The organism is Actinoplanes subtropicus (assembly GCF_000721705.1).
GTDB lineage: Bacteria > Actinomycetota > Actinomycetes > Mycobacteriales > Micromonosporaceae > Actinoplanes > Actinoplanes subtropicus.
In genome coordinates, this window is record NZ_JOJL01000005.1 from 55,332 (window position 1) to 112,511 (window position 57,180).

The window sequence follows — 57,180 nt, forward strand, 5'->3', positions numbered from 1 at the left end:
CATGTCGAGGCGTTCCAGGCCGGCCAGCGCGGCGATCTCCGGCATGCACAGCCCGGAGGCGTAGTTGGTCAGCCGCACGTACCGGCCCAGCTCCCTGGACGTCTCGTCGAGCGCCGCCCGCATCAGCCGGAAGTTCTCCTGGGTCGCGTACGTGCCGGCGAAGCCCTCCCGGGTCGCGCCCTCGGGCACGTAGTCGAGCAGCGACTGGCCGGTCGAGCGGATCACCGCGATCACGTCGGCGCCGGCCCGGGCGGCCGCCTGCGCCTGCGGGATGTCCTCGTAGATGTCCCCGGTGGCGACGATCAGGTAGATCCACGGGCGCTGCTCCGGATCCCCGTACCGCTTGATCATGCGGTCCCGCTCGGCCCGGCGGCGGTCGACGACCTTGAGGCCGTCGCTGGTCGCCCTCTTCGCCGCGCGCCGGGCCGCGAGGGCTTCCGCTTTCCCGGCCGGTACGGCGAACCGCACCGCACCCGCAGCGGCCTTCTGGGCCAGGACGGTGATGTCGTCGACCCCGCTCGCCCGCATCGCGTGGAACACCGGCAGCGCCACCCCGTGGCCCAGCCCCACGTCCGCGACCACGGCGTCCACGAGGCGGTTCACCCACGGGATGCCGTCCGGGTCGGCGCCGTGCACGCCGGCCAGGCGCAGCACCGCCCGCTCGACCGACACGGTGGTGTGCGACCGGGCCAGGTCGACGACCGGCCGGCCCGCCTTCGCGGCGAGCCGGCGCGCGGTGCGGACCACCCGCGGATCGAGGTTCAGCTTCCCGGCCACGTACTCCTCCTAGGACCCGTCGTAGATCGTCTGGCCGGCGAGGACGGTGCGGCGGCACACCGGGCGTTCCGGGGTCATCCCGTCCACGTCCGGCAGCAGCGTGGGCAGCCCGCCGGTGGTCCCGGAGGGCGTCTCCCACACCGCGAAGGTGGCCTGCTTGCCGGGCGCGAGCACGCCGGCGTCGTCGACCCCGGCCGCCCGCCAGCCGCCCCGGCTCGCGGCGGCGAAGGCGGAGCGCACGTTCATCCGGTGCGCCGGGTTGGTCGGCGCCGCCGCGGCCACCACCACCGACCACGGGTCGAGCGCGGTGACCGGCGAGTCCGAGCCGAACGCGAGCGGGACGCCGGTGGCGTGCAGGGCACCGATCGGGTTGCTGGCCGCGGCCCGCTCCCGGCCGAGGCGCTGGGCGTACATCCGGTCGGGGCCGCCCCAGAGCGCGTCGAAGACCGGCTGCACCGAGGCGGTGACGCCGAACTCGACCATCCGGGCGATCATCGGCTTGTCGATCAGCTCGACGTGCTCGATCCGGTGCCCGGCGGCGCGGACGTCGTCGACGCCGACGTGCTTGGCGGCCAGCGCGAACCCGTCGAGGACCGCCTCGATCGCGGCGTCGCCGATGGCGTGGAAGCCGCCTTGCACGCCGACCGCCATGCACTCGAGGAGGTGCTCGGCGGCCTGCTCGGCGGTCACGAACGCCTGGCCGTGGCCGTGGTCGCCGTCGTGGTACGCCTGCCGCAGCGACGCCGTGCGGGAGCCGAGGGCGCCGTCCGCGTAGAGGTCGCCGGCCGCGCCGGTCGCGCCCAGGTCCCGGGCTCGTTCGGCCCCGCCCAGCTCGCCCCAGTAGGCGTACACCCGGGGAAGGTTCTGCTCGGCGAGCGCCAGCACCGAGAGCAGGTCCGCCTCGCTGGAGGTGCCCGGCCCGCCGCACTCGTGCACGGCCGCGATGCCCAGCGACGCGGCGCGGGACAGGGCTGACCGCTGCGCCGCTCTCCGCTGCTGCGGGGTCAGCGACTCGAGGGCGACCGCGCGGGCGGCATGGTGGGCCTGCTCCCGCACCCAGCCGGACGCGTCGAAACCGGCCACCCCCTCGGCCGCGGACAGCAGCGACGTCGAGACCAGCGCGGAATGCACGGATGCCTGCGACAGGTAGACCCGCCGGCCGCCGGCCGCCTTTTCGAGGTCAGCGGCGGTGGGCGGGGTCTGCTCGGCCCAGGTCGACTCGTCCCAGCCGTGACCGTGCACGACCGCGCCGGCCGGCCGGGTCGCGGCGAACACCGTCACCCTTTCCAGAAGATCAGCAGCGGACCGTACGCCGGACAGGTCGAGCCCGTCGACGGCGAGCCCGGTGTCGGTGGCGTGCACGTGCGCGTCGACGAACGCCGGGGTGACCAGCAGGCCGCCCAGGTCCACCCGCCGGTCGGCGGAGGGAGCGTCGGCGGCGTCGCCCAGCCACGCTATCCGGCCGTCGCGGACCAGCATGGCGGTGGCCCGCGGGTCGGCGGCGGAGTAGAAGCGGCCGTGCGTGAAAAGAACCGAGGGGTGCTCTGTCATGCGCGTCAGTGTCCCGCGACCCGCGCCTCGAACAGGCGCCGGATCGCCGGGTCGCGGCGGAGCAGGTCGACGGCGAACTCGGCGTGCCCGGGCAGGTACCCGTTGCCGATCAGCATCGTCACGTCGGCGGCCAGGCCCTCGGCGCCCAGCGCGGCGGCCGGGAAGCTGGTCGCCATCGAGAAGAAGATCACCGTGCCGCCGGGCGCGGTGGCCAGGATCGCGCCGTGCTCGCAGCCGGGCACGTCGACGCAGACGACCGTGACCGTGGCCGGGGCGCCCAGCGCTTCCGTCACCGCATGGGAGACCGCCACCGGGTCGCGGGCGTCCGCGATCGCCACGACGTCGGCCAGCTGCCCGATTCTTTCCGCTTCGTCCTCGTTTATCACGACGGCGGCCGTCCGGGCGCCGGCCAGTCGGGCCGCCGCGAGGGACAACGAGCCGCTCTTGCCGGCGCCGCCGAGCACGGCGACCGTCACCGGGGTCTCCCCATCCGACCGCCCCACCACCACCCTTGACCGGACTGAAGACTGGTAGTCGCGGACCACGCGGTCGGTCAGCGCCGGGGCACCGCACACGTCGTAGACGGCCAGGGCCAGTTCCGGGGCGAGATCGTCGGGCAGGACGGCGGCGACCGAGCGGCCGAACAGGATCGCCGTGCCGGTCGCCGGGACCTGCTCGCTGCGGCCGTCCCAGCCGGCCAGGCCGTCGGTGATCAGCAGCGGGGTCAGGGTCAGCGAGACCAGCGTGGCCACCCGGTCGCCGACCTTGAGGGGCAGCGGCGACGACGGGCCGACCGCCTCGACCACGCCGATCAGCATGCCGCCGGAGCCGGTGACCGGATTGTGCATCTTGCCGCGCGTACGCACGATCTCCAGCACCTCGGCGCGGATCGCGTCGCCGTTGCCCTCGTGTTTCTCCGCCAGCTGCCGATAGCTGGCGGCGTCGAGGTTCAGCCGCTCGACCGCGACGCGCACCTCGTCGGCGCCGATCTCGGGGCTCGCGTCGAGGCGCCACGCGGCCTGCGGCAGCACCCCGGCCGGTTCGAGGACCCGTCCGAGCCCCACAGAAGACGACATCTGCCCCATCCTTTGCGTTTGAACAGCCGCCCTACCGTAAATCCTACGGGCCAGAGGTTTCTAGACGAAAAATTATCCAGTACGTTGGTTCCCGATCACGCATCGACCCCGGGAGGCACCGATGACCGCCGCTACCGGTCAGCCCTACGACTACCAGCGCCGTCCCCTGGCCGAGCCGGATTGGACCCGATTCCCCGGCTGGCGTGACGTCACCACGGCCCAGTGGGAGTCCGCGCAGTGGCAGCGGGTCAACTGCGTGAAGAACGTGAAGCAGCTGCGCGCGGTCCTGGGCGGCCTGCTCGACGAGCGGTTCTACGCCGACCTGGAGGCCGACCAGCGGCGCCTGGCGACCATGTCGATGCTGGTCCCGCCACAGATGCTGAACACGATGGTGCCCACCGCGGCGCCGGACACCGAGTCCTTCTACGCCGACCCGATCCGCCGCTACATGATCCCGGTGGCCTCCGACCGCGACCCGCTGTGGCCGTCGCACCCGCACGCCACCCGCGACTCGCTGCACGAGCACGACATGTGGGTGGCCGAGGGCCTCACCCACCGCTACCCGACCAAGGTGCTCGCCGAGCTGCTGTCGACCTGCCCGCAGTACTGCGGCCACTGCACCCGGATGGACCTGGTCGGCAACAGCACGCCCGCGGTCGACAAGCTGCGCCTCACGCTGAAGCCGGTCGACCGCTACGACGCGCACCTGACCTACCTCAAAGCCCATCCGGGTGCACGGGACGTGGTGGTCTCCGGCGGCGACGTCGCGAACGTGCCGTGGAAGCAGCTCGAGGCGTACCTGATGGGGGTGTTGTCGGTCCCGACGGTGCGCGACATCCGGCTCGCCACCAAGGCCCTGATGGGCCTGCCGCAGCACTGGCTGCAGGCCGACGTGGTCGAGGGCATGCAGCGGGTGGCGATCACCGCCTCCCGGCGCGGGGTCAACCTGGCCGTGCACACCCACGTCAACCACGTGAACTCGCTGACCCCGCTGGTCGCGAAGGCGGCGCAGACGCTGCTCGAGGTGGGCGTGCGCGACGTACGCAATCAGGGTGTGCTGATGCGCGGTGTCAACGCGACCACCGAAGACCTGCTGGACCTGTGCTTCGGGCTGCAGGGCGAGGCCGGCATCCTGCCGTACTACTTCTACATGTGCGACATGATCCCCAACGCCGAGCACTGGCGGGTCCCGGTCTGGCACGCCCAGCAGCTGCAGCACGACATGATGGGCTACCTGCCCGGCTACGCGACCCCGCGGATCGTCTGCGACGTGCCGTTCGTCGGCAAGCGGTGGGTGCACATGCTCACCGACTACGACCGGGAGCACGGCATCTCGTACTGGACCAAGAACTACCGCACCTCGATCGAGCAGGACGACGACGAGGCGCTGTCCAAGCAGTACGCGTACTACGACCCGATCGACACGCTGCCGCAGTCCGGTCAGGACTGGTGGCGCAAGCAGGAGGCCGATTCGTAACGGGCGTGCGAGGGCCCCGGGACGACGCTGTCCCGGGGCCCTCGCATCCCTTACCGCGGGGGCTTACTGAAAGGCGTCCTTGACGTCCTTGCCGGCGTCCTTCACGTGCTCGGCGGCCTTGCGGGCCTGGGCTTCGGTCTCCTGCGCCTCACCCTTGGCGACCAGACTCTCGTTGCCGGTGGCCCGGCCGACGGCCTGCTTGGTCTTGCCGGACAGTTCCTCGGCCTCGTTGCGGACCTTGTCGGTGGCGCTCATCGGTACACAGCCTCCTTGATTGTCGTCCAACAAGTACTTGCCCCGGGCTGCACCGGATGAAACCGGCTTAACATGCCGCCGTGGACGATCATTCTGCGCACGCGAACTCGTTCGGGCCGGCCGCGGACATCTACGAGCGTGGCCGGCCCGGCTATCCCGACGCGGCCCTCAACTGGCTGCTGCTGCCTGGCCGGCCCCGGGTCGTCGACCTCGGCGCCGGCACCGGAAAGCTCACCCGGCAGATCCGCGACCGAGGCCTGCCGGTCACCGCCGTCGACCCGTCCGAGCAGATGCTCGCCCAGCTCGCCCTGGCCGTGCCGGGCGTGCCGGCGCTGGTCGGCACGGCCGAGCGGATCCCGCTGCCGGCCGGCTCCGCCGACGTCGTGCTGGTCGCCCAGGCCTGGCACTGGGTCGACCCGGCCCGTGCGGCGCCGGAGATCGCCCGCGTCCTGGCCCCGGGCGGCCGCCTCGGCCTGGTGTGGAACCTGCGCGACGAGGCGGAGCCGTGGGTGCGCCGGCTCGGCGAGATCATCGGCAACGCCGAGAACCAGCGCGACACGGAGGTGGGCGAGCCGTTCGGCCCGGTCGAGCTCGCGCATTTCCGCTGGTCGATGACGCTGGGCCCGGAGCGGCTGATCGACCTGGTCGCCTCCCGCAGCTCGATCATCCTGCTCCCGCCGGCCGAGCGCACGGCGGTCCTGGACGAGGTGCGCCGGCTGACCGCCACCCACCCCGACCTGGTCGGCCGCACCGAGTTCCGGATGCCCTACGTCACCGAGTGCGCCCGGGCGACCCTGCCTTATTCGCCGCGAGAATAGCTCCATCCCCGCTGGCCTCAGGGCTTACCCTGACTTTCCCCCGACAGGTATTATCTCGGCGAATACCGGCGGCGTAGCGTGCCGGACATGACAGTTTCGACCACGCTGCTCGGCCTGCTGGAGCCGGAGCCCAGCCACGGATACGAGCTCAAAAGGGGATACGACTCGCTGTTCGGCGCCGACCGGCAGCTCTCGTTCGGCCAGGTCTACGGCACCCTCAACCGCCTCGAACGGGACGGGCTGGTGACCGCCGGCGGCCCGGCCCCGGGCTCCGGCCCCGACCGCAAGCGCTTCGCGATCACCCCGGACGGAGTGGCCGCGCTCGAGGAGTGGCTGGACCGCCCGGAGCCGCCCGAGCCGCACCTGCAGCCGGTGCTGTTCGCCAAGGTCGTGCTGGCCGTGCTCTCCGGCCGGCCCGCCGCCCGCTATCTGGACACCCAGCGCGCGGCCCACCTCGAACGGATGCGGTCGCTGAACACCCAGCGCCGCAGCAGCCGGCTCACCGAGTCGCTGACCGCCGAGTACGGGTTGTTCCACCTCGAGGCCGACCTGCGCTGGATGGACCTGACCGCGGCCCGCCTCGACCAGCTGGCCGCCGAGGTGTCCCGATGACGGCCGCGACGCTGACCGCCCGGGCGGTCACGAAGACATACGGGACGACGACCGCCCTGCACGACGCGACCGTGACGATCGCGCCCGGCGAGATCCTCGCGGTGCTCGGCCCGAGCGGGTCCGGCAAGTCCACGCTGCTGCACTGCCTGGGCGGGGTGCTCCGGCCGGACGCCGGCGAGGTCTGGCTCGGCGACCTGCGCGTAGACCGCCTCGGCGAGCGCGCCCGCACGGTGCTGCGCCGCGACCGCTTCGGCTTCGTCTTCCAGTTCGGGCAGCTCGTCCCGGAACTGCCCGCGATCGAGAACGCGATGCTGCCGATGCTGCTCGCCGGCGCCGGCTGGCCGGAGACCCGCCGCCGGGCCGGCGAGCTGTTCGACCGGCTCGGCCTCGCGGGCCTGGCGGGACGCCGGCCGGGCGAGCTCTCCGGCGGCCAGGCCCAGCGGGTGGCGGTCGCGCGGGCGCTGATCGCCCGGCCGGACGTGCTCTTCGCCGACGAGCCCACCGGCTCGCTCGACTCGCTCGCCGGGCAGCAGGTGATGGATCTGCTGGTCGACGCCGTACGGGCGCAGGGCGCGTCCCTGGTGCTGGTCACCCACGAGGCGCGGGTGGCGGCCTGCGCCGACCGCGAGATCGTCGTGCGCGACGGCCAGGTCGGCACCCTGGTGGAGTCATGAGCCGCCTGCTGGCCCGGCTGATCGCCGGCCGCGACTCGCTCGTCCGGCTGGCCGCCACCGCCGGCGGCGTCGCCCTGGCCGTCGTCCTGCTGCTGTTCGCGGCGGTGGCCTACCCGGCGCTGCACGCGCACGACGTACGGGCCGGGTGGCTGCACACCACCGGAACCGACGACGGCCGTGGGCCGCTGCTGTTCCGCACCGGGCTCGAGCACTACCGCGGCCAGCAGATCGTCCGGGTCGACGTCGCCGGCCTGGCCGCGCCGCCGGGGCTCAGCCGGCTACCCGGCCCCGGCCAGTACGCGGTCTCCCCCGCGCTCGCCCGGCTACTCGCCACGACCCCGCCCGACCAGCTCGCCGACCGCTACCCCGGGCGGGCGGTCGCCACGATCGGCCCGGCCGGTCTCGCCGGCCCGGCCCAGTTGATGATCGTCGTCGGGCACACCCCGGCCGAGCTGGCCACCTACACCGGCGTCACGTCGGCGACCGGGTTTGCGACCACACCGCTGCGGCACGGCTACAACGACTTCCTGCGCATCATGCTGGCGATCGGCATCGTCGGCCTGCTCTTCCCGGTGCTGGTCTTCGTCGCCACCGCGACCCGCCTCGCCGCCGCCCGCCGCGAGCAGCGCCTCGCCGCCCTGCGCCTGGCCGGCGTCACCCTCGGCCAGGCCGCGCTGCTCAGCGCCGCCGAGGCGCTGCTGAGCGCGGCCGCCGGCGTCGGGCTGGGGTTCGCGGTCTTCGCCCTCCTCCGCCCGTACGCGGCCGCGGTGCCCTTCGACGGCGACGACTTCTACCCCGGCGACCTGCGGCTGACCGCGGCGTCCGGGACCCTGATCGCCCTCGGCGTGCCACTCCTGGCGGTGGGTGCCGCGCTGCTCTCCGCGCGCCGGGTCGTCTCCCCGCTCGGCGTCGCCCGGCAGGCCCCGCGGCCCCGGCCGACGTGGCGCCGCCTGGTGCCGCTCGGCGCCGGCGTGGCCCTCTTCGCGATCGCGCTGCCGGTCGCCGTGGTCCGCGCCGGCGACCGCACCGCGACGGCGCTGCTGTCCGCCTCGTTCCTGGTGGTCGTCGCCGGCATCGTGACCGCCGGCCCGTGGCTGACCGTCCTCGCCGGCCGGGCCACGCTGCGGATCGGCCGCGGCCCGGCCGCCCGGCTCGCCGGCTGGCGGCTGCGCGACGACCCGGCCGCGGCCTTCCGCGCCATCAGCGGCCTGATCCTCGCCGTCTTCCTGGCCAGCCTGATCTGCGGCGTGCTGCCCAGCGTCATCGGCGGCCAGAGCCGCAAGAGCCTGCCCCAGCCGGACGGCACGGTCCTCGCCTATCTCGGCGGCCGCCAGGCGACCGGCCTGCCGGCCGCGCGGGCCCGGCAGCTGCTGGACGATCTGCGGAAGCAGCCCGGCGTACGCCGGACCAGCACCATGCGGCGCCTCCCCGACGCCTGGGCCCGCTCCTGGCCGGGCGGCGGGGAGCCACCGGCCCCGGTGGCGATGACCTGCGCCGACCTGGCCGCCACCGGCTACGCCACCTGCCCCACCTGGGCCCCGGTGATCGCGGCCGACCTGCACCGGATCGGCGCCGATCCGCGGCCGGTCCGCCCCCTCGCCCGGCCGCTGACCCCGGAAGACCTCGCCGGCCTGCCGCTGGCCGCGCTGATGGTCACCACCGACGGCCGCGCCGCGAGCGAGGAACGGGCCCGCACGGCGATCCTCTCCGCCGCGGGCGGCCTGGACGCCTGGGCGGAGACCACGGCCGACGCCGACGCCCAGCTCAACCACCGGCTGATCGCCCTGCAACGCCTGGTCACCGTCGCCCTGCTGCTGACCCTGCTGATCGCCGGGTGCGGCCTGGCGATCTCGGGCGCCGGCGGCCTGGTGGAGCGGCGCCGGCCGTTCGCGCTGCTGCGGCTGGCCGGGGCCCGCCCGGCCGACCTGCGCCGGGTGCTGCTGGCCGAGCTCGCCACGCCGCTGCTCACCATCGCCCTGGTCAGCGCCGCCCTCGGACTGGCACTGGCGGCCCTGGTCGTGCACGCCACCGGGACCGCGTGGCGGCCACCGGACCCGGCGTACTGGGCCGCCCTGGGTGGCGGGGTCCTGGTCGCGGCGGCGCTCTCGGCGGCGATCGCGTTCCCGCTCTCCGGCCGGCTCACCGCGCCCGCCACGGTCCGCTTCGAATGAGCCGGCTAGGGCCGCAGCACGATCTTTCCCCGCGCGTGGCCGGTCTCGCTCAGCCGGTGCGCGGCGGCGGCCTCCGCCAGCGGGAACACGGCCGCCACCGGCACCGTGAACCGGCCCTGTCCGGCGAGACCGGCGGCGACGGCGAGACCCGCGATCGCCGGGGTGTCGGCGCCGGGGCCGCCCGAACGCGACAGGTGCACGCCGTGCGCGGCGGCATTCAGGTCGGCCACGGTCACCACCCGGCCCGGGTCGCCGGCCAGCTCCACCAGCTCGGGCAGCGACCCCGAGCCGGCACAGTCCAGCACCGCGTCCACCCCGCCGGGAGCCAGGGCGGCGACCCGTCGCGCCAGCCCGGGCCCGTAGGTGGTCGGCGCCGCCCCGAGCCCGGCGAGGAACTCGTGGTTGGCGCCGCCGGCCGTGCCGATCACCCGCGCGCCCCGGGCCACCGCCAGCTGCACCGCGACCGTACCGACGCCGCCCGCCGCGCCCTCGATCAGCAGGGTGGCACCGGCCCCGACGCCCAGCCGGTCGAGCACGCGGGTCGCCGTCTCGACGTTGCCGGCCGCCCCGCCGGCCTGGTCCCAGCTCAACGCGGGCGGCTTCGGCGCCCAGGCGGCCAGCACGGCATACTCCGCGTTCGCCCCGCCCAGCCGGGCGAGCTCGACCATCCCGAAGACCGGGTCGCCCGCGGCCACGCCGGCGGCGTCGACGCCGAGCACGTGCGGCAGCGGCAACGGGATCCGGTCCCGGAACCGGCCCGAGCGCAGATACCAGTCGGCCGGGGTGACGCCCGAGGCCCGCACCGCCACCCGGATCTGCCCGGGCCCGGCATGCGGCTCCGGCACCTCGGCGATCCGCAGCACGCTTGCCGGACCGTACTCGTCGAATTGCAGCGCTCTCATGGCGGCGACGGTAGTGGAACACCCCGTCCGCTTGGCTAAAGTGAGAGCCGTGCCGGACCGTTTGCCTCACTCCCTCCGCTCCGACGCCCGCGACAACCGCGACCGCATCCTCACCGCGGCACGCGCCCTCTTCGCGGCCGAGGGCCTGGACGTGCCGATGCGCGAGATCGCCCGGCGGGCCGGGGTCGGCCCGGCCACCCTCTACCGCCGGTTCCCGACCAAGGACTCACTGGTCAACGAGGCCTTCCGGGAACGGATGGCGGCCTGCTCGGCGATCCTGGCGGAGGGCCTCGCCGAGCCGGACCCGTGGCACGGCTTCTGCCTGGTCATCGAGAAGGTGTGCGAGCTGCACGCCCGGGACCGGGGCTTCACCGTGGCCTTCATGTCGGCCTTCCCGCACACGATCGACTTCACCGCGGCCCGCGACCGCGCCGTCCGGGACGTCGCCGAACTGGCCCGCCGCGCCAAGAGCACCGGCCACCTGCGTGCCGACTTCGTCATCGAGGACCTCATCCTCGTCCTGATGACCAACGGAGGCATCCGAGCACCCTCACCGGCGGCGGCGGTCGCGGCTTCCCGGCGCTTCGCCGCCCTGCTGATCCAGGCGTTCCGCGCCACCCCGGGGGCGGCGCCGCTGCCCCCGCCGCCCCGCCTACCCCTCACGCCCGTGGCTTGGCCCCGCCCGCCCGGCGACAGCCAGACCCGGCAGCTGCCGTCATTTCCCGCCGGCCGCTCGGCGCCGGCAACCGAACCGAACTGATCGCTCGCTGCTACACCGAAGGTTTGCTCAGCACATCCCCTGGCCGCCGACCGTCACCGGCCGCCGATGTGTACGCAGATTCAGTGGCGGCCTTGGGGCCACCGGGAACGAACCGAGACGCGCGAGAGGCGACCGCGGCCCCGAGTTCGCCGGGCACTGACCACAGACGTACTCCGGGAGTGCGTACGTCCGGGAGTACGTGAGTCTCTGGTCGAGACGGGGTCCGGCGCGGGCAGGCTCGTCATGAGACCAGTTCTGCCCGTTGCCGGCCAGCCGCACGTCGCGCCCGGCACGCCGGGCTCTCGACCTCAGCGAGAGGGTGGAGCTTTCCCGTTCGTGGCGAACGGATGCGCTTCAAGATCTGTGGTCCGGCGTCGATCGTGGAGGGTTTGTGCGCGCCGCCCGGTGGGTTGCGACGGCGGTTGCGGCCCTTTCGCAGCCGTGGGCTCTCCCGCGGTGACCTTCGAGCGGTCGGACCGCACACCGGACAGATCCGGATACGTGCGTACACCGGCCGGCCGCGGGGCAGAAACGACCGCGTTGGGGTGCCGAAAACCACTCACCCGATCAGAGCGTCGACTACCGCCGAGGGGCGCCGATCGGGTATCGGCGTTCGGCTTCGCTCGCGTCCCCGCGCACAGCCCGTATCGCGTCCTAGGATGCTAGGTCAGGTGGGTCGGGGGGTTTGGGGGCGGAAAGGCCAGGTGGGCGGTTCTCGTACGGCGTGGAGAGGACGACCGTGGTGCGGGTGGTGACGTTGGCGGCGGTGCGGATCTCCTGGAGCAGGCGTTCCAGGTCGGCGGGGCTCGCGACCCGCACCAGGAGCAGGTAGAAGTCCTCGCCCGCGACCGAGTAGCAGGAGTCGATCTCGGCCAGGTGGGCGAGGCGCTCGGGCGCGTCGTCGGGCTGCGACGGGTCGAACGGGCGGATCGCCACGAACGCGGTGAGCGGCAGTTCGAGCGCCTCGTAGGAGACCCGGGCCGTGTAGCCGGAGATGACGCCGCGCTGCTCGAGCCGGCGGACCCGCTGGTGCACGGCGGAGACGCTCAGCCCCACCCGCTCGGCCAGGTCGGTGTACGACAGGCGGCCGTCGACGGTGAGGGCGGCCACGATCGCCCGATCGATCTCTTCCACGGCAGAGACATTACTTCCCGGGCCAACACCGTTTTCCGGCCGTCGCCGACCTCGGGCGACTCCCCGGAACGGCCGACCCCCGGTCGCACTTTCGGACCATCGACGTGACCGCATGCCCGAGGGCATGGTGTGGCGATGTCCGCGAGTAGTCCGGATCCGTCCTGGCAGCTGCCGCTCCCGCCGGACGCCGGGCCGGAGCGCCGCCGGGTCAAGCCGGTGCACCTATTGGTCGGCAGCCTGCTGGCTTTGGCCCTGCTGTGCTGCGGCGGTGCGGCCGCCGTGGAGGTGTTCACCAGCGGCAAACCCGGCAGAACGGCGGCCGCCGGCCCGGCCTCCGACCCGGCGGCGGCTCCGACCACCGACCCGACGACGCCGGCCGTGCAGCCGGCGGTGGCCACCAGCGCGACCCCGACCGTAACCCCCAGCAAGAGCCCGCGACCGAGGCCGACCACCCACCAGCCGACCACCGGGCCCACGACCCGCCCGCCGACGAAGACCCCGCCGCCCACCCCTACGACTGTCCCGCCGACGCTGCCGATCGTCCGGGCCGGGTCCTTCTGCGAGCCGGTGGGCGCGTTCGGGATCACCGCCCGGGGCAAGCTGATGCGCTGCGTCCAGGCCAGTGAGGACGACCGCCCGCGCTGGCGAGCCGGGTAGTCAGAGGGACCCCACCTGCAGCCGTACGGCCGCCGTGGTTCGGGCAGTATCACCGGTGGCCAGCAGATCGAGCAGGGCGCCGCGCAGGATGGCCAGGGCCGCGGTGCGCCGGGCCACCGCGTCGGGGGTGTCCCTCGACGACGGCGGCTGGGCGCCGGCCAGCACGGTGAGCCAGTCGGCGACCGTGGCGGCGGCGAACGACGACCAGGGGCCGGCCGGGTCGACCAGGCTCCGGGCGTACGCCTCGAGCCACAGCCGCAACAAGGGACGGTGGGTCTCGTCGGAAAGCCATCCCCAGACGGCCTCGGTGGCGGCCGCCAGGCCGGCGGCTGACGGCAGCGACCGAAGCAGCGCGAGCTCATCGGCCCGCGCCCGGTCGAGCAGCGCCCGGACCAGGCCGTCCTTGCTGCCGAACAGGAACAGCAGCACCCGCGGCGAGGACCCGATCGAGGCGGCCAGCGGGCGCAGCGACAGCTCGGTGATCCCGTGCGAGCGGACGTACGCGTACGCCAGCTCCAGCAATTCCTCTCGCCGCTCCCCCGCCATGGCCGCTATCCTCCCACTGAAACGACTGTTTCAGTAGACCGAAGTGAAGGGGGGAACGATGATCCGGAACCTCGACCGGCCCGGCGACCTCGGCTGGGTGATCAAGGCGCACGGCGAGCTGTACGCGGCCGAGTACGGCTGGGACACCACCTTCGAGGCCCTGGTCGCCCGGATCGTGGCGGACTACGCCGGCGACCACGACCCGGCCCGGGAGAACGCCTGGATCGCCGAGCTGGACGGCGAGCGCGTCGGCTGCGTGTTCTGCATAGCCGGCAAGGACGGGTCGGCCGTCCTGCGCATCCTGCTGGTCGACCCGGCGGCGCGCGGGCAGGGCATCGGCAAACTGCTGGTCGACGCGTGCGTGGAGTTCGCGCGCAAGGCCGGCTACGACCGGATGCGGCTGTGGACCAACGACCCGCTCCGGGCGGCCCGGCACATCTACCTGTCCCGGGGCTTCGAGCTGACCGGCGAGGGGCCGCACCGCAGCTTCGGCGCCGACCTGGTCGGGCAGACCTACGAGCTGGCCCTACGCTGACGCCATGGACGACGACGCCGCCTACGTCTCGACCGGCCGGCTGCCCGCGGCCGGCGACGTCATCAAGGCCCTGGACGACGCGTACGAGAAATTCCGCCACGAGGACGGCGGCGCGCCCTCCACGCTCTACCCGGCCCTGGCCCGCGTCCCGCCGCGGCTGTACGGCCTGTGCGCGGCCGGCGTCGGCGGCGGCATCTACCCGGCCGGCGACGCCGAGCACGGCTTCGCGCTGATGAGCGTCGCCAAGCCGTTCGTGTTCGCGCTGGTCTGCGAGGCGTTCGGCGCCGCCGAGATGCGCCGGCGGCTGGGCGCCAACGCGACCGGGCTGCCGTTCAACTCGGCCGCGGCGGTCGAGCGGTCGGCCGACGGGCGTACCAACCCGATGGTCAACGCGGGCGCGATCGGCACGGTCAGCCTCGCCCCCGGCGGCGACGTCGAGGCGAAGTGGAAGTTCGTCCGAGCGGGGCTCTCCCGCTTCGCCGGCCGCGAACTGCCGCTCGACGAGGAGGTCTTCGGCTCGGCGGCGGCGACCAACCACCGCAATCGCGCCCTCGCCAACCTGCTGCAGACGTACGGGTTCCTGGGCTGCCCGCCGCGGGAGGCGGTCGACCTGTACACCCGGCAGAGTTGCCTGCGGGTGACCGCCACCGACCTCGCGATCATGGGCGCGACCCTGGCGAACGGCGGGGTGAACCCGCGTACCGGCGAGCGCCTGGTCGGGGCGGCCGCCTGCCACCACACCCTGGCGGTGATGGCGACCGCCGGGCTCTACGAGACCTCCGGGGATTGGCTGTACGACGTGGGCGTCCCCGGCAAGAGCGGCATCGGCGGCGGCATCGTGGTGGTGTCGCCGGGCAAGGGCGGGCTCGCCGCGTTCTCCCCGCCGCTCGACGCCTACGGCAACAGCGTGCGGGGCCAACTGGCCGCCGGGTTCCTCTCGAAACGGCTCGGGCTGACCCTCTTCGCGTCCCAGCCGGCGCCCCGATGACGCCCTACGCCGGCACCCCACTGAGCGCGTCGACCAGCCGCCGCGCCGAGCCGGCCAGGTTCCAGCGCTCGGCCAGCACCAGCAGAGCGTCCGGGTTCTTCGGTGCCCGCGGCAGCGTGGCGTCGAAGGCCGGCAGCGGTACGTCGAGGGCCACCTTGCAGACCGGCAGCGCCTTCTCCAGGTAGTCCCGGGCCGCCGCCAGCTTCACCCGCAGGCCCGGCGCGAAGCCCGCCGCCGGGTCGTCCAGCGCCGCCATGATCTCGGGCACCCCGCCGTACCGGCTGACCAGGCGGGCGGCCGTCTTCTCGCCCACCCCCGGCACGCCCGGCAGGCCGTCGCTCGGGTCGCCGCGCATCGCCGCGAAGTCCGCATACCACCGGGCCGGGACGCCGTACTTGGCCTCGACCAGCGCGTTGTCGGCGTCCTCGAGCTTGGCCACGCCCCGGCCGCAGTACAGCAGCCGGGTCCCGCGCTCGTCGTCGACCAGCTGGAACAGGTCCCGGTCGCCGGAGACCACCTCGACCGGGGCCGGCTGGGTGGCGGCGAGGGTGCCCAGCACGTCGTCCGCCTCGTACCCGTCGACGCCGAAGGCCGGAATCCCGACCGCGGCCAGGACCTCGAGCAGGATCGGGATCTGCTTCTCCAGGGCCGGCGGCACCTCCTCCACGTCGCCGTGCGCGACCCGGTGCTTCTTGTACGAGGGAACCAGCGCCACCCGCCATTGCGGCCGCCAGCTGGCGTCGAGCGCGCAGACGAGGCGGTCGGGCCGCCGGGTGCGGACCAGCTGAGCGATCATGTCGAGGAACCCGCGCACGGCGTTCACCGGCTCGCCGGCGGAGGTCTGCGCCGCCTTCTCCGGAATCCCGTGGAAGGCACGGAAGTAGAGGCTGGGCGCGTCGACGGCGAGGAGCGGCTGTCCGGTCACCAGGACACCATAGTCACCACGTCGCCTGAACGGTCGTTAAGATGGGGTGGTGACGGTAGAGCGGATCCTCCCCACCGAGGAGGCGTACGACCTCCTCGAGCTGACCCGTGAGCTGGCCGATCGTGAGCTGGCGGGCAAGGCCGACGAGCACGAGCGGCTGGGCGTGTTCCCGCGCGAGACCATCCGGACGCTGGGCCGGTCGGGTCTGCTGGGGCTGCCCTATCCCGAGGCGGACGGCGGGGCCGGCCAGCCGTACGAGGTCTATCTTCAGGTCCTGGAGGTCCTCGCCGGGCGCTGGCTGGCGATCGCCGAGGCGGTCAGCGTGCACACGCTGGCCTGCTATCCGGTGTATGCGCACGGTACCGAGCGGCAGCGCAAGATGCTGCCGGAGATGCTCGGCGGCGACCTGCTCGGCGCGTACGCCCTCTCGGAACCGCAAGGCGGCTCGGACGCCGCGGCCCTGCAGACCCGCGCGACCCAGGACGGCGCGGGGTGGGTGGTCAATGGCACGAAGGCCTGGATCACGCATGCCGGCCACGCCGATTTCTACAACCTTTTCTGCCGTACGGGCGGGCCGGGCCCCGCCGGCATCTCCTGCCTGATGGCCGACGCCGGCACGCCCGGGCTCGTGCCGCAGAAGCCGGAACGCACCATGGGCCTGCGCTCCTCCGCCCCCGCCCAGCTGGTCCTGGAAGACCTGCACCTGGACGCCGACCGCCTGGTCGGCGCCGAGGGCGGCGGCTTCCGGATAGCGATGGAGGCCCTCGACGCGGGCCGCCTCGGCATCGCGTCGTGCGCGGTCGGCCTGGCCCAGGCGGCGGTCGACTACGCGGCCGCCTATGCGAAGGAGCGCGAGCAGTTCGGCCAGCCGATCGCATCCTTCCAGGGCGTCGGGTTCATGCTGGCCGACATGGCGACCCAGGTCTCGGCGGCCCGCGCGCTGACCCTGTCGGCGGCGCGCCTGAAGGACGCCGGCCGCCCGTTCTCGATCGAGGCGGCCAAGGCGAAGCTGTTCGCCACCGACGCGGCGATGCGGGTGACCACCGATGCGGTGCAAGTGCTCGGCGGGTACGGGTATGTCGCGGACCACCCGGTAGAGCGGTGGTTCCGGGAGGCGAAGGTGCTGCAGATCGTCGAGGGGACGAACCAGATCCAGCGCCTGGTGATCAGCCGCTCGCTGACCTAGCCCGGAGTTGACGGCGTCTTCGCGCTGACGCTCAGATGCTTCGCGTCCCTGCCGAACGGAAGGGGGTGTCGAAGACCCACCGGTTGGATGTGCTCGCTCGGACCGCCCTGGCGGCGCCGGAACTGCCCGCGGGGTCGCGGATCCGGATGCTGGAGCGGGTGATCGCCGTCCAGCGGGCGGCGGTCCGGCGGACCTCGTTGCAGGAGGTCTTCGACGCGGTGACCGCGGGTGCGTACGACCTGCTCGGCGACGAGATCGTCGGGCTGCGACTGCGGGACCGGGTCGACCCCGGCATGCTGCAGATGGTGTCGGCCCACGGCGTACCGGACAGCGTCGCGTGGCGCCTGTGGCGTACGCCCCTGGACTCCTGCGGCGCCGCGGGCCAGGCGGTCATGCGTGACGATGTCGTGGTGTTCGACCGGTACGCCGAGTCGCCCGGGCGGATCCGGGAACTCGCCGAGAGCGGCGTGCGGGCGGCGATGGCCGCACCGGTGCGGGCCGCGGGCGAGGTGATCGGCAGCCTGGCGGTGGCGTCGCGCCGGGCCGGGCGTAGCTACTCCCCGGCCGAACAGGAGCTGCTGGCCGCCTTCGCCGAGCACGTCGGCGCGGCGATCGCCGACGCCCAGGCCGTCGACCGGTTGGAGCAGGGGTTCCACGATCCACTGACCGGCCTGGCCAGCCGGGCCCTGTTCAACGACCGGCTCGCCCACGCCCTGGCCTGCGCCGAACGCGACCAGACCCGGACCTCGGTCCTGACCCTGGACATCGACCGCTTCCAGAGCGTGAACGACTCCCTCGGCCACGCCGTGGGTGACCTGCTCCTGGCCGCCGTCGGCGACCGGCTACGCAGTTGCGTGCGGGCGACGGACACGCTGGCGCGGCTCAGCGCCGACGAGTTCGCGATGCTGCTGCACGACGTGGAGCTGCGGGACCGGGCGGTCACCGTCGCCGACCGGGTGCTGCAGGCCATCCGCGAGCCGTTCCCGATCAACAGCCGGGACATCTTCATCGACGCGAGCATCGGCATCGCCTTCGGCGCGGTCGGCCACCACCAGGACGCCGAGATGCTCCTGCAGTACGCCGAGTTGGCCCTGCACACCGCGAAGCGGAACGGCAAGGGGCGCTACGAGATCTTCGAGCCGGTCATGCACGCGGCCCTGAAGAAGGGCGCCGACCTGGAGACCGATCTGCGGCTGGCGGTGGACCGCGACGAGTTCGTGCTGCGCTACCAGCCGATCATCGACCTGCACTCCGGCCAGGTCAACGGCTTCGAGGCGCTCGTGCGGTGGATCCATCCGCAGCTCGGCATGGTGCCGCCGCTGGAGTTCATCCCGCTGGCCGAGGAGACCGGCCTCATCGTGCCGATCGGCACCTGGGTGCTGCGCGAGGCGTGCCGGCAGGCCGCGGAGTGGAACCGCCGCCGGCCCGCGGACGAGCCGCTCTCGATCAGCGTCAACCTGTCCGCCCGGCAACTCCAGCAACCCGATCTGCCGCAACTGGTCGCCGGGGTGCTGGCGGCCACCGGTCTCACCGGGCGCTGCCTGACGCTGGAGCTCACCGAGTCGCTCCTGATCAACGATGTCGAGACCACCGTCGCCCGGCTGGAGAATCTCAAGAAACTCGGTGTCCGGCTGGCCATCGACGACTTCGGCACCGGCTACTCCTCGCTGGCCTATCTGCGGCGGTTCCCGGTCGACATCCTGAAGATCGACAAACTGTTCATCGACGCGGTCGCGACGCAGGCACCCGGGGCGTCGCTGACCGGCGCGATCGTGCACCTGGCCCGCACGCTGGACCTCTCCACGGTCGCGGAGGGTATCGAGTCCCTCGATCAGTGCGCGCCGCTGCGGGACAGCGGCTGCCAGCTCGGGCAGGGCTACTACTTCGCCAAGCCGCTCACCAGTGACGACGCCGAATCGCTGCTCTTCACGCCCGCGACCGTGCCGGCCGCCGGGCCGGCCTGACCGCCGGCGGTCCGACCTTTTCCGCCGCTCTCAGGTGTCCCTGGGCCACGCCGATGGAATCCGCATGACGCTCTCCGTGGCCGATCCGCCCGCCGTGCCCGGCGTCGAGGTGCTCGGCGTGCTGGGCCGCGGCGCGAGCGCGGTGACCTACCGGGTACGCCGGGACGGCCGGGACTGGGCCATGAAGGTGTATGCCGACGCGGGCGCCGGCCGGTCCGGCCTGCTCGCGCTGCGCCGGGAGGCGGCGCTGCTCACCTGGGTGGACCATGCCGGCCTGACCCGGGTGCACGAGGCCGGCCAGGCCGGCGGCCGGGCGTACATGATCATGGACCTGGTCGAGGGACGGTCGCTGGCCGCCGCCCTGGCGGCCGGGCCGCTGCCGGTGGCCGAGTCGGTCCGGGTCGTCCGCGCGGTCGCCGAGGTGCTCGCCGCCGTGCACGACGTCGGCCTGGTGCACCGGGACGTCAAGCCGCAGAACATCATGCTGCAGCCGGACGGCCGGGCCCGGCTGATCGACTTCGGCATGGTGGCCCGCAACGATGTCGAGGCCGGCGACACGGTCGCCGGGACCTTCCTCTACGCCGCGCCCGAGCAGACCGGCATGATCAAGCGGCCGGTGGACGGCCGGTCCGACCTGTACGCCCTGGGCGGGGTGCTGTTCCACTGCCTGACCGGCGCTCCGCCGTTCCTCGCCCACGACGCGGGCGCGCTGCTGCGCCTGCACGCCGCCACGCCCGCCCCGGCCCTGGCGGAGCAGCGGCCGGACGCGCCGCCCGCGCTGGCCGCGGTCGTCGCGAGGCTGCTGGCGAAGGACCCGGACGACCGCTACCGCGACGCTCGCGACCTGGATGCCGACCTGGCCGCGCTGGACGGCACCGCCGACCGCCCCGGGGACGCCCCGGTGGCGCCCGGCACGGACCCGCTCGCGCGCCCGGCCCTGCTGGTCGGCCGCGACGCCCAGTGGCGCGACCTGGTCGGCGCGTGGCGTCGCGCGAAGGCCGGTGCCGGCGGCTCCGTCCTGGTCACCGGCGTCCCGGGAACCGGCAAGAGCTGGCTGGCGGAGCAGGTCGCCGCGGCCGCCGCCCGCGACGGCGGCACGGTCCTGCGGGCCCGCTGCGCGCCGGACGCCGCGCCGCTGGCGGCGATCCGCGCCGCGGTCGAGCACTTCCTCGCGGGCCGGCCGGACGGCCGTCCCGGCCTGGTCCGGCACGCGGCCGCGGCGGCCGACGCGGTGGCCGAGGCGGCCCTGCTCTCGCCGCGGCTGGCGGCGCTGCTGGACGCCCGGCCGGCGCCCGGGGCCGGCCCCGCCCGGCTGAGCCTGGGCGTCGCCCGGTTCGTCGCCGAGCTGGCCCGCGCGACCGGCGGTGCCGTGCTTCTCCTCGACGACGTGCACGTCGCGGACCAGGCCAGCCGGTCCGTGCTCGCCCGGCTGGCGGCCGGTCTGGCGGGCTGCCCGCTGCTCCTGCTGGCCACCGCCCTGGAACCGCCGGCCGGCGCCGAGGGGCAGGTCATCGCACTGGGACCGCTGGACCGGCCGGGCGTACGCCTGCTCATCACGTCCCGCGCCCGTGGCCTGCGCGTCGGCGACGAGCTGGTGGACCGGCTCGTCGCCCGGGCCGGCGCGACCCCGCTCGAGGTGACCGAGTGCCTCCGGGCGGTGGTCGACGCCGGCCTGCTCGCCCCGCACTGGGGCAGCTGGACGCTGGACGACGACGGCCTGGACGCGGTCACGCTCTCCGCCGGCGTCTTCGATCTGATGCTGCGCCGGCTCGACGGCCTCGACGCCGCCGGCCGCCGGATCCTCACGGTCGCCGCCGCGATCGGCCCGGTGTTCCCCGCGGAGCTGGTGGAGCGGGTCGCCGGCCCCGGCCGCGCCGCGCTGAACGACGCGCTGGCGTCCCGGGTGCTCGAACGGCGCGGCGACCTGCTCGCGTTCGTGCACGAGGGCATCCGGTCGGCGCTGCTCGCCGAGCTGGCCGAGCCGGCCCGGCGGGACCTGCACCAGGAGATCGCGGCCGCGCTCGACGGCGACGGCGACGACGACGACCCCGACCGCCTGCACGCCGTCGCCCGGCACTACCTACTCGGTCACCCGGGCCGGGCCGCCGGCCGGGCCGGGCGGGCCTGCCTGGCCGCCGGGCGCTCCGCGCTGGCGAGGCACTCCCCCGCCGAAGCCGTCGAGTTCCTCGAGGCCGCGGCCACGGCCGGGGTGGCCGGGTGCGAGCTGGACGAGTTGCTCGGCGCGGCGTGCTACCAGGCCGGCCGCCTCACCGACGCGCGCCGGTGGTTCGACCGCGCCCTGGCGGCCGCGGGCGGCGCGCTGGACCGGGCCCGGGTGCTGACCCGGCTGGCCGAGCTGGATCAGGCGGTCGGTGACCTGGAGACCTCGACCGGCACCGTGCGCCGCGCGCTGGCCGAGCTGGGCTGCCCGCTGCCGGCCCATCCGCTGCGGCTCGCCGCGTCCACCGCAGGGAGCCTGGTCGCCGGCCTGGTCGTGGAGCGCACCGGGCTGGGGTTCGGCACCGCAGACCCCGACCGGCAGGCCCGCTTCCGGCTGCGGGCCCGGCTGCACAACATCGCGGCGATCAACGCGACGCTGACGATGGACCCGCTGGGCAGCGTGCTGCTGACGCTGCGCTCGCTGCACCCCGCGGCCCGGCTCGGCGTCTGCGGCGAATACGCCCGGGCCCGGGCCGACATGGCCGGCCTGCTCAACGCGGTCGGACTGCCGTCGGGCGGCGCCTACGCCGCGGCCCGTGCCGCCGCGGCCCGGACCGGCGAGACCGGCATCGTCGAACACGTGGCCTGGGTGGCGCGGGCCCTGCCCGTGGTGCTCGGTGAGGTCGGCGGCCGGCACGGCACGCCGCTGGTGCTCGACCGCGACCGCTTCATCGACACCAGCAACTACCTCAAGATGCTGGAGGGCGCGGTGTTCGTCCATCTCGACGCCGGATACGCGGAGGCGGCGTACGCCCTGTACGAGGACGGCCGGCGCCGGGTCACCGACGGAGATCTGGCCGAGCACTCCGTGTCGACGTGGGGCGTGGCGGTCGCCGCGGCCCTGGGCCGGATCGCCGAGGCCGACGCGCTGCAGCACCGCATCGACCAGCGGCCGCCCCGCTTCGACAACCGCGGCGACCGGCAGACCCGGCTGCACACGGCGGTCCGGTGCGCCGTCGAGCAGCGCGACTTCGCGGCGTTCGAGCGGGCTGTGGCCGCCCACGCCGACATGCGGATCAGCCCGCGGACGATGCCGATGTACCGGCGCGCGGTCTACCCGGCGATCGCGTACGGCCGGATCGAGCAATGCCTGGCCGCGCCGGCCGAGGCGCGGCCGGACGCCCGGATCGCCGCCGAGCGGGCCGCCCGCGACCTGCGCCGCGCCGTGCTCGGCGGCGCCACGCTGGCCGCGCACCACGCCGTCGTCGCGGCCTACCTGCGCCACCTGCGCGGCGACCACGACGGCGCCCTGGCCGCGCTGGCCGGCGCCGACCGCGTGCTGCGCGACGCCGACGCCCCGCTCGTCACCTACGAGGCGGCCCGGCTGCGGGCGCGGGCGCTGGACGCGCTCGGCCGGCCGGACGAGGCGGCGGCGCACGCCGCGACCGCCGCCGCGGTGGCCGACCGGCACGGCTGGCCGCACCGCGCCCAGTGGATCCGTTCCGCGTTCGACCTCGGTCACGAGTCGCGGGCCGCCAGCGGCACGGCGCACGGGTCGGGCCCGGGCCGCGGGTTCAGCGTGTACCGGCAGCGGCTGGCGGCGGTCGAGCGGCTGAGCGTCGCGGCGGCCCGGATCCTGGACCCGGCCGAGCTCACCCGGGTGGCGCTGGACGAGGTGATCCGGCTGCTCGGCGCCGAACGCGCGTACCTGTTCCTCGCCGGCGACACCGGCGACCTGCTGCCGCACCTGGGCCGGGACGCGACCGGCGCGGACCTGACCACCCTCGCCGGATACGGCTCCACGCTGGTCGAACGGGTTCGCGCGAGCTGGGAGACGCTCGTGGTCACCGGCAGCGACGAGGGCCTGGCGCTCGGCTCGCACAGTGTGCTGGCGCACGGGCTGCGCAGCATCATGGTCACTCCGCTGCTGCTGGACGGCCGGTTGCTCGGCGTCGTCTACCTGGACAGCCGGCTGGCCAAGGGCATGTTCACCGAGGACGACGCCGGCGTGCTGACGGCGCTGACCACGCACGTGGCCATCGCGCTGGAGACGGCCCGGTCGGCCGAACTGGCCGTGGCGGTCCGTTCGGCGCGGCACGAGCGGGACATCGCCGAGACCATGCGGGACGCGACGGCGTACCTCTCCGGCACGCTCGACCCGGCCGGCGTGCTGCGCCGGCTGCACGAGACACTGCGCCGGGCGCTGCCGGCCGGCCCGTCGTGGCTGGCGGTGCTGGACGGGGAGAAGCTGCAGCCGTGGGACGAGCGGCACGAGCCCGGGGAACCGGTCCCGGCCGGCGACCGGCGGTTCGCTCCGCTGCTGGCCGCCGGTGGGCCGGTGCGCGGCGACGCCGCCTCGCCGGCGCCGTTCGGGGCAGCGGCGGGCGCGGGCTGGCTCGCCCTGCCGCTGCGGGCGCGGGACGGCGCGGTGGGCGTGGTCGTGCTGACCGCGGCCGACCCGGCCGGCTTCGGGGAGGCGCAGCTGGAGGTCGGCGCCGCGCTGGCCGGGCAGGGCATGATCGCGTACGAGAACGCGCGCCTGTTCGCCGAGGTGGAGCACCTGGCCACGACCGACGGGCTGACCGGGCTGAACAACCGGCGGCACTTCTTCACGCTGGCCGTCCGCGAGCTGGCCCTGGCCCGCCGCCGCACCGGCCCGATGTCCGCGGTGATGGTCGACATCGACCACTTCAAGCAGATCAACGACCGGCACGGGCACGCGGTCGGCGACCAGGTGATCGCGGCGGTCGCCGGGCGGCTGGCCGCCGCGATCCGCACCACCGACCTGGCCGGCCGCTACGGGGGCGAGGAGTTCGCGATGGTGCTCCCGGACACCGCGGCGGACGGCGCGGTGATCCTGGCCGAGCGGCTGCGCGAGGCGGTCGGCGGCCGCCCCGTCGAGACCGCGGCCGGACCGCTGACCGTCACGATCAGCCTCGGGGTCGCCAGCCTCGGCCCGGGCGACGGCTCGGTGGAGGACCTCCTCGGCCGCGCGGACGACGGGCTCTACCGGTCGAAGCGGGGCGGCCGGGACCGGGTGACGCTGACCGGATGAGTCACACGTCGGTGCGCAGCTCGGTGTCGGCCACCAGGATCTTGCCCTGCAGGCCGGTGGACGCGTGGAAGTTGCGTACCCGGGTCAGGATCTGCTCGGTGATGACCTGTCCGCGGGACACCAGCAGCAGGCCCTTGGCGGTGTGCAGGTCGTCGGCGAGCTCGTGGCCGATGAGCAGTTCGTCGATGGTCACCTCGCGGACCGCCTCGCGCGGCAGCCGCATGCCGCCGACCTTCGCGAGCGCGGCGACGAGGTCGACGTCGTGCGTCTTGCGGAACGACAGGGTGGCCAGCGCCAGGTCGGCCGGCGTGCCGCGGTAGACCAGGGCGTCGTACTCGCGCACCGCCTGCAGCAAGTGGGCCGCCTCGGAGGCCTCGGGGGCCATCGGCGTGACCGGGGTGCGGTCGGTCGCCAGCTGGTGGCGAATGATCTCGCGGACCGCCTCGAGGCGGGGGATGCGGGACAGGACGTTGTCGGCCAGCCTGGGGAGCGCGGCCAGCATCTCGGCCTCGGTCTCGTCGGCCGGCGTGCCGCTCTGCAGCGCGTCGAGCGCCGTGGGCGGCAGCGTGATGGCGCCGATCTCGCCGAGCTGCGCGGCCATCTCCACCTGCCAGGCGTTGGGCACCTCCAGCAGAACGCAGACGTCCTGCGCGAGGCGGCGCAGGCGGCCGGCCCGGCTGAACAACGCCGGCTGCGCCATCGCCAGGGTGTCCATCAGGGCGTCGATGCAGCCCTTGAGGGTGTCCTGCAGCAGCTCCCGCTCGGCCATGATCAGCCGGTGCTGCTCGTCGGCGGCGGCGATGGCCGCGCGCAGCGGATCCGGCGGGCAGGGCTTGAGAATGAAGCGGAAGACGTTGCCGCGGTTGATCGCGCCGACCGCGCCCTGCACGTCGGCGTCGCCGGTGAGCAGGATGCGGGTGGTGTCCGGGGCCACCTCCTGGGCCCGTTCCAGCACGCTGATGCCGGTCATGCCGGGCATCCGCATGTCGGAGACGAACACCGAGAACGGGTCGTACCGGTGCTCGTTCAGGATCGCGAGCGCCTCGGCCGGGTCCGTGGTGGTGACCACGTCGTAGCTGGTGCGGAGCGTACGCCGGAGCCCGTCGAGAACCGATGTCTCGTCGTCGAGGCAGAGGATGCGTGGCCGGTCCGTCATGGCTCCCCTTGGTTCCGTCGCGTGCCGAGTCGGTGCGTTTTGCGGACGATCTACCCATCGGCGCGGAAAGCGATCTGCTTAGCCGCCGGCGAGCGGCAGGGAGAACGTGAAGACGGAGCCCACGCCGACCTTGGAGTCGAGGGTGAGGTCCCCGCCCATCGCCTGCGCGAGGCGGCGGGCGATGAACAGCCCCAGGCCGGTGCCGCCGGTCCGCATGGTCATCGGGTCCTCGATCCGGTGGAACTTCTCGAAGACCTTCTCCAGATGGTCGGCCGGGATGCCGGGCCCGTCGTCGGCGACGTCGACGTACGCCCGGCCGTCCGCGCGGCGGATCCCGACCCGGACCTGCTCGGTCTCCGGCGAGTACTTCAGCGCGTTGCCGACCAGGTTCGCCACCACCTGCACGGTGCGGCCCTGGTCGCAGCCGACCGGGATCGGCTCGTCCGGCAGGTCGGTGACGATCCGCGCCGAGGCGAGGTCGTCGGTCACCTGCCGGACGATCGCGACGAAGTCGTGGGTGCCCATGGTGACCTGCAACGCCGGCCCCGCCTCGCCGTCGCCCACCCGCGACGCCAGCAGCAGGTCCTCGACCAGCCGGGACATGTGCTTGGCGCGGTCGGCGATCAGGTCGAGGGCGCCGGCCCGCTTCTCCGCCGGCATCTTGTCGCCCCGGTTACGCAGCAGGTCGAGGTAGCCGATGATCGGCGTCAGCGGGGTGCGCAGCTCGTGCGACACGGTCGCGATGAAGTCGGACTTGAGCCGCTCAGCGCGGTACTCCCGGGTCAGGTCGGTGATCACGACGACGTCCCGGACCAGGTCGTCGCCGTCGAACACGGCCGAGTGCGCGAGGCGCAGGTGCCGCTGCTCCCCGTCCCGCCTGGTGATGGCGAGCTCCACCGGCAGCTTGGGCTGTTCCGGGGTGACCGGCAGGACCTGGGTCCGCTGGTCCCGGTCGGGCACGTCGAGCACCTCGACCAGGCGACGGCCGGTGATGTCCGGCGCGGCGAGCGCGGTGAGCTCGGCGAAGGCCTGGTTGTGCAGCTGGACCGTGCCGGCGCCGTCGACCACGACGATGCCCTCGGTCGACTGGTCCACGACCGCCTGCAGCTTGCTGGTCTCGGTGGCCAGCCGTTCCACGTGCTGTGCGCCCTGCACGGCCGCGGCCAGGGCGCTGGCCAGCGGCGCGAACAGCGCGCCGTCGCCGCCCGAGAGCCGGCCGCGCGGACGGCCCCAGACCGCCAGGGAGGCGACACCGAGGACCGCGTCGCCGGTGCGGACCGGCACGGCGAGGGCGAGACCCAGCCCCGCGGGCAGGCCCTCGGTCACGAAGGTAGGCTCCCGCAACTTGGCGAGCGTCCGCAGGTACGCCGGCACCGGTCCGGGGGTCACGTCGGCCGGTGTCTCGACGTCCACCGTCAGCGCCACGTCGGCACCTTCCATCACCACCACGGCCAGGTCCGCGCCGAACGCCTCGCGCACCAGCGTGAGGAAGCGGGGCACCAGGTCGGAGCGCTCGGCGAGGACCTGGGAGAGCTGGAGCATGATGGCGGCCCGGGCGCGCTGGTCCGCCTCGTGCGCCGCGCTGCGGTAGGCGTACGTGAGCGCCAGCGTCGGCATCGCCGCGAAGGGCAGCAGCAGCGGGGCGTGCCGCAGCATCTCGACAATGGTCAGCCCGGTGGCGACCGACCCGATCGCCATGAACGCGGAGAGGCGGCTCTCGGCGACGATGATCCGGACCGGGGGCCGGCCGGTCACCACGCCGAGGATCTGGGCCAGCAGGAACAGATTGATGGCGCCGAAGACGAGCGTGCCGAGCAGCACGCCGAGGATGACCCCGAAGTCGATCTCGCCCGGGGTGCCCCCGACGACGTGCACCACAGCGATCAGGGCGCACACGGCGGCGGAGTACGCGCCGACGTTGAACATCGCCTTCACCGGCGGCCGGCGCTGCACCACGCTGGCGGCCACCATCGCGACCGTCGCCGCGATGAGGGCCTGGTGCGGGGGCAGGAGCAGCACGTCGATGAGGAGCGCCGCCTCGTACAGGGTGAGCTCCTCGTCGGCGTTGCCGTGCCGGAGCCGTACGACGGCGAGCTCGGCCAGGCAGGTGGCCGCGGTCAGGGCCAGCAGGAGCCAGTAGCCGGGCAGGTGCGGCCCGTCCAGCACGCTCACCGGTGCGCCGGGCCGCCACACCGTCAGCGCGATGAGCACGGCGGCGACCAGGTCCACGACGACGACGCGGCGCAGGATCGGATCCCGCGCCGCTTCACGCGACGCACCGGCCGCCCGGGCCACGAGGCCCGGGCGGTCGGTACGCGACGCGACACTCATGACTGGGGCAACCACGCCCAGGATCGTGCCGCCCAGTCGTCGGCCGCCCAGGCGCGGGCCGCCCAGTCGTCGCCGGCCCAAGCGCGGGCCGCCCAGGCCCGGGCCGCCCAGTCCGCGTCCGCCCAGGCACGAGCGGCCCAGTCGGCGTCCGCCCAGGCCCGGGCCGCCCACGCCCGCGCCGCCCAGGCACGCGCGGCCCAGTCCGAGCTCGCGCCGGCCCAGGCTCGGGCGGCCCAGTCGGTGTTCGCCCAGGCGCGGGCGGCCGGGTCGAGCGAGGCCCAGGCGCGCGCCGCCCAGTCCTTCGAGGCGGAGCTGAGCTGCTGCCACTGCTTCTCGGCGGCCTGGGCGTCGCCGGCCAGCACCGACTGCTCGAACGCGGCCCACTTCTTCGCGTCCCCGCCCACCGCGGTGGCGTCCGCCGCGTTCTGCTTGGCGACCTTGCTGGTCTTCCAGGAGCCGGCCATGGCCAGGACGCTCTTCGCGTCGAGGCCGCCGGCCCCGCCGCCCGCCGCCTGGCTCAGCCCGGGCGCCTGGTAGGTGGTGCCGACGAAGAGGTCCTTGACGGTGTCCGGGCTCAGCTTGGGCTGCGCGGCGAGCGTGTCGGCCACGATGCCGGCGGTCACCGCGGTGGCCATCGAGGTGCCCGATCCGCGGAAGTAGTCGGTGCCGACCCGGGCGCTGGGGTAGCCCGTGTCGACGGCGCTGCCCGGCGAGCGGAGGCTCACCACGTGACCGCCGGGCGCGACGAGATCGGGTTTCGCGATGCCCTGCGAGGTCGGGCCGCGGCCGGACCAGGTGCCCACCACGTCGTCGCCGTGCACGGCGGTACCGCCCTCGTCGAGGCCGCCGACGCTGAGCAGCATCGGGTCGTTGCCCGGCGCGGTCACCGTGCCGGCGCCCGGACCGTCGTTGCCGGTCGGCACGACCACGGTCACCCCACGCTGCCAGAGGCCGCGCAACGCCTCGTTGAGGGGGTCCACCTGGTACGGCAGCGGGCTGCCGGACGACAGCGACAGGCTGATGACCTGGATGTCCTTGGCATGGTCGCTGACCCACTGCAGGCCGCGCAGCATGGTCACCAGGTCGGTGTGGCCGGCGGCGTCGGCGACCTTGACGTCGACGATGTTCGCGGCGGGCGCGACGCCCCGGTAAGCGCCGCCGGACGCCGCACCGGACGCGGCGATCAGGCCGGCCATGAAGGTGCCGTGGCCGAATCCGTCGCCGTTGCCGGTGCCGGTGAGGTCGACGTGGGCCGTGATCCGGCCGGCGAGGTCGGGCACGTCCGCGACCCCGGTGTCGATGACCGCGATCGTGACGCCCGCGCCCTCGTTGCCCTTGGCGGGCAGCCCGAGCGTCTGCCGGATGGTGGAGGCCGGCGCGGCGGACGCGTCGGACGTCCCGGCCACCTTGGCCGGCCGCTGCGGCGCGACGATCCATTCGGGGCCCAGCCGGGCGGCCTCCGGCAGCCACGCGGCGACGCCGTTGGTGACGGGAAGGGAGGCCAGCACTCGCCCGCCGGCGGCCTGTACGGCGTCCGCGGCCGCGGCGGCGCTGCTCCCGGTGACCACGACCTCGCGCCCGCCGCCGAGCGGACCGGCCGGCGCGGCGGTCGCCATGTCCGGCAGAGCGCCGGCGGCGACCACGGCGGCGGTGACTCCGGCCACCATCATCCGCCAGCCGGTGCCACCGGCCTGGCTGCTGCCGCGCAAGCTCCTGCGCAGGTTCATCTTCCCATCACCTCTGTTGATTCTCGGGGGGACCGCTGGGGGATGCGTTGTATATCGGCGAAGGGGCTCCGGACTGAGTAAGTTCGCGGGTGCGGTCGGGTTGCCGTTCCGCAACCGGCTAGTCACTGCCAGTAATGGTCGGGATGGTCTGGCCGCACGCGCTCTCCACCAGGTCGAGCACCGCGTCCGGGGCGAACGGCTTCGCCAGGAAGTAGTCCACCCCGTCCACCCAGCCGCGGGTCGCGGAGGCGGGGTCGGCGGCCGCGGTCAGCATGAGGACCGGGAGCGGGTCACCCTCCTGGGCGCGGATGGCGCGCAGCACGTCGTAGCCGTCGATGCCGGGCATCATCACGTCCAGGACGACGAAGTCGGGGCGGGTCAGGTCGAGCAGGCGCAGCCCGTCGTTCCCGTCCACCGCCTGGTGCACCTCGTGCCCGTCCATCTCCAGCACGTCGGCCAGCAACTGGCGGATGGCCGGGTCGTCATCGACGACCAGGATCTTGGCCACGGATCTCCTTCCCGTTCGTCATGCCGCCAGCCACTCGCTGGCGCGCTCGGAGGCCAGGCGCGCCTCGGCCGCCCAGTCGGCCGACCGAGCGGCCATCTGGGGGTGCGCGAGCAGCGCCTTCAGCTCCTCCTCGGAGGCTTCGTCCGGTAGCTCACGGGCGTCGGTGCCCTGGATGAGCAGGTGCGCGACGCGGAGCGCGCCCGACACGCCGAGGCCGGCCTCGGCCGGCTCGTGCGGCGTGTCCCGCTCGGCGATCGCCGTCACGACCGGGGCCGGCAGGCCCCACAGGTGCATCAGCTCGACGCCGACCTCCTGGAACGGCACCCCGGCGCACTCCCGCTTGGTCAGGTCGACGCTGTGCACGCCGCCGGCGACTCCGGCCAGGGCGGTCAGCGCGCCCACATCCTGCAGCAGGGCGGCGGCGTGCGCGTACGGCCGGTGCGCGGGAGAGGCCACGGTCTCGGCCAGGCACGCGGTCGCCACCGAATGCCGCCAGGACATCCGCAGGTAGGCCTCGACCTCAGGTTCCCACGTCGTCGAGACCCACTCCTCGCCGGCCGCGGCCACGAGGGCCTGGATGGTCGGCAGGCCCATCGCCGTCACGACGGCCGCGATGCCCGCGTTCTTCGGGCGGGCGCCGAAGAACGCCGAGTTGGACAGCTGCAGCAGCTTCGCGGTCAGGGCGGTGTCCAGCGCGACCGCCCGGGCCAGCCGGCCGGCGTCCTCCTGGGCGCTCAGCGCGGCATCCACCTCGGCCACCTGGGCGGGCAGGGTCGGCAGCGCCCGTGCGGCGCCGGCGATCCGGCGCGCCTGGTTGCCGTGTGCCCGGGAGGTCTTCACGATCAGCTGATCGACGACGCCGGTCAGCGTCTCGGTCTCGGTCGGCTTGGTGAGGAAGCGGTGCCCGGCGATGGCCACCCGGATGGCGGCCTCCGGCTCGGTGTGCCCGGAGAGCACCACCCGGGCCACCTGCGGATACTGGGTGCTCACCCGGGTGAGCAGCTCGGCGCCGTCGATGCCGGGCATACGCATGTCCGACACGACCACGTCGTAGCTCGTCCCGGCCAGCATCTCCAGAGCGGGCTCGCCGCCGGGGGCGAACGACATCTCCCAGTCGGAGCGCTTGCCCCGCAACGATCGGCGCAGGCCGTCCAGGATGCGTGGTTCGTCGTCGACGAACAGCACCTTCGGTTTGGTCATGCCGCACTGCTCCGCTTGCCGGCTATCGGCAGGGTGAGGATGAACTCGGTGCCGACGCCGAGCTCGGACTGCACCTCGATGGTGCCGCCGTGCTTCTCGCACACCGCCAGCGCCAGCGCCAGGCCCTGGCCGGTGCCCTTGCCGACCTCCTTGGTCGTGAAGAACGGGTCGAAGATCGCCTTGCGGATGTCCTCGGGGATGCCGGTGCCGTTGTCGGCGAAGCTGATCACGACCGACGTGCCCTCGACCCGGGTGGTGACCGTGATCTTGCCGCGCTCGCCGCCCTCCGGCATCGCGTCCGCCGCGTTCACCAGCAGGTTGAGGAACACCTGGTTCAGGTCGCCGAGGTTGCACAGCACGTCGGGCAGTTGCTCGTCGAGGTCCAGCACCACGTCGGCGACGTACTTGACCTCGTTGCGGGCCACGATGACGGTGGTGCGGATGCCCTCGTTGATGTCGGCGTACGAATGTTCCTTGGTGTCCTTGTAGCTGAACGCCTTCATGGCGCGGACCAGCGACGCGACCCGGTCGATACCCTCCAGGCTCTGCTCGACCGCGCCCGGCACCTCCTCGGCGAGGTACTCGATGTCGGCCTTCTCCTCGGCGTCCTCGGCGCGCTTCTTGCGCTCTTCCCAGGGCAGCTGACCGCCCTGGGGGCCGAGGATGTCCCGGTAGACCAGGAGCAGCTCGAGCATCGTCTGGTAGGCCTCGGCGAGGAACCGGGTGTTGTCCCCCACGAACTGGATCGGGGTGTTGATCTCGTGGGCCAGACCGGCGGAGAGCCGGCCGAGCGCCTCCAGCTTCTGGTCGTGGCGGCCTTCGAGCTCGCGACGCTGCCGGTCCTTCTGCTCCGTGACGTCGCGGAACACCACGACCACCCCGGCCACCGACTCGCCGACGCGCATCGGCGAGGCCGAGTAGGCCACGTCGATCGCCGCGCCGTCGCGGTGCACGTACCTGTCCTCGGCGTTGTCGACCTGCTCGCCGGCCGACCGGATCCGGGTCAGCGGGCAGTCCGCCGCCGCATGCGCGTTCGCTCCGGCCGTGGCGTGCAGCACCTCGTGCAGTGACCGGCCCAGCACCTCTTTCTCGGTCCAGCCCAGCAAACGGGTCGCCGCCAGGTTGACCGAGGTCACGAGGCCGTGCTCGTCCATGGTGCAGAGGCCCTCCGCCATGTGGTCCATGACGGCGGCCCGGAACGCCTCGGCAGCCAGGGCCGCGGTGACGTCCATGATCACAAAGCCGACCCCGGTGAGCTCACCGGCGACCCGCACGGGGTAGTAGCTGACCAGCCACCGCTCGCCGGTCGGCGCGTTCACCGGGTGTTCGGTGACCGGTTCCCCGGTCTCCAGCACCCGGCGATAGGCCGGCTCGACCTGCGGCCAGCGGTCGGGAATCACGTCCGCGATGAGGCGGCCGGGGTGGTCCTCCCGCGGCCGGTTGTTGATCGCGGCGAGCTGCTGGTTCACCCGGACGTACCGGCAATCCAGGTCGCCGAACCCCCAGCCGATCGGGGCGCCCGCCTGGACCGCGTCGAGCAGTGCCGTCATCTCGTCGGCGTCGTGCTGGGCGGTCTTCTGGTCGTCGATGTCCGCGAAGGTGGCGAGCCACCGGCCGGTCCCGTCGTCGCCCTCGGCGCGCGGCACGGCACGGCAGCGGAACCACCGGTACACGCCGTCCGCCCGGCGGATCCGGAGCTCGAACTGGACCGGGTCGGCGGTGCCGAGCGCGTCCCGCCACGCCCGCCGTGCCGTGTCCCGGTCGTCGGGGTGCACCAGTTCCAGCCACTTCTCCAGGCCGACCGGGAACGCGTCCCGGGACAGACCGGCGTACTCGATCGCACGGCCGTTGACGTAATCGACCGTCCCCGCGACCGATGCGGCGCCGACCATGATCGGCAACTCGTCCATCATCGGGGCGAGATCACTGCCGTTCGGACCGGCGGTACGGGAAACGGCGTCGACAAGAGCGGGACTGGACATGCGTGGCCTTTCTCGCCGAGCGTCCGCCTCCCGGATGAGCGGCGCCGCTGTCGGAACCTCAATGGCTAGATCGGTCACGGCGCGGCGGAACTGAGCGGGAGTCAAACCCGCCGAAGTCACGAGCCGCCGGAGCTGTTCGATGTTTTGATCAGGTGGATGTCCGGCCACCTGGTACCCGATGGCGCCGCGCGGGTGCTCTACCACAGCGAACGCACCCTGGTGACCCGGGTGGCGCTGCCCGGCGGCGGTACGGTGATCCGCAAGCAGATGCTCGGGCCCGACGCCGAGCAGCGGCTGCGTCACGAACGGGCGATGCTGCGGCGGCTGGACGGGCTGGAGCGGGTGCCGCGGCCGGCCGGCGGCGCCGACAGCGCCGTGGCCGGTGGCCGCCCGGACGGCGATGCCCTGCTGCTGGCGGACGAGGGGGGCGTCGCGCTCGCGTCGGTCCTGGCGGCCGGCCCGATGGCGCCGGCCGAGTTGCTCGCGCTCGCGGTGGATCTCGCCGAGCTCGTCGCCGCGGTACACGGGCGTCACGTGGTGCACAAGGACGTCAATCCCGGCAACATCCTGCTGGCCGGGACGCCGCCCCGGCCGGTGCTGATCGACTTCGACGTCGCGACGACCTTCGCCGAGGACCGGCCGGGGTTCCTGCACGCGGATCTGATCGCCGGCACGCTCGCCTACCTGGCCCCGGAGCAGACCGTTCCCGGGGTGGGCAAGAGCAGCCTGGTCGACGAGTTGCGGCCGGTCGTGGCCGCGGCGGGTGGCTGGTTCGTGTCGGGCAAGTTCGACCAGTTCCGCGAGGATCTGGAGTCCGACGGCGTACGGCAGGCGTTGATCCGGCTGTGCCAGCTGTTGCTGGCGGAACCGGAGAGCGGCATGCCCGCGCTGCGGCAGCGCCTGCACGAGGCGCTCGGGTCCAACACGGAGGTGATGGCCGCGCTGCTGCCCGAGTTCGCCCTGCTGATGGACTCCGATGCCGGGTCGCCGGCGGCCGGCGGGCCGGTCAATCGCGATCAGCTGGTACAGATGGGACTGGACTTCCTGTACGCGGTCGCCACCCCCGCCCGGCCGGTGGTGCTGGTGCTGGACGACCTGCAATGGGCGGCGGCCGCCCCGATCGCGCTCGTCGACGCCGTGCTCAACGAACCGGAGCGGACCGGGCTGCTGCTGGTGGGCGCCTACCGGGAGGCCGAGGTCGATGTCGCCCACCCGTTGACGGCGATGCTCGCGCGCTGGCCGGAGTCCGGCTCCGTGCTGCGGCGGGTCCGGCTGCACAACCTTCCGCCGGCCGATCTCGGCATGCTGCTCGCCGAGTTGCTCCGGCTGGCCCCGGAACGCGCCGCCGCGCTGGCCGAGGCCGTCGCCGCCCGTACCGGCGGGAACCCGTACGACAGCCTGGAACTGCTCAACGCGCTGCGCCGGGAAGGCACCCTGTCGCCGGGGCCGGACGGGTGGCGCTGGGATCCCGCGGCGGTACGCCGGTGCCTCGGCAGTACCGACGTGGTGGAACTGTTGAACGCCCGGATCGAGGCGCTGCCGGCGGACACCCGCGGCGTCCTGGAGATCATGGCCTGCCTCGGCGGCGAGGTGACACCGGACCTGCTCGCGGCGGCCTCGGGCGCTCCGGCCGACGTCCTGGCCGAGCGGCTGCTCCCGGCCCTCGAGGACGGCCTGCTCGTGACGGAGGGTGCCGGTGCGGGCGCGGTCCGCTTCCGCCACGACCGCGTCCAGCAGGCCGCCTTCGCCCGCCTGGCGCCGCCGGCGAACGCCGGGCTGCAGCTCACGCTGGCCCGCCGCCTGGTCATGGCCGGCCGGCGGGCGGCGGCGGCCGTGCAGTACCTGCCCGCCGTCGATCTGATCGGCGAACCGGGCGAACGCCACCGGGTGGCCGGGCTGTTCCACGAGACGGCGTGCGGACTGCGGATCCTGCAACCGGCGATGGCGGAGCGGCTGTTGCGGGCCGCGGTGGCGCTGCTCGGGACGGAGCCCGGCGGCCTGGACGCCCGCTTGCCGGTGGCCGTGGACACCGAACTGCACGCGGCGCTGTTCGCCCTCGGCCGCCTCGAGGACGCCGACGAGGTCTACCGGTCGATCGAGCGGCGCTGCCCCGACCCGCTCGACCGGGTCGCCGCGGCCTGCGTCCAGATCGCCGCCCTCACCGGCCGCAACCGGCAGGCCGAGGCGGTGGCGCTGGGCCTCGACCTGCTCGCCCGCCTCGGGTTCCCGGCTCCGGCGCCGGACGAGATGGCCGCCGAGATCACCCGCGGCATGGCCGCGCTCACCTCGTGGGCGGGGACCGGCAAGGAGGCGGACCTGAGCCGGCCGGAGATCGCCGATCCGCGGGTACGAGCCGCCTGCGTGCTGATGAACCGGCTCATGCCGGCCGCGCGTTACGCCGGCCCGGCGTTGCCGGCCTGGCTCCTGGTCCAGGCACACCGTCTGTGGGCCGGGCACGGTCCGTGCGAGCCGCTGGTCGCCATCCTCGGCAACGCCGGTTTCCTGACCATCGCGCGGGAGCACGACTACCGCACCGGACAGGCCGTCGGCCGGCACCTGATCGCGGTCAGCGAGGCGCACGGCTACGAGTCGGGCGTCGCCCACGCCAGGCTCACGTACACGCTGAACGCGGCGCCCTGGTTCGAGCCGCTGGAGGTCATGGTCCGCGAGGCGCACCGGGCGCGGGAGGACCTGCTGCGCGTCGGCGATCTGCAGATCGCCTGCTACGCCTACCCCTTGATCACGGGCGGGGCGCTGGACTGCGCGCCGAACCTCGGCGCGCTGCTCACCGAGGTGGAGTCCGGGCTGGCGTTCTGCCACCGCACCGGCAACCGGCAGGTCGCCGAGTTCCTGACGCCCCTGCGGCAGTTGGTGCGGGCGCTGCGCGGCGAGACCGAAGCGCCGGACAGCCTCACCGACGCCACCTTCGACGAGACGGCCCACGTGGCCGGGCTCGCGCCCGGCACGCCCGGGCCCGCGGCGCTGTACGTCAGCCGGGCGGTCGCCGCGGTGGTCGCCGGGAACATCCCGAAGCTGGCGGAGAACGTGACGGCGGCGACCGCTCTGCTGCCGATGTTCCCGGGCGCCTACGCGTCGGCGACCATCCGCCTGCTGCAGGGCCTGTCGTCGGCTCTGCGGATCCCCGGCGCGCCGCCGGACGAACGCGCCGGCCTGCTGGCCGGCCTCGACGCCTGCCGGACCTGGTTCACCGCCCGGGCGGCCGACGCGCCGGCCAACTTCACGCAGGTGGCGCGGTTCCTCGAAGCCGAACACGCAGCGGCGGTGGGCGACCCGTGGGGGGCCGCCACGGCGTTCGACGAGGCGCTGCGCGCGGCGCGGGCCCACCGGCGCCCGCTGCAGCGGGCCCTGATCGCCGAACGGGCCGCCCTGTTCCACCACGCCCACGGCCTCGAGATCTCCGGCGGTGCCCTGCTCGCCGAGGCGCGGAGCGCCTACGCCGCCTGGGGCGCGGTCGCGAAGACCCGCCGGCTGGACGAGCGGCATCCGTGGCTGGCGGCCCTCTCCCCGGACCGGCTCGAGCCGCCGGGCGCGGCACCCGGCGAGACCCGCCGCAGCGCCGCCATCTCCGGTGCGGCCATCGATCTGCTCGGCGTGCTGAAGGCCTCCCAGGCGCTCAGCTCGGAGACCAACCTCGACCGGCTGCGCGCCCGGGTCAGCGACGTGCTCGGCGCGATGACCGGGGCCACCGCCGTACGGCTTCTGCTGCGCGACGAGACCCACCGGTGGGATCCCGCCGACGCGGCCGCGGTGCCGATCTCGGTGATCCGCTACACCGAACGTACGCGCGAACCGCTCCTGGTCGAGGACGCGGCACACGACGACCGCTTCCGGCGTGACCCCTACCTGACCGATCTGGCCTGCTGCGCGCTGATGGTGGTACCGATCTTCGCGCACGGCGCGCCGCGCGGCATGCTGCTGCTGGAGAATCGGCTCGCGCGCGGCGCGTTCACGACCGACCGGCTCGACGCCGTCCGGCTCGTCGCCGGCCAGCTGGCCGTCTCCCTCGACAACGCCCTGCTCTACGCGTCGCTGGAGGGCAAGGTCGCCGAGCGGACCGAGGAGCTCGCCCGGGCCAACGAACGCCTTGAACAACTCGCGGTCACCGACGCGCTCACCGGCCTGCCCAACCGCCGCCGGCTCGGCGAGATCCTCGAGGCCGAGTGGCGCCGGGGGATGCGGCCGAAGACGCCACTGGCGGTCGCCATGATCGACATCGACCAGTTCAAGCTCTACAACGACCACTACGGCCACCCGGCCGGCGATCGGTGCCTGCGGCTGGTCGCCACCACCCTGGCCGGGAACCTGCGCAACACCGACTACGTCACGCGCTACGGCGGCGAGGAGTTCTGCCTGGTCATGCCGGAGACCGACGTCCCCGGCGCGGTCATCGCCGCCGAACGGGCCCGCACCGCCGTGGAGGCGCTCGCCGAACCGCATGCGACCTCGGCCAACGGCATCGTGACCATCAGCATCGGAGTCGCGGCCGTGACGCCCACGCCGCACGCCCCGGTCGAGGATCTCCTCCGGCAGGCCGACGAGCACCTCTATGCGGCCAAGCGTGGCGGCCGCAACCGGACGGCCGGCGAGGCCCCGGACTGACGGCTCAGGCCCGGACGAGCTCGTCCGCGGCGCCCGAGCTGACGAAGACGTTGCCGGCGAAGCCGGCGTCGCGGAGGTCGCGGATCAGCTTGTTCGCCTCGGCGTAGTAGCCGGTGAAGTAGACGACGTCGGTCTTGCCGGCGAGCACCGACGCCCCCGCTGAGCGGCAGCAGCGCGCCGAGCCGGAGCACGTTCCGGTCCGGTACCGACGCGGTGGTGGCGGCTCCGGATCCACCGCAACCGGCCGCGACGGCCAATACGATCGCCGCGACGGTCGTCGGCAGCACCTTCCGGCCTCGCACGGGACCACCTCCTTCGTTCGGCCAAAGGTCCCATCGGTCCGCGGTCCACCGGCCTAAGCCGGATTCCTTGACCGGGTGGTACGCGCTGCCGAAGGTCAGGCGTGATCAGGCGTGTCCGGTGCGCCGTGATGCGCCCTGTTGTATCCCCGGCGCAGCCGGGATGGACTCGAAGGGAGGTCCTTGGGTCTGATGGCTTACCTGGATCCGAAAGGTGAAGGGAACAATCGCATGCCAGGAAAGCAGTGACCGCGCCAGGCGTCAGGTGCGGGGTGCTGCGGGACCCGCACGGCCCCGGCGTTGTTCCGGCTTGAGTGGTTCTGTCCGTGTTGAGAACCGGACGAGAGGTGAGTTGCAGGACGAGCGCGACTCCTGATGATCTTTCGGGTGTCTAGTCCTGAAGCTCATCGCCGGAGTCGCGCTCGTGACGTCATCTTCCCTGATCGACCCTGTTGTTGACCACCTCGCTGATCTGGCGTTGTGGGAGGCCGAACTCGCCACGCGTCTCAGTTCCACAACGCCGCCGGTGACTCGGCGTCCGGAATCAGGATCGACGGCCGTCCGGAGCCGTCGGCCGGAACGAACCAGACGTCGGACTTTTTCGGGGCCTGTCGGACGGCGTACATGACGGTGTTGTCGTCGAACCAGGCCGCCTGGTCGTCGACGCTGCGGGTCTCGGCCAGGTGGGTGCGGGTCATCGTGGCCAGGTCCAGGACGGTCAGGCGCCAGCCCCTGGCCGGGTCGCCGCCGACGGCCTCCTTGAAGACGATCTTCCGCTGGGACGGGGACAGCGACGGGCACTCGACGTTCCCGGCCAGGGTGCGGACCGTCCGCGCGGCCACGTCGCCGTAGATCAGGTAGCGCCGCCCGGCGGTGGACATGGTGGCGTAGAAGTGCTGGTCGTCGACGAACGTGACGCCCCAGAAGTTGAGGTCGACCGAGCGGTAGGGCTTGCCGTCGAGGGTGGCCGCGAAGGTCTCCAGGGTGTCGACCGTCGTGCCGGTCGCGGTGTTCAGCATGCCGACGCGGGTGGAGAACTTGCCGCCGTTGTAGCTGTCGCCGGTCACGAAGACGGTCCACGCCAGGACGTGGCCGCTCGGCGACACGCGTGCCCGGTTCGGCACGCCGACCAGCGGATAGGTGTCCTTGACCCCGAGGTGGGTGTCGAGCACCGCCAGCTGGTAGGTGGCGAGCGGGCCGTCGGGGCGCAGGCAGATCGCCGCGCCGCCGGCCGCGTAGACCCGATCGCAAGACAGAGCGGATACCGTACGCGGACCCGCGCCGCCCCCGCGGGACACGGTGGCGACCCGCCCGTAGCTGCCGGGGGCGGTGCTGCGGAAGAGGAGCCGCTCCCCCGGGCTCGCGTCGACGGCCGCCGACGCGACCGCCGGGGTGGCCGCGCGATGGCCCGCGACGAGGATGTAGACGACGGCGGCCGCGATCAGGGCCAGCGAGAGGCCGGCCGCGAGCAGGACCCGAGCACGCAGGCTCACGACGCCACTCCAACGACGGGCGTCGGCGGCACGTCGGCGCGGCGCCCTGGACCGGACGGGCGCGGCCACACGACGCCGCCCGGTCGCGGCGGGCACACGCTCACGACGCCGGCCCGTCGCGGCAGGCACACGCTCACGACGCCGGCCCGTCGCGGCAGGCACACGCTCACGACGCCGGCCGGGTGCGTAGCAGCATCGTGGCCGAGCCGGCCAGGGTCAGTGCCGCCGTCGCGGCCGCCGCGCGGATCGCGCCGGGGGCGCCCCACCACTGCCAGGCCAGGCCGAAGAGCACCGACGAGAGCAGGTAGGCCAGGGCCTGGCCGGTCTGGATCAGGGCCAGGCCGGTGGTGCGCAGTTCGGGCGGCAGCAGCGGGCCGGCGACCGCCATCAGCACGCCGTCGGTGGCCGCGTAGAAGACTCCGTACAGCAGGAGCGCCGTGACCAGCGCGCCCGGGCCGGACCACGACGTGGCCAGGATCAGGTAGACGGCCAGCAGGGCGGCGTAGCCGGCCAGGAAGACCCGGGTGCGGCCGAGCCGGTCGGCGAGCGCGCCCAGTGGCACGGCGAACACCAGGTAGGCGAGGCTGGTGCCGACCGCGAGCAGCGGGAACCAACCCGTCGCGAGCTCCTCGCGGCGCTGCAGCAGCAGGTAGACGAAACCGTCGCCGATCGTGGACAGGCCGAGCAGCACCGCGCCGGCCAGCAGCATCCGGATCGGGCCGCGGCGGAGCAGGGCGGCGGCCCGGCGTACGTCAACCGGTTTGTCGGTTCTGCACGACGCCGGGCGGTCGCGGACGAAGAGGATCAGCACCAGCACGCCGATCGTGGCGATGCAGCCGCTGGTCACGAAGACCGCGTCGAAGGCCTGGGCGGAGGCGGCCAGCACCCCGATCGCGACCAGCGGGCCGGCGAACGCGCCCGCGCTGTCCATCGCCCGGTGCACGCCGAACGCGCGGCCGAGGCCGTCGGCCGGGGTGGAGAGGGTGATCAGCGCGTCGCGTGGGGCGGTGCGCAGGCCCTTGCCGGCGCGGTCGGCGACGATCGCGGCGCCGATGCCGGTGAGCGAGCCGCCGGCGAGCAGGAGGCCGGCCTTGGCCACGGCGGAGATCCCGTAGCCGAGGCCGGCGACGAGCTTGCGCCGCCGAACCCGGTCGGCGACGTAGCCGCCGACCAGGCGCAGCAGCGCGGTAGCCCCGGTGTAGAGCCCGTCGACCAGGCCGTAGACGGCCGGGCCGAGGCCCAGCCCGGCCACCAGGTACAGCGGGAGGATCGCGGTGACCATCTCGCTGGACACGTCGGTGACCAGGCTGACCGTGCCGAGCGCCAGCACGTTGGCGGCGATCGTCGCGGCTTTTGTCGCTTTCGGGGCGACGGGCCGCTCCACCGAGGCGAGGTACATCGCCGGTCAGCTCCACACGTCGGTGATCGGCGAGACGCTCGCGGCGTTGCCGAGCCCCGGCAGGCCGTACGCGGATTCGATGGTCCGCAGCACCGTGTAGTGGGTGATCTTCTCGGAGTAGGTGCCGACCTGGACGCCGGCGCCCACGAAGGTCGTGTAGATGTGGTTCAGCGACAGCGAGTTGTCCTCGTCGAAGTTGACGATGAGCAGGCTGTTGTGCGTCTTGGCCCACTGGGCGTAGGCGTCCAGGTTCGCCTGCAGCCAGCTGTTGCCGGTGGCGATGCTGCAGTCGTGCATGTCGTCGCACATGTTCGGGGTGACGAAGGAGACCGTCGGCAGCGAGGCGTAGTTGCCGCTGGACGGGAAGCTCGCGTACGTCAGGTTGCTGGCCGCCGGCACGCTGCCGAAGTCGACCCAGCTGTTGTGCTTGCGCATGTAGTTGCCGCTGGAGCAGCCGGTGTAGCCGGCCGACGGCATCGACTCGGAGTAGCCCGTGAAGGTCAGGCCGGCGGTGATCAGCTGGTTGCCGAGGTTGTCGGCGGTGAAGTTCTTCGGGCAGGAGTCGCTGGTCACGCCCTGGGTCGAGCCGGAGAACAGGGCGATGTAGTTGGGCTGGCTGGGGTGGGTGATCGCGTAGGACTGCGAGAAGCTCGCGCCCTGCGCGGCGAGGGACTGGAAGTAGGGGGCGCTGGAGGCGGTGATCTGCGAGGACGCCTTGTTCTCGAACATCACCAGGACGATGTGGTCGAAACGGGGCACGCTCGTGGCGGCCCGGGCGGAGGTCGGGGCCGCGGCGGTGAGCCCGGCCCCGACGAGTGCGAGGGTCGCCAGAGCGACCGATACACGCCGTACGGTCATAGAGGGAATCATCGGCCAGGGCCGGCGCCCGGAGCGTGGACGGCAGGTTAAGAATAGATAACCGTCGATCAGGAGTCGCGTGGCGCGTTCCGCCGGCGGAGCACGATGACGAGGCCGCCGCCGATCAGCACGACCGCCACGATCACCCAGATCCACCAGGTACCGCTGCTGCTGCCGCCGTCGTCGCCGGGCAGCTCGGCAACCGGCGACACCGCCGCGGTCGCTGCCGGACTTGTCGGATTTATCGCATTTGTTGAGCTGGTCGCGCCAAGGGCGGGTGCCGCCGCCGGGCCGGGCTTGAGGGTGACCAGCGGCGCCGGGTTGTCCGGTTCCGGCTGACCGGGCTGCTGGATCTCGATCCAGCGCACGATGCTGCCGTCCCCGTACGTCTCCAGGGTCTTGAAACTGAGCCGTGTCTGGCCGTCCGGCAGCTTGGCGATCCTGACCTTCCAGACCGCGTCCTGCCCGATCTTGAGCGGGGCCCCGCCGACCGTGAAACCGTCCGCGGCGCTGGTGAACGTCCAGCCCGCCGGCGCCTTGACCAGCGTCACGCCCGCCGGCGGGAGGCCGGCCGGCAGCACGACCCGCTCCGACTTGATGCCGGCCTTGGTGTTCTCGGCCTCCCCGTCGAAGGTCAGCGTCACGTCCGACGCCCCGGCGGTGGTCTTGTCGGCGGACACCTCCACGTGCGCGAGCGCCGGCCCGGCCAGGCCCAGCACCGCGACCCCGGCGACCGCCGCCACCGTCGCCACCCGCTTGGTCATCCATTCAGATCTCCACGTCACGAGGTCACAGTCGCCCACCGGGAGCGAAAAGTTCCGGCGAATCTCCGGCGCCGCCCGGGAAAGGTCTCAAGCCCCCGCCCCGCCGCCCGATGAAAGCCTCCGACGGCACCCGCGCCGTGGATCCGATGATCGGAGGGCGCATGACGACGCGAGCCGCTCGCGCGTGCTTCGGCGCGTGGATCGCCGTGCTCACCGCCGTCTACTACGCCTTCCCCGGCAGCCACCTGTACACGTGGGCGCTGCTCGGGTACTCCAGCGCCGCGATGATCGTGCTCGGCGTCCGCCTGAACCGGCCCGCCCGCCGGCTGCCCTGGTACCTGATCGCCGCGGCGCTGGTGTTCTTCAACAGCGGCGACAACCTGTACAACCTGATCATCGCGACCGGCCGCACGCCCGCCTTCCCCGGCCCCGCCGACGTGCTCTACCTGCTGGTCTACCCGTTGCTGACCGGCGCCCTGCTGCTGCTCGTGCGGTCCCGCTCGGGCGGGGTCAGCAACCGGGCCGCGCTGCTCGACGCGCTGGTCCCCACGGTCGGGCTCGGCCTGCTCTCCTGGATCTACTGGATCGCGCCGTTCGCCCGCTCGCAGGACCTGTCGCTGCTGGAGAAGCTGGTCTCGGTCGGCTACCCGCTCGGCGACGTGCTGGTGCTGGCGATGACGCTGCGCATGGTCACCACGCCGGGCCGCCGGCCGCGGGCACTCACCGCGATCGGCCTGGCCATGGTCGGCCTGCTCATTTCCGACATTCTGTACGGGCAGTCCCAGCTCAGCAGCGACTGGAGCCTCGGCGGGCCGGTCGACCTCGGCTGGATCGTCTTCTACGCGGCGATGGGCTGGGCCGCGCTGATGCCCTCGATGCGCGAGCTCACCGAGCCGGCCGGGCACGGCGAGACGCACGGCGCGTACCGGATCATCTGGATGGCCTCGGCCGCCCTGATCGCGCCGGCCGTGCTCTACCTCGAGTGGATCCACGGCACCGAGGTGGAGACGGCCCGCGGCGGGATCGTCGACGCGCCCGTCATCGCCGGTGCCGCCGCCCTGATGTTCCTGCTGGTGCTGGCCCGGGTCAACGGGCTCGCGCAGGCCCAGCGGCTGGCCCGCTCCCGGGAGCGGGCGCTGCGCAAGGCCGGGGACGCGCTGTACGCGCTGACCACGGTCGAGGAGGTGATGGCCGCGACCCGGGAGGCGATCGAGGGCCTGCTGCCCCGGGACAAGCCGTACCGCCTGACGATGATCCACGACGAGTCGGCCGACCCGCGGCGCGTCGACATCCGGCTGATCACCGCGGCCGAGCTGCCGCCGGGCGTGCCCACGTACGGGTTCGACACCTTCGTGCTCGCCGCCATGCCGCTGCCCGGCGACCCGCCGCTGCAGGCGACCGGCGTGCTGGCCGCGCCGGCCGGCGTGCTGACCGACCTCATCGAGACCCTCAACGCGCTGTTCGCCCAGGTGGAGTCGGTGGTCCACCGGATCGCGCTGACCGGCGAGGTCAGCCGGCGGGAGAGCGAGGCCTGGTTCCGTACGCTGATCCAGAACGCCTCGGACGTGATCCTGATCCTCGGCGACGACGACGAGATCCGCTACGCCAGCCCGTCGGCGGCGACCGTGCTCGGCTACCACGACCTGGCCGGCTCGACGCTGGCCGCGATGGTGCCGGTCAGCCACTACGGCGCGATGCGGGAGATCCTGTCCGCCGCACGCCTCGGCCGCCGCGCCGGCAACACGCCCGACCTGACCGTGCTGAGCGCCGACGGCCAGCTGCTGCAGATCGAGGTGGACGCCCGCGACCTGCGGGACGACCCAACCGTCCGCGGGCTGGTGCTGACCATCGCCGACGTGACCGAGCGGCGGCGCCTCGAGGGCGAGCTGTCCCACCTGGCGTTCCACGACGGGCTGACCGGGCTGGCCAACCGGGTGCTGTTCCGCACCCGGCTCGAGCAGGCCTACGCCGATTGCGCGCGGGACCGCCGTACGCTGTCGGTGCTGTTCGTTGATCTTGATGACTTCAAGGAGGTCAACGACACCCTCGGGCACGCGGTCGGCGACGAGCTGCTGGTGACCGCCGGGCAGCGGATCGCCGCGATCGTCGGCGGCGGCAGCACCGCGGCCCGGATGGGCGGCGACGAGTTCGCCATCCTGATCGAGGACGGCCACCCGGCCGGCGACGCCGAGGAGGTGGCCGCCGCGATCGTGGCGGCCCTGGCGGTCGCCGTCGAGGTCAGCGACGGCCTCGGCGGCTCGCACATCGTCAGCGGCGCGGCCAGCGTGGGCGTCGCCGCCAGCACCGACGCGGACTCCGCCACCGAGCTGCTGCGCCACGCCGACCTGGCCCTCTACCAGGCCAAGGGCGGCGACAAGGGCACCTGGCAGCGGTACCAGCCGGAGCTGCACTCCGCGATGGTCGAGCGGCTGGCGGTGCGGGCCGCGCTGCACGAGGCGATCGAGGGCGACCAGTTCCGCCCGATGTACCAGCCCATCGTCGACCTGCACACCGGCCTGATCGCCGGGGTCGAGTCGCTGGTCCGCTGGGAGCATCCGACCCGCGGACTGCTCGGCCCGTACCACTTCATCGAGGTGGCCGAGGAGAGCGGCGCGATCGTGGCGATCGGCCTGTCGGTGCTGCGCGAGGCGCTCGGCCAGTTCGCCGCGTGGCAGGCGGACGACCCGGACACGTCGCTGCGGTACGTGAGCGTCAACGTGTCGGCCCGGCAGTTCCGTACGCCCGGCTTCGTCGGCCAGGTGCGCGCGGCGATCGCCGAGGCCGGCGCGCGGCCCGAGTGGCTGCTGCTGGAGATCACCGAGAGCCTGGTGCTGCGCGACGCCGACCAGGTGTGGGCGGACCTGCGGGCGCTGCGGGCGATGGGCGTCCGCATCGCGATCGACGACTTCGGCACCGGCTACTCGTCGCTGAGCTACCTGCGGGAGATGCCGGTCGACGTGCTCAAGCTGGACAAGTCGTTCATCGACGACATCCTGCGCAGCCACCAGCAGCACACCATGGTCGACACGATCGCCACCCTGGCCCGCAACCTCTCGCTCGCGGTGGTCGCCGAGGGCATCGAGGACGCCGGCCAGCGGGCCGCCCTGGCCGCCATGGGCTGCCCGTACGGCCAGGGTTATCTGTTCTCGAAGCCGGTCTGGCCCGGCGAGATCACGAAGCTCGTCCGAGGGGTTCTGACAGATATTCACTAGTGGTGGAAGCCCGGGCGCGGCAAGGTGGGACCTGTGCTAGAGAACCCCGCGTGGGCCGCCCTCTCCGGGCCGCAGGCCTGCTTCGCCGAGGCGTCCGGTGACGCCGCCTGCTATACGTCCGACATCTCCCCGTTCGCGGCGGTCGCCGACCCGGCCGACCCGGCCGGCTGGCGCGACCTCGCCACGCTGACCGACCTCGCGCTGCTCACCGGCCCGACCGTGCGCCCCGGCCCGGGGTGGGAGGTCGCGGTCTCGGTGCCCGGGGTGCAGATGATCGGCCAGAGCATGACCGGCGTGCAGGACCCGGAGGCGATCGAGCTCACCGAGACCGACGTGCCGGAGATCCTCGACCTGGTGGAGCGGGCCAAGCCCGGGCCGTTCAAGAAGCGGACCATCGCACTCGGCCGCTACCTGGGCATCCGGCAAAACGGCCGGCTCGTCGCGATGGCCGGCGAGCGGTTCCGCCTGCCCGGCTGGACGGAGATCAGCGCGGTCGCCACCGACCCCGACTTCCAGGGCCGCGGCCTCGGGGCGCGGCTCACCCTCGCGGTGGCGGCCGGCATCCTGGAGCGGGGCGAGCTGCCGTTCCTGCACGCGTCGGCCGACAACGCGAGGGCGATCCGGCTGTACGAGCGGCTCGGCTTCCAGCCCAGCCACGAGGTGGTCTTCGCCTCCGTCCGCCGCGCCCGCTGAGCCCCCCGGTACTACTCGCCGAGAGCGCCGTCCGGGTTCGGGGCGGCGCCTCCCGCGTCCGCGAAGCGGTCCTGCAGGTCGCCGATCCGCTGGAGCACCTCGGCCAGCTCGCCGCGCACCTTGGCGAGCCGGTTCTGCTCGTCGGCGGGCAGGCCGCCGCCGTGGTCGTGGCTGGTCAGCGTCGTCTCGTGCTCCTCGAGCTCCTCGCGGCGCTCGTGGAGGCGGTTGAGCTCGGCCGCGTACTGACTCTGGCTGATCTTCTCGGGCTGCATGTCTTCATCTGTACACCTCCGGCGGTCCGGGTGGCGGTGTCCCGGACCCTACGATCGGGAGATGCCGACGACGCCCCGGAGCCAGGCGGAAGCCGTCCACGCCGCGACCGAGCTGGCCGCGCGGCTGGCACCCGGGGCGGCCGCCCGGGACCGGGACGGTGCGGACGTCGTACCGCAAGAGGCTCTTGATCTTCTTGACGGGTCGGGGCTGCTGGCGCTGAGCATCCCGGCCGCCGACGGTGGTCCCGGGCTCGGGGCGCGGACGCTGGCCGAGGTGGCGCGGATCGTGGCGGCGGCCGACCCGGCGATCGCGCAGGTGCCGCAGGCGCACTTCCTGATGATCGACCTGCTGGCCGTGCACGGGACGCCGGCGCTACGCAAGACGCTGTACGCGGACGTGCTCGCGGGCCGGCGGATCGGCAACGCCCTCGCCGAGCGGGGTGGCAAGCACGCGCAGGACCTGAGGACCCGGCTCGCCGACGGCCGGCTGGACGGCGTCAAGTACTACACGACCGGGGCGTTGACCAGCGCGTGGATCGGGGTCAGCGCGGTCACCGCGGACGGGCGGCTGGCCCTGGCATTCGTGCCGCGGGACGCGCCCGGGGTCGCGATCGACACCGACTGGGACGTGCTCGGGCAGCGGGCGACGATCAGCGGCACGGCCACGTTCGAGGCGGTGCCGGTGTCGCTGTGGTTCGACTACACGTCGGTCTACGAGGTGCCGCAGCAGTTCGGGGCCCGCGCCCAGCTCTTCCACGCGGCGATCGAGGCGGGGATCGCGGCGGGTGCGCTCGCCGCGGCCCGGGACTATCTGACCGCGAAGGCCCGGCCGTCCACCGAGGCCGTACGCGCCGGGGCGACGACGGCGATCGAGGATCCGCACGTGCTGTACCGGTACGGGCGGCTCGCCACCCGGGTGCGGGCGTCGTCGGCGCTGCTCGCCTCGGCGGCCGCGGAGCTCGACGAGATCGGGCTGGTGCCGTCGTCGGCCGCGGAGGCCGCCCGGGGCTCGCTGGCGGTCGCGGCGGCGAAGGCATTCGCCGGCGAGGTGGCGGTCGAGGCGGGGTCCGAGCTGTTCGCGCTGTGCGGGACGAGCTCGACGGCCAGCAAGTACGACCTGGACCGGTTCTGGCGCAACGCCCGGACGCACAGCGTGCACGACCCGGTCGACTGGAAATACCACCACCTGGCGGCGTACGAGCTGGGCGGCGTGCTGCCACCCAACCATGGACAGCTGTAGGCGCCACGCCGACGGCATGGAGCAGGACGCGGGCGTCAGGCCAGGCAGCTACGAAGTCTGGACAGCCCCTCGTCGATGCGGCTCAGGTCGATCATGCCGTAGCCGAGAACGACGCCCGGCGAATCGGCCGGCGCCGTGGCGATCTGCGGGAAGCTCGCCACACCGACCCCGGCCGCCCGGGCCCGGGCGAGCGCGTCGGTGGCGTTGCCCTTGCGCGCCATTGCGCTCAGGTGCAGGCCGGCCGCGGACGGCACGGCCTCGAGATGCGCCGACAGCGGGCCGGACAGCGCCGCGCTGATGCGGTCGTGCCGCTTCCGGTACACCCGGCGGGCCCGCCGTAGGTGCCGCGCGAACATGCCCTGGTCCACGAATTCGGCCATCGCCGCCTGGATGGGCAGGCTGGTGTGCCAGTCGGTGACGAACTTGGCGGCGTGCAGCGCGTGCCGCAGCGACGGTGGATGAAGGAGAAAACCGAGACGGAGCGTCGGCAGCAGCACCTTGGAGAACGATCCGACGTAGAGCACCCGGCCGCCGGGGTCGAGGCTGTGCAGTGGCTCCAGCTGTTGTTCGGTGTATCTGAACTCGCTGTCGTAGTCGTCCTCGACGATCGCGGCGTCGTTTCGTCGCGCCCACGCGAGCAACTCCATGCGGCGTCGCGGGGACAGCACCACGCCGGTCGGGTACTGGTGGGAGGGCGTCACGTAGACCAGCCGCGCGTGCGCGGGCAGCGCGTCGACGATCAGGCCCTGCTCGTCGACCGGTACACCGGTCACCCGGATGCCTTGCGACTCCCAGACGAGTCTCGGCGGGGCATAGCCCGGTTCCTCGACCGCCGCCGTGTCGCCGGGCTCCAGCAGGACCCGCCCGATCAGGTCGAGCGCCTGCTGCACGCCGCAGGTGACCAGCACATCCTGCGGATGCGTCTCGATGGTCCGGGCCGTACGCAGGTGGCGAGCGATGACCGTACGCAGCGGGAAGTGCCCGGCCGGCTCGATCGGCATTCCGGTGCCCAGCGCCGAGGGCCGGAACTGGCCGGCCAGCAGCCGGCGCCAGAGCGCGTGCGGGAACATCCGTGCGTCGGGCGCCCCGACCCGGAAGTCGAACTCCGGCGCGTCACCGAACCCGGACGGCACCGGCATGGCCGGCCACACGCCGCGCGGTGTGAGCACGCCGGACGGCGGCTGCGGCACTGCCGGCGCCGCCAGCGGCAGGGCGCTGACAAAGGTCCCGGCGCCGGGTCGCCCGGTCAGATAGCCCTCGGCGATCAACCGCTCATAGGCGGCCGTCACCGTGTTGCGCGAGACCCTGAGGAGCTCGGACAGTTCCCGGCTGGACGGCAGCACCTCGTCCCGGCGCAACCGCCCGTCGAGCACGGCATCGCGGAGCTGCCGGTAGATCTGATCCGCCAGCCCTCGGCTCCGGTCGAGGCGCACGGCTACGTCCACGTACAAAGATCCTAAGTGGACCGGTCAAACCGGCCGCGAATTGGCCCTGGGCGATGGTCCTCGGGACTTCTACGGTGATCTGCGAGGGAAGACCATCTCTGATCGGGGGAAGAATGTCCCGTGTCATCCGCAGCCGCATGGTCAGGTTGCTGGCCGTCGTCCTCGCGCTCACCGGGCTCGCCGTGGTCCCGGCCACGGCGGCGCAGGCGGCCTCCAGCTGTAGCAGCTACGGCTCGTACTGGAACCGCGGTCCCTACTTCTACGCGGGTCTCTCCGCCAGCACCGACCAGCGCCGGACGGTGGTGCTCGACCAGGCATCCCCCTACCAGACCGTCGCACCCGGCTACGTCCACATGTGGCACTCCAACGGGCCGACGCAGAACCAGCTGTGGTGCCTCGGCCGCCACACGAACAACGACGGCTCGTACTCGTACCAGGTGCGCAACCTCCAGACCGGACTGTGCCTGGACGTGCAGGACGACAACCAGTACGCCGGCGACCCGGTGTGGCTGTGGACGTGCAAGTCGCTGTCCGACTCCACGGTCTGGAGCCAGATGTGGGGAATCCGGAGCGACGGCACCGCCGGTACGCCGGACGGCACCAAGACGGTCTACTACTTCCGCACCTACAGCGACGCCTACTGCCTCGACGTGAAGGACAAGGGGACCGCCGACGGCACCGCCCTGCAGATCTGGACCTGCTCGTACGCGGGCAACCAGCTGTTCTACTGACCGCCGCCGCCGTGCACGCCGTCCGCCCCACCTACGCTGCCGACGCGCTAATTCGGTGGCGGGGCGGCGGCCGTGCGGGCAGGCTCTCCCCGTGACGAGCAGCGACCTGTGGGACGAGGAGACCGCCGAGAGCTTCGACGACCCCTCGGCCGACAAATTCCGGCCCGAGGTGCTGACGCCGACCGTCGACTTCCTGGCCCGCCTCGCCGGCGACGGGCCCGCGCTGGAGTTCGCCGCCGGCACCGGGCGCGTCGCCGTCCCGCTGGCCGGGCGCGGGATTGCGGTGTCCGGCATCGAGTATTCGCCGCACATGGCCGCCCGCCTCCGCGCGAAGGCCCCCGGCATCCCGGTGACCGTCGGCGACATGGCGACCACCGCCGTCCCCGGTTCGTACACCCTGGTCTATCTGGTGTGGAACAGCATCGGGAACCTGTGCACCCAGGAGGAGCAGATCGCCTGCTTCGCGAACGCGGCCGGTCACCTCTCCCCCGGCGGCCGCTTCGTGATCGAGCTGTGGGTTCCGGGCATCCGCCGCATGCCGCCCGGCCAGGCCGCCGTCCCGTTCACGATCGGCGACGAGCAGGCCGGCTTCGACACCTACGACCTGGTCACCCAGCGTGGCACGTCCCACCACTACCGGCGCTTCCCCGACGGCCGCGTCACCTACGGCTACAGCAACTTCCGCTACCTCTGGCCCGCCGAGTGCGACCTGATGGCCCGCCTCGCCGGCCTCACCCTCGAGCAGCGCCTGGCCGACTGGGACGGCTCCCCGTTCACCGCCGACAGCGAAAGCCACATCTCCGTCTGGCGAAAACCGATCTGACGTACGCGTGGGCCAGGTCCCCGAATCGGCGCACGGGCGCCGTCGCCGGTCACCCTCCGCGCGCGGCCGCCGGGCTGTCCCGCGTGGCACCGTTCCGGGGCCCCTGGCGGCGGCCGGGCGGGTGACAATGAGGCCATGTGGACCAGTCACCGAGGGGGCTCCGATCGCGAACGGCCGACCCGCGAGCAGATCGAGCGGTGGCGCCGGCGCACCCAGGCGCCCGAGAACGAGATACCGGCCGGCGTCGGCTTCGCCGCGGTGCTCGGCCGCACCGAGGAGGCGGCGGTCGGCATCACCCAGGTCGAGGCGTTCTCGGCCGGGTTCCGCCTGACGCTGGCGATCCGGATCCGCCGGCCGCTTGCCAAGACCGCGCACGGTGGCCTGTTCACGCTGGTCAGCGCGCACGGCCGGCACGGCGCCGAGGTCCCGCTCGAGGATCGCCTGCTGCTCGGCGTCGAGTATGCGAACGGCGAGCGCGCCTCGACCCTGGAGGACATGCGGTTCCCGGGCGACGACATGGACGACGACGAGCGGCTGGGCCTCTTCCAGGCGGGCGGCGGCGGTGACGACCTGACCGTGGACCAGACCTATTGGGTGACCCCGCTCCCGCCGGACGGCCCGGTCACGTTCGTGCTGTCCTGGCCCGGCTTCGGCATGCCGGAGTCACGCACCGAGGTCGACGGCGCCCTGATCCGGGCGGCCGGCGCCCGCAGCGTCCGGCTCTGGCCGGAACGGCCCGGCTACGAGCCGCCCGAGCCGCCGCCCACGCCCCGCCCGTCGTCGGGTTGGTTCTCCTATCCCGACTGAGGTGTAACTCCGCTCGTATTCCTGGTGGGGCCGCCAACGGGCGCGCCTCGCGAGCGGAGGCCGGGAATGGACAAGCGGTACTTCGAGTACTGCCGCACGGACCGCTGTTTCTACGACGCCCCGGCCGAGCCGTCGGCCGGCGAGGGCTTCGCCGTCGCGAGGCGCGCGCTGCCGCCGGGCTGGCGGAGCCGCGTGGCCGACGGCTGGCTCAGCTACGCCCCGGACGGGGTGACCCTGCCGGCGCAGGGTTGGAAGATCCACGCCTCGGCCACCATGGACAACGCGGACGAGGTCCTCGGCGTGCTGTGGGACTACTGCGTGCCGCGGCGGATCGCCTTCAAGCACCTGACCGGGCCGCGGGCGCAGCTCGCGAACAACTCGAAGTACGCCAGCCGCGGCTCCAGCGCCAAGCTGGCGACCGTCTACCCGGCCGACGAGCGGCGGTTCGCGCGGATCCTCGCCGAGCTCGGGCCGCTGCTGGACGGCCAGCCGGGCGCGTACATCCTCAGCGACCTGCGATGGGGCGACGGCCCGCTGCACGTGCGCTACGGCGGCTTCGCCAAGCGGTACGCGACCTTCGACCGCGGCGAGCCCGAGCCGGCCATCGAGGACGCCGGCGGGCGGCTGGTCCCCGACCGGCGCGAGCCGGCGTTCCGGACGCCGCCCTGGGTCACCCTGCCGGCCTGCCTGGCTCCGCACCTGGCCGCCCGCAACGCGGTCACCGTGGCGGACCTGCCGTACCGGATCGACCGGGCGCTGCACTTCTCCAACGGCGGCGGCGTCTACCTCGGCACGCACGTACAGGACGGCACTCAGGTCGTGTTGAAGGAGGCCCGGCCGCACGCGGGGCTCGACATGGCGGGCGCCGACGCGGTCAGCCGGCTGCGGCGCGAGCGGACCATCCTGACCCACCTGGACGGCCTCGACTTCGTGCCGCGGGTGCTCGACCATTTCCTGGTCGGCGAGCACCATTTCCTGGTTCAGGAGTGGATGGGCGCGCAGACGCTGAACAAGGAGCGTTCCCAGCGGATCCCGCTCTACGGCCCGGCCGCCGGCGAGGCCGCGCTGCGGGACTACGTGGACTGGGCGGTCGCCGTGATCGACCGGGTCGAGCGCAACCTGGCGGCGCTGTGGGAGCGCGGGGTCGTCTTCGGCGACCTGCACATGCACAACATCCTGATCGGTGCGGACGGCCGCCTTCCGATGATCGATTTCGAGGTGGCGGCCTTCCGCGGCGAGGACCACCGCCCGGCCCTGGGCAACCCCGCCTTCCTCGCGCCCGCCGACCGGCGCGGCGTCGAGGTGGACCGCTATTCGCTGGCCTGCCTGCGGTTCGCCATGTTCCTGCCGATGACCACGCTGTTCGCGCTGGACCCGGGCAAGGTACACCGGCTCGCCGCGGAGATCCCGCGGCTGTTCCCGACGCCCGCCGGCTACTTCGACGAGGCGGTCGCGACCGTCTCCGGCGGTGCGCCGCCGCCCCGCCGGACCTTCGACACCGGGACGTTCTGGGGCCGGCCGGACCCGGCGGCGCCGGCCGCCGACCCGTGGGCGGCCACCCGGTCGTCGATGGTGGCGGCCATCCTCGCCAGCGCGACGCCGGAGCGGGACGACCGGCTGTTCCCGGGCGACATCGCGCAGTTCGACGAGGGCGGCGGGCTCAACCTGGCGTCCGGCGCGGCGGGCGTGCTGTACGCGCTCTCGGTCGCCGGGGCCGGCCGCTTCCCCGGCCACGAGCGCTGGCTGCTCGACCACCTCCGGCGGCCCGGCCCCGGCGGCCGGATCGGCTTCTACGACGGCCTGCACGGCGTGGCGTACGCGCTGGAACACCTCGGCCACCGGACCGAGGCACTGGACCTGCTCGACCGCTGCCAGCGGGCGCCCTGGCGGCGGCTCGGCCCGGGCCTGTCCGGCGGCCTCGCCGGCATCGGCCTGAACCTGCGGCACTTCGCGACCGTCACCGGGGACGCCGGGCTACGGGACGCGGCGGCGGAGGTGGCGGCCACCGTCGCGGCGCGGCTGGGACCGGTCGACGCCGTCGCCACCACGAGCGGCGGGAAGCATCCGCACGCCGGCCTCCTGCACGGCTCCGCCGGGCCGGCGCTGCTGTTCATCCGCATGTTCGAGGCGACCGGGGACGGCGGCTACCTCGACCTCGCGGCCACCGCGCTCGACCAGGACCTGCGCCGCTGCGTCCGGCACGCCAACGGCTCGTTGCAGGTCGACGAGGGCTGGCGGCTCATGCCGTACCTGGGCACCGGCAGCGCCGGCATCGGGGCGGTCCTGCAGGAGTTCCTCCGGCACCGGCGCGCGGAACGGCATCTCGACGCGCTGGCCGCGATCACCCTCGCCGCCGGCGCCGGCTTCTACGGGCAGTCCGGCATCTTCACCGGCCGGGCCGGGATCCTCCTGTTCCACTGCGGACCGCGACCGCACCGGCCGGAGGCGGTGCCCGCGGTGATCGCCCGGCAGGTCCGCGCGCTCGGCCTGCACCGGATGGACTTCCACGGCCGGGTCGCCTTCCCCGGCGACCAGCTCTACCGGCTCTCGATGGACCTCGGCACGGGCACCGCCGGCGTGCTCGTCGCCCTGGCCCGCGCCGCCGGCCTGCCCGCCGCCGGCCTGCCCTTTCACAGGTACCGGGACGGGCCCGGTACGCCGTACCCCCCGGGAGGAGGTGATTGACATGGCACTGCTCGACTTGCAGGCGATGGAGGTGGACGCCGAGGACGAGGTGAAGTTGCAGACCTGCTCCAGCGTCGTCCCGGTCGACTGCACTTCGACGTTCAGCGTCTTCTGCTGACCCCGGGAGGAGCCGGTCGATCCCCCGCCGCGGGGGGGATCGACCGGCTGCCGCCGGCGCTCCGTCAGAACTGGCCCAGGTCCACGGTGATCGTGGATCCGGTGTGCCAGCCGGTGATCAGTTTGGGGCTGTGGTGCGCGGTGTCGGTCCAGGTGAAGGTGTGCCGCCAACCGCCGATCTTGACATTGAAGTAGGCCAGCCTGTTCTTCCGGTTGTTCCAGAGGTAGACGGCCACGCTGCCCTGCCACTTCCCGTTGACCTTGCGCCAGCAGCGGTCGTACTTGGCGCCGGCGCTGTTGTTGCCGAACCAGTTGATCCGCACGTAGTGCCAGCCGTCGCAGGTCACGCTCGATGCCGCCGCGGCCGGGCGCACGGCCGCCGACGCCGCGGCGGGCGGTGAAGTCAGGCCGGCGGCGGCCAGGACGGTGGCCGCTGCGGTCAGGGCGATGCGCCCTCGAAAGTTCATGGTCTCCCCCTCGTTTCCCGCGTCGCGTGCGGGTGAGGCAAGGATGGCGTCAGCGGCCCGGACAGTCGTCCCGCCGGTGGTGGACATCCGGGGTAAACCTGCGGCGTACGACGGTCAGCCGGGTCCGGGGAGGTGGAGGAGGGCCGCGAGGGCGTCGCGGTGGCGGGCCGGGGTGCCGAAGGCGATCGCGTCGCTCTTGGCGCGTTTCAGGTAGAGGTGGGCCGGGTGCTCCCAGGTGAAGCCGATGCCGCCGTGCAGCTGTACGCAGTCCTGGGCGGCGCGGACCGCCACGTCGGCGCAGTGGGCCTGGGCCAGGTGGGCGGCGACGGGCGTGTCCGGGTCGCCGGTGGTGAGGCAGCCGGCGGCGTGGCGGGCCACCGCGCGGGCCTGGGTGATCTGCACCCACAGCTGGGCGAGGCGGTGCTTGACCGCCTGGAACGAGCCGATCGGGCGGCCGAACTGGTGCCGCTGCTTGACGTAGGCGACGGTCGTCTCCAGGCACCGGTCGGCGATGCCGAGTTGCTCGGCGGCCAGCAGCACGGCGCCGGCGGTGCGCGCGGCCGTCCACGCCCGGCCGGCCGGTGCTCCGGTGGCGAGGCGGACGGCCGGCGCGGCGTCGAACGAGATGTCGGCGAGCGGCCGGGTCTGGTCGAGCGAGGTGACCGCGGTGATCCGGGCGTCCGCGGCGGCGACCTGCCACAGGCTGCCGCCGGCCGGGACGATCAGGACGTCGGCGGGCAGGGCGTCGAGCACGCTCGTCACGGTGCCGGTGAGCGTGTCGCCGTCGGCCCGCACCGTAGGGGAGAGCGCACCGGCCGGAGGCGCGGCACCGAGTGGTGTGGACAGCGGGACGGCGAGCGTGGCGACCAGGTCGCCGTCGCTCAGCCGGCGCAGTAGTTCGGTGTCGTCGCAGGCGAGCAGCGCCGCAACGGCCTGGGCGCAGCCGAGATACGGGACCGGCGCGACGGACCGGCCCAGCTCCTCGGCGACCACCGCCGCCTCGCGCCAACCGGCGCCGGCGCCGCCGCGGCCGGCCGGCACGGGCAGCCCGGCGCAGCCGATCTCGGCGGCCAGCGTGTGCCACAGACCGGCGTCGTACGGCTCGCCGCCGTCGATCCGGGCCAGCACCGCCTGCCACGGGCTGCGGCCGGTGAGCACCTTGCGTACGGTCGCCCGGAGGTCTTCCTCGGTCTCGGTGTAGAGCAGGGCGGTCACCCGGTCACCTCGCGAGGCAGGCCGAGCACCCGCTCGGCGATGATGTTGCAGAGGATCTCCGACGTGCCGCCCTCGATGGAGTTCGCCCGGGCGCGCAGGTACCGGTAGCCGGGCGTGCGCAGCGCCCAGTCGACGGCCGGGGGACGGCGCATCGTCCAGTCGTCGTAGCGCAGGCCCTCCTCCCCCAGCAGCTCCAGCCCGAAGCCGGAGATCTCCTGGTTGAGCAGCGCGAACGCGTACTTGACCGCGGAGCCCTCGGCGCCGGGCTGCCCGGCCGCGAGCTGCTCGCCCAGCCGCCGGGCGGAGAGCCGGGCCGCCTCGGCCGCGACCCACAGCCGCATGAGCTCGTCGCGCGCGCCCGCCGTACGCACCGAAGGCCGTTCCCGCCAGGCCCGCGCGACGATGCCGATCATGCCGTGCTCGCGCGGCACGGGGGCGCCGCCGATCGCCACCCGCTCGTTCATGAGCGTGGTACGGGCGACCTGCCAGCCCTGGCCGATCCCGCCGATGCGGTCCGCGTCGGGGATCCGTACCTCGTCGAGGAAGACCTCGTTGAACTCGGCCTCGCCGGTGAGCTGGCGCAGCGGCCGCACGTCGACGCCCGGCGCGGTCATGTCGCAGGCGAAGAAGGTGAGCCCGTCGTGCTTGGGCGCGGCCGGGTCGGTGCGGGCGAGGAGGATCGCCCAGCGCGCCTCGTGCGCCGTCGACGTCCAGACCTTCTGCCCGCTGACCAGCCAGTCGTCGCCGTGGCGGACCGCGCGGGTGGTCAGCGAGGCGAGGTCGGAGCCGGCGCCGGGCTCGCTGAACAGCTGGCACCACAGCTCCTCGCCGGTCCACAGCGGGCGCAGCCAGCGGCGGCGTTGCTCGTCCGTGCCGTGCCGCAGGATGGTCGGCGCCGCCATGCCCAGCCCGA

Annotated in this window: 45 protein-coding genes (2 of these 45 running past the window's edge); 21 read left to right on the plus strand and 24 right to left on the minus strand. The window is 73.6% G+C overall.

Annotation, left to right across the window (positions count from 1 at the left end; translation table 11 throughout):
- The 3 genes in view from kamD to kdd are tightly spaced (at most 9 nt apart) and all read right to left on the minus strand, a layout consistent with a single transcriptional unit that may run on beyond the window.
- A protein-coding gene (gene kamD / locus IH26_RS0108885) for a lysine 5,6-aminomutase subunit alpha (protein WP_030435648.1) crosses the window boundary here: on the minus strand, positions 1–777 show its beginning. 780 nt of this gene lie to the left of the window's left edge; only the first 777 of its 1,557 coding nucleotides appear in the window; its start codon is at positions 775–777; the stop codon falls past the left edge of the window.
- Positions 778–786: 9 nt separating this feature from the next.
- Positions 787–2,328 carry an amidohydrolase gene (locus IH26_RS0108890; protein ID WP_030435649.1) on the minus strand — a complete coding sequence of 514 codons (1,542 nt, stop codon included), beginning with the start codon at positions 2,326–2,328 and terminating at the stop codon, positions 787–789.
- Between the two features lie 5 nt (positions 2,329–2,333).
- Entirely contained in the window at positions 2,334–3,404 is a 1,071-nt protein-coding gene (gene kdd, locus IH26_RS0108895; RefSeq protein ID WP_030435650.1) for an L-erythro-3,5-diaminohexanoate dehydrogenase, read from the minus strand.
- A gap of 121 nt (positions 3,405–3,525) precedes the next feature.
- Here kdd and IH26_RS0108900 point away from each other — a divergent pair, with 121 nt between their 5' ends.
- Entirely contained in the window at positions 3,526–4,881 is a 1,356-nt protein-coding gene (locus tag IH26_RS0108900) for a KamA family radical SAM protein (RefSeq protein ID WP_051807801.1), read from the plus strand.
- A gap of 63 nt (positions 4,882–4,944) precedes the next feature.
- Here IH26_RS0108900 and IH26_RS0108905 read toward each other — a convergent pair whose 3' ends face one another.
- A complete protein-coding gene (locus IH26_RS0108905) occupies positions 4,945–5,136 on the minus strand; it encodes a CsbD family protein (protein ID WP_030435652.1) in 192 nt (63 codons plus the stop codon).
- Between the two features lie 80 nt (positions 5,137–5,216).
- Here IH26_RS0108905 and IH26_RS0108910 point away from each other — a divergent pair, with 80 nt between their 5' ends.
- The 4 genes from IH26_RS0108910 (at position 5,217) to IH26_RS0108925 (ending at position 9,411) form a co-directional block, all read left to right on the plus strand.
- Positions 5,217–5,954, plus strand: coding sequence for a class I SAM-dependent methyltransferase (locus IH26_RS0108910; protein WP_030435653.1), 738 nt, complete (start codon positions 5,217–5,219; stop codon positions 5,952–5,954).
- An 87-nt stretch (positions 5,955–6,041) separates the two neighbouring features.
- Positions 6,042–6,566 (plus strand): PadR family transcriptional regulator, encoded by a 525-nt coding sequence (locus tag IH26_RS0108915; protein ID WP_030435654.1) that lies wholly within the window; start codon positions 6,042–6,044, stop codon positions 6,564–6,566.
- Entirely contained in the window at positions 6,563–7,240 is a 678-nt protein-coding gene (locus IH26_RS0108920) for an ABC transporter ATP-binding protein (RefSeq protein ID WP_030435655.1), read from the plus strand. The genes IH26_RS0108915 and IH26_RS0108920 overlap by 4 nt, the downstream gene beginning before the upstream one ends.
- Positions 7,237–9,411, plus strand: coding sequence for an FtsX-like permease family protein (locus tag IH26_RS0108925; RefSeq protein WP_030435656.1), 2,175 nt, complete (start codon positions 7,237–7,239; stop codon positions 9,409–9,411). Before IH26_RS0108920 ends, IH26_RS0108925 begins: the two co-directional genes overlap by 4 nt.
- 5 nt (positions 9,412–9,416) lie before the next feature.
- Here the strand turns inward: IH26_RS0108925 and IH26_RS0108930 are convergent, their stop codons facing one another.
- On the minus strand, positions 9,417–10,313 hold the full coding sequence (locus IH26_RS0108930) for an NADP-dependent oxidoreductase (RefSeq protein WP_030435657.1): 897 nt from the start codon (positions 10,311–10,313) through the stop codon (positions 9,417–9,419).
- Positions 10,314–10,362: 49 nt separating this feature from the next.
- Between IH26_RS0108930 and IH26_RS0108935 the strand changes: the two genes are divergently transcribed.
- On the plus strand, positions 10,363–11,073 hold the full coding sequence (locus IH26_RS0108935) for a TetR/AcrR family transcriptional regulator (protein ID WP_245665051.1): 711 nt from the start codon (positions 10,363–10,365) through the stop codon (positions 11,071–11,073).
- A 654-nt stretch (positions 11,074–11,727) separates the two neighbouring features.
- On the opposite strand, the gene IH26_RS0108940 is transcribed toward IH26_RS0108935, so the two are convergent.
- The gene (locus tag IH26_RS0108940) at positions 11,728–12,207 is read right to left on the minus strand and encodes an Lrp/AsnC family transcriptional regulator (protein ID WP_030435659.1); all 480 of its coding nucleotides are present in this window, start codon (positions 12,205–12,207) and stop codon (positions 11,728–11,730) included.
- A 135-nt stretch (positions 12,208–12,342) separates the two neighbouring features.
- Here IH26_RS0108940 and IH26_RS0108945 point away from each other — a divergent pair, with 135 nt between their 5' ends.
- Positions 12,343–12,864, plus strand: a complete 522-nt coding sequence (locus IH26_RS0108945) for a hypothetical protein (protein WP_030435660.1) — start codon at positions 12,343–12,345, stop codon at positions 12,862–12,864.
- Here IH26_RS0108945 and IH26_RS0108950 read toward each other — a convergent pair whose 3' ends face one another.
- Positions 12,865–13,410: a TetR/AcrR family transcriptional regulator gene (locus tag IH26_RS0108950; protein ID WP_030435661.1), complete on the minus strand. Its 546-nt coding sequence runs from the start codon at positions 13,408–13,410 to the stop codon at positions 12,865–12,867.
- A gap of 58 nt (positions 13,411–13,468) precedes the next feature.
- Between IH26_RS0108950 and IH26_RS0108955 the strand changes: the two genes are divergently transcribed.
- Both IH26_RS0108955 and glsA read left to right on the plus strand, forming a co-directional pair.
- A complete protein-coding gene (locus IH26_RS0108955) occupies positions 13,469–13,945 on the plus strand; it encodes a GNAT family N-acetyltransferase (protein WP_030435662.1) in 477 nt (158 codons plus the stop codon).
- Between the two features lie 4 nt (positions 13,946–13,949).
- Positions 13,950–14,933: a glutaminase A gene (gene glsA / locus IH26_RS0108960; RefSeq protein WP_030435663.1), complete on the plus strand. Its 984-nt coding sequence runs from the start codon at positions 13,950–13,952 to the stop codon at positions 14,931–14,933.
- A 4-nt stretch (positions 14,934–14,937) separates the two neighbouring features.
- Here glsA and IH26_RS0108965 read toward each other — a convergent pair whose 3' ends face one another.
- Positions 14,938–15,861, minus strand: coding sequence for a 5'-3' exonuclease (locus IH26_RS0108965; RefSeq protein WP_030435664.1), 924 nt, complete (start codon positions 15,859–15,861; stop codon positions 14,938–14,940).
- 46 nt (positions 15,862–15,907) lie between these two features.
- Here IH26_RS0108965 and IH26_RS0108970 point away from each other — a divergent pair, with 46 nt between their 5' ends.
- From IH26_RS0108970 to IH26_RS0108980, 3 genes are all read left to right on the plus strand, one after another.
- Positions 15,908–17,044, plus strand: a complete 1,137-nt coding sequence (locus IH26_RS0108970; RefSeq protein ID WP_030435665.1) for an acyl-CoA dehydrogenase family protein — start codon at positions 15,908–15,910, stop codon at positions 17,042–17,044.
- A 65-nt stretch (positions 17,045–17,109) separates the two neighbouring features.
- Positions 17,110–19,008, plus strand: coding sequence for a putative bifunctional diguanylate cyclase/phosphodiesterase (locus IH26_RS0108975; protein ID WP_169789736.1), 1,899 nt, complete (start codon positions 17,110–17,112; stop codon positions 19,006–19,008).
- Positions 19,009–19,072: 64 nt separating this feature from the next.
- Positions 19,073–24,223: a diguanylate cyclase gene (locus IH26_RS0108980; protein ID WP_030435667.1), complete on the plus strand. Its 5,151-nt coding sequence runs from the start codon at positions 19,073–19,075 to the stop codon at positions 24,221–24,223.
- A 1-nt stretch (position 24,224) separates the two neighbouring features.
- Here the strand turns inward: IH26_RS0108980 and IH26_RS0108985 are convergent, their stop codons facing one another.
- The 6 genes from IH26_RS0108985 to IH26_RS57030 all read right to left on the minus strand — a co-directional run bounded on the left by IH26_RS0108985 (position 24,225) and on the right by IH26_RS57030 (position 33,127).
- On the minus strand, positions 24,225–25,379 hold the full coding sequence (locus IH26_RS0108985; RefSeq protein WP_051807804.1) for a response regulator: 1,155 nt from the start codon (positions 25,377–25,379) through the stop codon (positions 24,225–24,227).
- A gap of 78 nt (positions 25,380–25,457) precedes the next feature.
- Positions 25,458–27,710, minus strand: a complete 2,253-nt coding sequence (locus IH26_RS0108990) for a sensor histidine kinase (protein WP_030435669.1) — start codon at positions 27,708–27,710, stop codon at positions 25,458–25,460.
- Positions 27,707–29,437: a S8 family serine peptidase gene (locus IH26_RS55670; RefSeq protein ID WP_051807806.1), complete on the minus strand. Its 1,731-nt coding sequence runs from the start codon at positions 29,435–29,437 to the stop codon at positions 27,707–27,709. The genes IH26_RS0108990 and IH26_RS55670 overlap by 4 nt, the downstream gene beginning before the upstream one ends.
- 118 nt (positions 29,438–29,555) lie before the next feature.
- Positions 29,556–29,945 carry a response regulator transcription factor gene (locus IH26_RS0109000; protein WP_030435671.1) on the minus strand — a complete coding sequence of 130 codons (390 nt, stop codon included), beginning with the start codon at positions 29,943–29,945 and terminating at the stop codon, positions 29,556–29,558.
- Between the two features lie 18 nt (positions 29,946–29,963).
- Positions 29,964–31,145, minus strand: coding sequence for an HDOD domain-containing protein (locus tag IH26_RS0109005; RefSeq protein WP_030435672.1), 1,182 nt, complete (start codon positions 31,143–31,145; stop codon positions 29,964–29,966).
- On the minus strand, positions 31,142–33,127 hold the full coding sequence (locus tag IH26_RS57030; protein WP_063763665.1) for a PAS domain S-box protein: 1,986 nt from the start codon (positions 33,125–33,127) through the stop codon (positions 31,142–31,144). The genes IH26_RS0109005 and IH26_RS57030 overlap by 4 nt, the downstream gene beginning before the upstream one ends.
- A gap of 156 nt (positions 33,128–33,283) precedes the next feature.
- On the opposite strand from IH26_RS57030, the gene IH26_RS0109015 reads away from it, so the two are divergent.
- A complete protein-coding gene (locus IH26_RS0109015; protein ID WP_030435674.1) occupies positions 33,284–37,747 on the plus strand; it encodes a diguanylate cyclase in 4,464 nt (1,487 codons plus the stop codon).
- A 4-nt stretch (positions 37,748–37,751) separates the two neighbouring features.
- Here IH26_RS0109015 and IH26_RS59630 read toward each other — a convergent pair whose 3' ends face one another.
- The 5 genes from IH26_RS59630 to IH26_RS0109040 all read right to left on the minus strand — a co-directional run bounded on the left by IH26_RS59630 (position 37,752) and on the right by IH26_RS0109040 (position 42,560).
- Positions 37,752–37,895, minus strand: coding sequence for a hypothetical protein (locus IH26_RS59630; protein WP_157437121.1), 144 nt, complete (start codon positions 37,893–37,895; stop codon positions 37,752–37,754).
- A gap of 657 nt (positions 37,896–38,552) precedes the next feature.
- Positions 38,553–39,539, minus strand: coding sequence for a hypothetical protein (locus tag IH26_RS0109025; RefSeq protein WP_030435675.1), 987 nt, complete (start codon positions 39,537–39,539; stop codon positions 38,553–38,555).
- 166 nt (positions 39,540–39,705) lie between these two features.
- A complete protein-coding gene (locus IH26_RS0109030; protein WP_030435676.1) occupies positions 39,706–40,938 on the minus strand; it encodes an MFS transporter in 1,233 nt (410 codons plus the stop codon).
- A 6-nt stretch (positions 40,939–40,944) separates the two neighbouring features.
- Positions 40,945–41,796 carry an alkaline phosphatase family protein gene (locus IH26_RS0109035; RefSeq protein WP_030435677.1) on the minus strand — a complete coding sequence of 284 codons (852 nt, stop codon included), beginning with the start codon at positions 41,794–41,796 and terminating at the stop codon, positions 40,945–40,947.
- Positions 41,797–41,864: 68 nt separating this feature from the next.
- Positions 41,865–42,560, minus strand: a complete 696-nt coding sequence (locus tag IH26_RS0109040; RefSeq protein ID WP_030435678.1) for a DUF1775 domain-containing protein — start codon at positions 42,558–42,560, stop codon at positions 41,865–41,867.
- 161 nt (positions 42,561–42,721) lie between these two features.
- Here IH26_RS0109040 and IH26_RS0109045 point away from each other — a divergent pair, with 161 nt between their 5' ends.
- On the plus strand, positions 42,722–45,772 hold the full coding sequence (locus IH26_RS0109045; protein ID WP_030435679.1) for a putative bifunctional diguanylate cyclase/phosphodiesterase: 3,051 nt from the start codon (positions 42,722–42,724) through the stop codon (positions 45,770–45,772).
- Positions 45,773–45,805: 33 nt separating this feature from the next.
- A complete protein-coding gene (locus IH26_RS0109050; RefSeq protein ID WP_030435680.1) occupies positions 45,806–46,465 on the plus strand; it encodes a GNAT family N-acetyltransferase in 660 nt (219 codons plus the stop codon).
- Between the two features lie 11 nt (positions 46,466–46,476).
- Here the strand turns inward: IH26_RS0109050 and IH26_RS0109055 are convergent, their stop codons facing one another.
- Positions 46,477–46,737, minus strand: coding sequence for a hypothetical protein (locus IH26_RS0109055; RefSeq protein ID WP_030435681.1), 261 nt, complete (start codon positions 46,735–46,737; stop codon positions 46,477–46,479).
- 61 nt (positions 46,738–46,798) lie between these two features.
- Here IH26_RS0109055 and IH26_RS0109060 point away from each other — a divergent pair, with 61 nt between their 5' ends.
- Positions 46,799–47,977, plus strand: a complete 1,179-nt coding sequence (locus IH26_RS0109060) for an acyl-CoA dehydrogenase family protein (RefSeq protein ID WP_030435682.1) — start codon at positions 46,799–46,801, stop codon at positions 47,975–47,977.
- A 35-nt stretch (positions 47,978–48,012) separates the two neighbouring features.
- Here IH26_RS0109060 and pdxR read toward each other — a convergent pair whose 3' ends face one another.
- Positions 48,013–49,422: a MocR-like pyridoxine biosynthesis transcription factor PdxR gene (gene pdxR / locus IH26_RS0109065; RefSeq protein WP_030435683.1), complete on the minus strand. Its 1,410-nt coding sequence runs from the start codon at positions 49,420–49,422 to the stop codon at positions 48,013–48,015.
- Between the two features lie 137 nt (positions 49,423–49,559).
- Between pdxR and IH26_RS0109070 the strand changes: the two genes are divergently transcribed.
- The 5 genes from IH26_RS0109070 (at position 49,560) to IH26_RS59635 (ending at position 54,586) form a co-directional block, all read left to right on the plus strand.
- A complete protein-coding gene (locus IH26_RS0109070) occupies positions 49,560–50,153 on the plus strand; it encodes an RICIN domain-containing protein (protein WP_030435684.1) in 594 nt (197 codons plus the stop codon).
- A 91-nt stretch (positions 50,154–50,244) separates the two neighbouring features.
- Positions 50,245–50,976: a class I SAM-dependent DNA methyltransferase gene (locus IH26_RS0109075; RefSeq protein ID WP_030435685.1), complete on the plus strand. Its 732-nt coding sequence runs from the start codon at positions 50,245–50,247 to the stop codon at positions 50,974–50,976.
- A gap of 135 nt (positions 50,977–51,111) precedes the next feature.
- Entirely contained in the window at positions 51,112–51,783 is a 672-nt protein-coding gene (locus IH26_RS55675; RefSeq protein ID WP_051807810.1) for a hypothetical protein, read from the plus strand.
- 66 nt (positions 51,784–51,849) lie between these two features.
- Positions 51,850–54,468 carry a class III lanthionine synthetase LanKC gene (gene lanKC, locus IH26_RS0109085; RefSeq protein ID WP_051807812.1) on the plus strand — a complete coding sequence of 873 codons (2,619 nt, stop codon included), beginning with the start codon at positions 51,850–51,852 and terminating at the stop codon, positions 54,466–54,468.
- Position 54,469: 1 nt separating this feature from the next.
- Entirely contained in the window at positions 54,470–54,586 is a 117-nt protein-coding gene (locus tag IH26_RS59635; RefSeq protein WP_157437123.1) for a SapB/AmfS family lanthipeptide, read from the plus strand.
- A gap of 64 nt (positions 54,587–54,650) precedes the next feature.
- Here IH26_RS59635 and IH26_RS0109095 read toward each other — a convergent pair whose 3' ends face one another.
- The 3 genes from IH26_RS0109095 to IH26_RS0109105 form a co-directional block, all read right to left on the minus strand.
- Positions 54,651–55,052, minus strand: coding sequence for a hypothetical protein (locus IH26_RS0109095; protein WP_030435688.1), 402 nt, complete (start codon positions 55,050–55,052; stop codon positions 54,651–54,653).
- Positions 55,053–55,166: 114 nt separating this feature from the next.
- Positions 55,167–56,267: an acyl-CoA dehydrogenase family protein gene (locus IH26_RS0109100; RefSeq protein ID WP_030435689.1), complete on the minus strand. Its 1,101-nt coding sequence runs from the start codon at positions 56,265–56,267 to the stop codon at positions 55,167–55,169.
- Positions 56,264–57,180, minus strand: partial view of an acyl-CoA dehydrogenase family protein gene (locus tag IH26_RS0109105; protein WP_030435690.1) — the 3' portion only. The gene runs 217 nt beyond the window's last position; the window shows 917 of its 1,134 coding nt (coding positions 218–1,134); its start codon lies off the right edge, out of view; the stop codon is at positions 56,264–56,266. Before IH26_RS0109105 ends, IH26_RS0109100 begins: the two co-directional genes overlap by 4 nt.

What these genes read in the sequence shown, in the direction of transcription:
- IH26_RS59635 (WP_157437123.1), top strand. Translation starts at nt 54,470, where the DNA reads ATGGCACTGCTCGACTTGCAGGCGATGGAGGTGGACGCCGAGGACGAG.
- IH26_RS55670 (WP_051807806.1), bottom strand. Translation starts at nt 29,437, where the DNA reads ATGAACCTGCGCAGGAGCTTGCGCGGCAGCAGCCAGGCCGGTGGCACC.
- IH26_RS0109070 (WP_030435684.1), top strand. Translation starts at nt 49,560, where the DNA reads ATGGTCAGGTTGCTGGCCGTCGTCCTCGCGCTCACCGGGCTCGCCGTG.
- IH26_RS0108920 (WP_030435655.1), top strand. Translation starts at nt 6,563, where the DNA reads ATGACGGCCGCGACGCTGACCGCCCGGGCGGTCACGAAGACATACGGG.
- IH26_RS0108890 (WP_030435649.1), bottom strand. Translation starts at nt 2,328, where the DNA reads ATGACAGAGCACCCCTCGGTTCTTTTCACGCACGGCCGCTTCTACTCC.
- IH26_RS55675 (WP_051807810.1), top strand. Translation starts at nt 51,112, where the DNA reads ATGTGGACCAGTCACCGAGGGGGCTCCGATCGCGAACGGCCGACCCGC.
- IH26_RS0108955 (WP_030435662.1), top strand. Translation starts at nt 13,469, where the DNA reads ATGATCCGGAACCTCGACCGGCCCGGCGACCTCGGCTGGGTGATCAAG.
- IH26_RS0109005 (WP_030435672.1), bottom strand. Translation starts at nt 31,145, where the DNA reads ATGACCAAACCGAAGGTGCTGTTCGTCGACGACGAACCACGCATCCTG.
- IH26_RS0109095 (WP_030435688.1), bottom strand. Translation starts at nt 55,052, where the DNA reads ATGAACTTTCGAGGGCGCATCGCCCTGACCGCAGCGGCCACCGTCCTG.
- IH26_RS0108930 (WP_030435657.1), bottom strand. Translation starts at nt 10,313, where the DNA reads ATGAGAGCGCTGCAATTCGACGAGTACGGTCCGGCAAGCGTGCTGCGG.
- IH26_RS57030 (WP_063763665.1), bottom strand. Translation starts at nt 33,127, where the DNA reads ATGTCCAGTCCCGCTCTTGTCGACGCCGTTTCCCGTACCGCCGGTCCG.
- glsA (WP_030435663.1), top strand. Translation starts at nt 13,950, where the DNA reads ATGGACGACGACGCCGCCTACGTCTCGACCGGCCGGCTGCCCGCGGCC.
- IH26_RS0109040 (WP_030435678.1), bottom strand. Translation starts at nt 42,560, where the DNA reads ATGACCAAGCGGGTGGCGACGGTGGCGGCGGTCGCCGGGGTCGCGGTG.
- IH26_RS0108925 (WP_030435656.1), top strand. Translation starts at nt 7,237, where the DNA reads ATGAGCCGCCTGCTGGCCCGGCTGATCGCCGGCCGCGACTCGCTCGTC.
- IH26_RS0108945 (WP_030435660.1), top strand. Translation starts at nt 12,343, where the DNA reads ATGTCCGCGAGTAGTCCGGATCCGTCCTGGCAGCTGCCGCTCCCGCCG.
- IH26_RS0109015 (WP_030435674.1), top strand. Translation starts at nt 33,284, where the DNA reads ATGTCCGGCCACCTGGTACCCGATGGCGCCGCGCGGGTGCTCTACCAC.
- IH26_RS0108990 (WP_030435669.1), bottom strand. Translation starts at nt 27,710, where the DNA reads ATGAGTGTCGCGTCGCGTACCGACCGCCCGGGCCTCGTGGCCCGGGCG.
- IH26_RS0108985 (WP_051807804.1), bottom strand. Translation starts at nt 25,379, where the DNA reads ATGACGGACCGGCCACGCATCCTCTGCCTCGACGACGAGACATCGGTT.
- IH26_RS0108900 (WP_051807801.1), top strand. Translation starts at nt 3,526, where the DNA reads ATGACCGCCGCTACCGGTCAGCCCTACGACTACCAGCGCCGTCCCCTG.
- IH26_RS0109035 (WP_030435677.1), bottom strand. Translation starts at nt 41,796, where the DNA reads ATGACCGTACGGCGTGTATCGGTCGCTCTGGCGACCCTCGCACTCGTC.
- kdd (WP_030435650.1), bottom strand. Translation starts at nt 3,404, where the DNA reads ATGTCGTCTTCTGTGGGGCTCGGACGGGTCCTCGAACCGGCCGGGGTG.
- IH26_RS0109055 (WP_030435681.1), bottom strand. Translation starts at nt 46,737, where the DNA reads ATGCAGCCCGAGAAGATCAGCCAGAGTCAGTACGCGGCCGAGCTCAAC.
- IH26_RS0108915 (WP_030435654.1), top strand. Translation starts at nt 6,042, where the DNA reads ATGACAGTTTCGACCACGCTGCTCGGCCTGCTGGAGCCGGAGCCCAGC.
- IH26_RS0108980 (WP_030435667.1), top strand. Translation starts at nt 19,073, where the DNA reads ATGACGCTCTCCGTGGCCGATCCGCCCGCCGTGCCCGGCGTCGAGGTG.
- IH26_RS0109045 (WP_030435679.1), top strand. Translation starts at nt 42,722, where the DNA reads ATGACGACGCGAGCCGCTCGCGCGTGCTTCGGCGCGTGGATCGCCGTG.
- IH26_RS0108950 (WP_030435661.1), bottom strand. Translation starts at nt 13,410, where the DNA reads ATGGCGGGGGAGCGGCGAGAGGAATTGCTGGAGCTGGCGTACGCGTAC.
- lanKC (WP_051807812.1), top strand. Translation starts at nt 51,850, where the DNA reads ATGGACAAGCGGTACTTCGAGTACTGCCGCACGGACCGCTGTTTCTAC.
- IH26_RS0109030 (WP_030435676.1), bottom strand. Translation starts at nt 40,938, where the DNA reads ATGTACCTCGCCTCGGTGGAGCGGCCCGTCGCCCCGAAAGCGACAAAA.
- IH26_RS0109060 (WP_030435682.1), top strand. Translation starts at nt 46,799, where the DNA reads ATGCCGACGACGCCCCGGAGCCAGGCGGAAGCCGTCCACGCCGCGACC.
- IH26_RS0108905 (WP_030435652.1), bottom strand. Translation starts at nt 5,136, where the DNA reads ATGAGCGCCACCGACAAGGTCCGCAACGAGGCCGAGGAACTGTCCGGC.